The organism is Streptomyces sp. NPDC093510 (assembly GCF_040683555.1).
Taxonomy (GTDB): Bacteria; Actinomycetota; Actinomycetes; order Streptomycetales; family Streptomycetaceae; genus Streptomyces.
In genome coordinates, this window is the sequence record NZ_JBFBEE010000014.1 from 1 (window position 1) to 57,048 (window position 57,048).

At 72.1% G+C, this 57,048-nt stretch carries 47 protein-coding genes (1 of these 47 only partly in view); 20 read left to right on the forward strand and 27 right to left on the reverse strand.

The window, feature by feature from the left end; all coding sequences use genetic code 11:
* Positions 1-291 precede the first annotated feature (291 nt).
* From AB0N81_RS22820 to AB0N81_RS22830, 3 genes are all read right to left on the reverse strand, one after another.
* Positions 292-1,239, reverse strand: coding sequence for a phospholipid scramblase-related protein (locus AB0N81_RS22820; protein ID WP_365361113.1), 948 nt, complete (start codon positions 1,237-1,239; stop codon positions 292-294).
* A gap of 112 nt (positions 1,240-1,351) precedes the next feature.
* A complete protein-coding gene (valS, locus tag AB0N81_RS22825) occupies positions 1,352-3,901 on the reverse strand; it encodes a valine--tRNA ligase (protein WP_365361115.1) in 2,550 nt (849 codons plus the stop codon).
* Between the two features lie 101 nt (positions 3,902-4,002).
* Positions 4,003-6,060: a phosphocholine-specific phospholipase C gene (locus AB0N81_RS22830; RefSeq protein WP_365361117.1), complete on the reverse strand. Its 2,058-nt coding sequence runs from the start codon at positions 6,058-6,060 to the stop codon at positions 4,003-4,005.
* Between the two features lie 338 nt (positions 6,061-6,398).
* Here AB0N81_RS22830 and AB0N81_RS22835 point away from each other — a divergent pair, with 338 nt between their 5' ends.
* Together AB0N81_RS22835 and AB0N81_RS22840 are read left to right on the forward strand one after the other, a co-directional pair.
* Positions 6,399-7,661 carry a serine hydrolase domain-containing protein gene (locus tag AB0N81_RS22835; RefSeq protein WP_365361119.1) on the forward strand — a complete coding sequence of 421 codons (1,263 nt, stop codon included), beginning with the start codon at positions 6,399-6,401 and terminating at the stop codon, positions 7,659-7,661.
* Positions 7,658-8,206, forward strand: a complete 549-nt coding sequence (locus AB0N81_RS22840) for a DinB family protein (RefSeq protein WP_365361121.1) — start codon at positions 7,658-7,660, stop codon at positions 8,204-8,206. Before AB0N81_RS22835 ends, AB0N81_RS22840 begins: the two co-directional genes overlap by 4 nt.
* A gap of 34 nt (positions 8,207-8,240) precedes the next feature.
* Here AB0N81_RS22840 and ppk2 read toward each other — a convergent pair whose 3' ends face one another.
* Positions 8,241-9,203 (reverse strand): polyphosphate kinase 2, encoded by a 963-nt coding sequence (ppk2, locus tag AB0N81_RS22845; protein WP_365361123.1) that lies wholly within the window; start codon positions 9,201-9,203, stop codon positions 8,241-8,243.
* Positions 9,204-9,379: 176 nt separating this feature from the next.
* Here ppk2 and AB0N81_RS22850 point away from each other — a divergent pair, with 176 nt between their 5' ends.
* Complete coding sequence (locus AB0N81_RS22850) at positions 9,380-10,303, forward strand: NADP-dependent oxidoreductase (RefSeq protein ID WP_365361125.1); 924 nt, start codon at positions 9,380-9,382, stop codon at positions 10,301-10,303.
* A gap of 43 nt (positions 10,304-10,346) precedes the next feature.
* The gene (locus tag AB0N81_RS22855) at positions 10,347-10,847 is read left to right on the forward strand and encodes an FBP domain-containing protein (RefSeq protein WP_365361127.1); all 501 of its coding nucleotides are present in this window, start codon (positions 10,347-10,349) and stop codon (positions 10,845-10,847) included.
* Positions 10,848-10,860: 13 nt separating this feature from the next.
* On the opposite strand, the gene AB0N81_RS22860 is transcribed toward AB0N81_RS22855, so the two are convergent.
* Together AB0N81_RS22860 and AB0N81_RS22865 are read right to left on the reverse strand one after the other, a co-directional pair.
* Positions 10,861-11,250 (reverse strand): (2Fe-2S) ferredoxin domain-containing protein, encoded by a 390-nt coding sequence (locus tag AB0N81_RS22860; protein ID WP_150187225.1) that lies wholly within the window; start codon positions 11,248-11,250, stop codon positions 10,861-10,863.
* A 37-nt stretch (positions 11,251-11,287) separates the two neighbouring features.
* On the reverse strand, positions 11,288-12,628 hold the full coding sequence (locus tag AB0N81_RS22865; RefSeq protein WP_365361129.1) for a 6-phospho-beta-glucosidase: 1,341 nt from the start codon (positions 12,626-12,628) through the stop codon (positions 11,288-11,290).
* Between the two features lie 183 nt (positions 12,629-12,811).
* Between AB0N81_RS22865 and AB0N81_RS22870 the strand changes: the two genes are divergently transcribed.
* Both AB0N81_RS22870 and AB0N81_RS22875 read left to right on the forward strand, forming a co-directional pair.
* Positions 12,812-13,618 carry a hypothetical protein gene (locus tag AB0N81_RS22870; RefSeq protein WP_365361588.1) on the forward strand — a complete coding sequence of 269 codons (807 nt, stop codon included), beginning with the start codon at positions 12,812-12,814 and terminating at the stop codon, positions 13,616-13,618.
* Between the two features lie 82 nt (positions 13,619-13,700).
* Positions 13,701-14,999, forward strand: coding sequence for an MFS transporter (locus AB0N81_RS22875; protein WP_365361131.1), 1,299 nt, complete (start codon positions 13,701-13,703; stop codon positions 14,997-14,999).
* A gap of 7 nt (positions 15,000-15,006) precedes the next feature.
* On the opposite strand, the gene AB0N81_RS22880 is transcribed toward AB0N81_RS22875, so the two are convergent.
* The 5 genes from AB0N81_RS22880 to AB0N81_RS22900 all read right to left on the reverse strand — a co-directional run bounded on the left by AB0N81_RS22880 (position 15,007) and on the right by AB0N81_RS22900 (position 19,840).
* Entirely contained in the window at positions 15,007-15,498 is a 492-nt protein-coding gene (locus AB0N81_RS22880) for a thioesterase family protein (protein WP_365361133.1), read from the reverse strand.
* Complete coding sequence (locus tag AB0N81_RS22885) at positions 15,495-16,448, reverse strand: 3-hydroxyacyl-CoA dehydrogenase NAD-binding domain-containing protein (RefSeq protein ID WP_365361135.1); 954 nt, start codon at positions 16,446-16,448, stop codon at positions 15,495-15,497. Before AB0N81_RS22885 ends, AB0N81_RS22880 begins: the two co-directional genes overlap by 4 nt.
* Positions 16,449-16,511: 63 nt before the next feature.
* The gene (locus AB0N81_RS22890; protein ID WP_365361137.1) at positions 16,512-17,405 is read right to left on the reverse strand and encodes a 3-keto-5-aminohexanoate cleavage protein; all 894 of its coding nucleotides are present in this window, start codon (positions 17,403-17,405) and stop codon (positions 16,512-16,514) included.
* Between the two features lie 63 nt (positions 17,406-17,468).
* Positions 17,469-18,308 (reverse strand): TetR/AcrR family transcriptional regulator, encoded by an 840-nt coding sequence (locus AB0N81_RS22895; RefSeq protein WP_365361139.1) that lies wholly within the window; start codon positions 18,306-18,308, stop codon positions 17,469-17,471.
* A gap of 272 nt (positions 18,309-18,580) precedes the next feature.
* On the reverse strand, positions 18,581-19,840 hold the full coding sequence (locus AB0N81_RS22900; RefSeq protein ID WP_365361590.1) for an alpha-L-fucosidase: 1,260 nt from the start codon (positions 19,838-19,840) through the stop codon (positions 18,581-18,583).
* A gap of 282 nt (positions 19,841-20,122) precedes the next feature.
* On the opposite strand from AB0N81_RS22900, the gene AB0N81_RS22905 reads away from it, so the two are divergent.
* Positions 20,123-22,021: an NAD-binding protein gene (locus tag AB0N81_RS22905; protein WP_365361592.1), complete on the forward strand. Its 1,899-nt coding sequence runs from the start codon at positions 20,123-20,125 to the stop codon at positions 22,019-22,021.
* A gap of 18 nt (positions 22,022-22,039) precedes the next feature.
* Here the strand turns inward: AB0N81_RS22905 and AB0N81_RS22910 are convergent, their stop codons facing one another.
* The 4 genes from AB0N81_RS22910 to AB0N81_RS22925 all read right to left on the reverse strand — a co-directional run bounded on the left by AB0N81_RS22910 (position 22,040) and on the right by AB0N81_RS22925 (position 28,088).
* Entirely contained in the window at positions 22,040-22,894 is an 855-nt protein-coding gene (locus AB0N81_RS22910) for a metallophosphoesterase (protein ID WP_365361141.1), read from the reverse strand.
* A 55-nt stretch (positions 22,895-22,949) separates the two neighbouring features.
* Positions 22,950-24,596, reverse strand: a complete 1,647-nt coding sequence (locus tag AB0N81_RS22915; protein ID WP_365361143.1) for a cytochrome bc complex cytochrome b subunit — start codon at positions 24,594-24,596, stop codon at positions 22,950-22,952.
* 71 nt (positions 24,597-24,667) lie between these two features.
* A complete protein-coding gene (locus AB0N81_RS22920) occupies positions 24,668-26,572 on the reverse strand; it encodes a GAF domain-containing protein (protein WP_365361145.1) in 1,905 nt (634 codons plus the stop codon).
* A gap of 121 nt (positions 26,573-26,693) precedes the next feature.
* On the reverse strand, positions 26,694-28,088 hold the full coding sequence (locus AB0N81_RS22925; protein WP_365361147.1) for an MFS transporter: 1,395 nt from the start codon (positions 28,086-28,088) through the stop codon (positions 26,694-26,696).
* A gap of 231 nt (positions 28,089-28,319) precedes the next feature.
* On the opposite strand from AB0N81_RS22925, the gene AB0N81_RS22930 reads away from it, so the two are divergent.
* Entirely contained in the window at positions 28,320-29,936 is a 1,617-nt protein-coding gene (locus AB0N81_RS22930) for a GMC oxidoreductase (protein WP_365361149.1), read from the forward strand.
* Positions 29,937-29,955: 19 nt separating this feature from the next.
* On the opposite strand, the gene AB0N81_RS22935 is transcribed toward AB0N81_RS22930, so the two are convergent.
* Together AB0N81_RS22935 and AB0N81_RS22940 are read right to left on the reverse strand one after the other, a co-directional pair.
* Entirely contained in the window at positions 29,956-30,435 is a 480-nt protein-coding gene (locus tag AB0N81_RS22935; RefSeq protein ID WP_365361594.1) for a carboxymuconolactone decarboxylase family protein, read from the reverse strand.
* A 17-nt stretch (positions 30,436-30,452) separates the two neighbouring features.
* A complete protein-coding gene (locus AB0N81_RS22940; RefSeq protein ID WP_365361151.1) occupies positions 30,453-31,529 on the reverse strand; it encodes a dihydrodipicolinate reductase in 1,077 nt (358 codons plus the stop codon).
* Between the two features lie 112 nt (positions 31,530-31,641).
* Between AB0N81_RS22940 and AB0N81_RS22945 the strand changes: the two genes are divergently transcribed.
* On the forward strand, positions 31,642-34,425 hold the full coding sequence (locus AB0N81_RS22945) for an AAA family ATPase (RefSeq protein WP_365361153.1): 2,784 nt from the start codon (positions 31,642-31,644) through the stop codon (positions 34,423-34,425).
* Here the strand turns inward: AB0N81_RS22945 and AB0N81_RS22950 are convergent.
* From AB0N81_RS22950 to AB0N81_RS22970, 5 genes are all read right to left on the reverse strand, one after another.
* A complete protein-coding gene (locus tag AB0N81_RS22950; RefSeq protein ID WP_365361156.1) occupies positions 34,398-35,390 on the reverse strand; it encodes an ornithine carbamoyltransferase in 993 nt (330 codons plus the stop codon). The two genes, AB0N81_RS22945 and AB0N81_RS22950, sit on opposite strands and share 28 nt — an antisense overlap.
* The gene (locus AB0N81_RS22955) at positions 35,387-36,361 is read right to left on the reverse strand and encodes a diiron oxygenase (protein WP_365361158.1); all 975 of its coding nucleotides are present in this window, start codon (positions 36,359-36,361) and stop codon (positions 35,387-35,389) included. The genes AB0N81_RS22950 and AB0N81_RS22955 overlap by 4 nt, the downstream gene beginning before the upstream one ends.
* Positions 36,362-36,389: 28 nt before the next feature.
* Entirely contained in the window at positions 36,390-37,658 is a 1,269-nt protein-coding gene (locus tag AB0N81_RS22960) for an ATP-grasp domain-containing protein (protein WP_365361160.1), read from the reverse strand.
* Positions 37,655-37,879, reverse strand: a complete 225-nt coding sequence (locus AB0N81_RS22965; RefSeq protein WP_365361162.1) for a hypothetical protein — start codon at positions 37,877-37,879, stop codon at positions 37,655-37,657. The genes AB0N81_RS22960 and AB0N81_RS22965 overlap by 4 nt, the downstream gene beginning before the upstream one ends.
* A 351-nt stretch (positions 37,880-38,230) precedes the next feature.
* Positions 38,231-38,983, reverse strand: a complete 753-nt coding sequence (locus tag AB0N81_RS22970; protein WP_365361164.1) for a 3-hydroxybutyrate dehydrogenase — start codon at positions 38,981-38,983, stop codon at positions 38,231-38,233.
* Between the two features lie 265 nt (positions 38,984-39,248).
* Here AB0N81_RS22970 and AB0N81_RS22975 point away from each other — a divergent pair, with 265 nt between their 5' ends.
* Together AB0N81_RS22975 and AB0N81_RS22980 are read left to right on the forward strand one after the other, a co-directional pair.
* Positions 39,249-39,698: a peptidoglycan-binding protein gene (locus tag AB0N81_RS22975; RefSeq protein WP_365361166.1), complete on the forward strand. Its 450-nt coding sequence runs from the start codon at positions 39,249-39,251 to the stop codon at positions 39,696-39,698.
* 62 nt (positions 39,699-39,760) lie between these two features.
* Positions 39,761-40,486 (forward strand): Clp protease N-terminal domain-containing protein, encoded by a 726-nt coding sequence (locus tag AB0N81_RS22980; protein ID WP_365361168.1) that lies wholly within the window; start codon positions 39,761-39,763, stop codon positions 40,484-40,486.
* A 5-nt stretch (positions 40,487-40,491) separates the two neighbouring features.
* Here AB0N81_RS22980 and AB0N81_RS22985 read toward each other — a convergent pair whose 3' ends face one another.
* Entirely contained in the window at positions 40,492-40,704 is a 213-nt protein-coding gene (locus AB0N81_RS22985) for a hypothetical protein (protein WP_365361170.1), read from the reverse strand.
* 51 nt (positions 40,705-40,755) lie between these two features.
* On the opposite strand from AB0N81_RS22985, the gene AB0N81_RS22990 reads away from it, so the two are divergent.
* The 6 genes from AB0N81_RS22990 (at position 40,756) to AB0N81_RS23015 (ending at position 48,045) form a co-directional block, all read left to right on the forward strand.
* On the forward strand, positions 40,756-41,412 hold the full coding sequence (locus AB0N81_RS22990) for a TetR/AcrR family transcriptional regulator (protein ID WP_365361172.1): 657 nt from the start codon (positions 40,756-40,758) through the stop codon (positions 41,410-41,412).
* 87 nt (positions 41,413-41,499) lie between these two features.
* On the forward strand, positions 41,500-42,705 hold the full coding sequence (locus AB0N81_RS22995; protein WP_365361174.1) for a radical SAM protein: 1,206 nt from the start codon (positions 41,500-41,502) through the stop codon (positions 42,703-42,705).
* A gap of 7 nt (positions 42,706-42,712) precedes the next feature.
* Complete coding sequence (locus tag AB0N81_RS23000) at positions 42,713-44,842, forward strand: DegT/DnrJ/EryC1/StrS family aminotransferase (protein WP_365361177.1); 2,130 nt, start codon at positions 42,713-42,715, stop codon at positions 44,840-44,842.
* Positions 44,839-46,023: a hypothetical protein gene (locus tag AB0N81_RS23005; protein WP_365361179.1), complete on the forward strand. Its 1,185-nt coding sequence runs from the start codon at positions 44,839-44,841 to the stop codon at positions 46,021-46,023. The genes AB0N81_RS23000 and AB0N81_RS23005 overlap by 4 nt, the downstream gene beginning before the upstream one ends.
* The gene (locus AB0N81_RS23010) at positions 46,020-47,135 is read left to right on the forward strand and encodes a hypothetical protein (RefSeq protein ID WP_365361181.1); all 1,116 of its coding nucleotides are present in this window, start codon (positions 46,020-46,022) and stop codon (positions 47,133-47,135) included. The genes AB0N81_RS23005 and AB0N81_RS23010 overlap by 4 nt, the downstream gene beginning before the upstream one ends.
* 49 nt (positions 47,136-47,184) lie before the next feature.
* Positions 47,185-48,045 carry a phytanoyl-CoA dioxygenase family protein gene (locus AB0N81_RS23015; RefSeq protein WP_365361183.1) on the forward strand — a complete coding sequence of 287 codons (861 nt, stop codon included), beginning with the start codon at positions 47,185-47,187 and terminating at the stop codon, positions 48,043-48,045.
* Positions 48,046-48,051: 6 nt separating this feature from the next.
* Here the strand turns inward: AB0N81_RS23015 and AB0N81_RS23020 are convergent, their stop codons facing one another.
* Together AB0N81_RS23020 and AB0N81_RS23025 are read right to left on the reverse strand one after the other, a co-directional pair.
* Complete coding sequence (locus tag AB0N81_RS23020; RefSeq protein WP_365361185.1) at positions 48,052-49,002, reverse strand: Gfo/Idh/MocA family oxidoreductase; 951 nt, start codon at positions 49,000-49,002, stop codon at positions 48,052-48,054.
* Positions 49,003-49,038: 36 nt separating this feature from the next.
* Positions 49,039-50,040, reverse strand: a complete 1,002-nt coding sequence (locus AB0N81_RS23025; protein WP_365361187.1) for a zinc-binding dehydrogenase — start codon at positions 50,038-50,040, stop codon at positions 49,039-49,041.
* A gap of 247 nt (positions 50,041-50,287) precedes the next feature.
* On the opposite strand from AB0N81_RS23025, the gene AB0N81_RS23030 reads away from it, so the two are divergent.
* Positions 50,288-51,808, forward strand: coding sequence for a glycoside hydrolase family 3 N-terminal domain-containing protein (locus AB0N81_RS23030; protein WP_365361189.1), 1,521 nt, complete (start codon positions 50,288-50,290; stop codon positions 51,806-51,808).
* A gap of 30 nt (positions 51,809-51,838) precedes the next feature.
* On the opposite strand, the gene AB0N81_RS23035 is transcribed toward AB0N81_RS23030, so the two are convergent.
* Together AB0N81_RS23035 and AB0N81_RS23040 are read right to left on the reverse strand one after the other, a co-directional pair.
* Positions 51,839-54,196: a collagenase gene (locus AB0N81_RS23035; protein ID WP_365361191.1), complete on the reverse strand. Its 2,358-nt coding sequence runs from the start codon at positions 54,194-54,196 to the stop codon at positions 51,839-51,841.
* A 191-nt stretch (positions 54,197-54,387) separates the two neighbouring features.
* Complete coding sequence (locus AB0N81_RS23040; protein WP_365361596.1) at positions 54,388-55,608, reverse strand: MFS transporter; 1,221 nt, start codon at positions 55,606-55,608, stop codon at positions 54,388-54,390.
* Positions 55,609-55,764: 156 nt separating this feature from the next.
* Here AB0N81_RS23040 and AB0N81_RS23045 point away from each other — a divergent pair, with 156 nt between their 5' ends.
* Both AB0N81_RS23045 and AB0N81_RS23050 read left to right on the forward strand, forming a co-directional pair.
* Positions 55,765-56,511 (forward strand): helix-turn-helix transcriptional regulator, encoded by a 747-nt coding sequence (locus tag AB0N81_RS23045; protein ID WP_365361193.1) that lies wholly within the window; start codon positions 55,765-55,767, stop codon positions 56,509-56,511.
* 79 nt (positions 56,512-56,590) lie between these two features.
* On the forward strand, positions 56,591-57,048 hold the start of the coding sequence (locus tag AB0N81_RS23050; RefSeq protein WP_365361195.1) for an FAD-binding oxidoreductase. The gene runs 748 nt beyond the window's last position; 458 of the gene's 1,206 nt are visible here — the first part of the coding sequence; its start codon is at positions 56,591-56,593; its stop codon lies beyond the right edge, outside the window.

The following is a 57,048-nucleotide window of genomic DNA, read 5'->3' on the forward strand; positions in this document are numbered from 1 at the left end:
GCTGCGGGCCGGATGTGGCTGGGCGCGCAGTTCCCCGCGCCCCTGGGGACGCCGGAGCGCGGTCGGCCGTCTCGTGGCCCATCCCCCGGGGGGGGGCGGCCGATGCCGATCGAGGGCTGCGGGCCGGATGTGGCTGGGCGCGCAGTTCCCCGCGCCCCTGGGGACGCCGGAGCGCGGTCGGCCGTCTCGTGGCCCATCCCCCGGGGGGGGCGGCCGATGCCGATCGAGGGCTGCGGGCCGGATGTGGCTGGGCGCGCAGTTCCCCGCGCCCCTGGGGACGCCGGGGCTCTGTCAGCCGAAGCCTCGGGCGTCCTGCTTCAGGGCCGTGTCGACCGTGAGGGCCGTCGCCACGACGAGACTCAGGAGCGGCTCGGGCAGCTGGTAGTGGATCTGCAGGACGTAGTTGTCCGCGGTGGTGAACATCGTCTTGGCGAGGCCTTCCCAGGTCTTCGTGATCCGGGCGACCTCGTTGTCGGCGTGGTCGACGATCGAGAAGTTCCACGCGCGCCAGTTCTCCGCCTTGATCGCGCCGACCTGCTGGCCGTTCACCATCATCGCGAAGTTGATCTTGCCGATCATGTTCTGCTGGACGATCTCGCCGACCTGCTGGCCGTCCGCCCGCTCGACGATCACCCGCGACTTCATGAACTTGCGGGGGCGGGTCAGCATCATCTGCGGCTGCCCGTACGCGTCGCGGATCTCGAGCTTGTGCGTCATGAACTGGTCGATGCTGGAGACGAAGCGCGCGACCTTCTTCAGCGTGCTCTGGCCGACCTGGACGACCGAGCCGAGCGTGTTGCCCGCCTGGTCCATCACGCTGTACTCGTTCGTCAGCTCGATGAGCTTGGCCTTCTGGTTCACCACCAGGACCGGCTCGGTGAACAGCGTGCCGCCGCCCTGCGCGGAGGGCGCGACACCGGCCTGCTGCTGCACCTGGCGCTGCACCTTGGCCGGATCGGCCATCGGCGGCGCCTGCGGGTGCGCCTGCGGCTGGCCGAACTGGCCCTGCGGCGCCTGCGCCTGGGGCTGTCCGAACTGCCCGGCGGCGGGCTGCGCCTGCACCGGCTGTGCCTGCGCGGGCTGTGCCTGCTGCGGGACCTGCTGGGCCTGGGCGGCCTGGGCCTGCTCGGCCGGGCTGGTGTGCTCCGTCCATTGGGAGCCGTCCCACCAGCGCAGGAGTTGGGGCGCGCCGTGAGGGTCCGGGTACCAGCCTGCAGGAGTGTTCGAATGCGTTGTCACCCGGGTGACCCTACCTCCCGGGTACGGGCCGTCCGCCAGCCCCTTGCGGGGGTGTGACGTCCGACTCACCCCCCGCCTCGCATGCTCCCCTGAAGGGGCGCTCCCGGCCCGCTCAGAACGCCACCTCCACCCGCAGCGGCCCCGCTCCCTCCCGCAACTCCACCGAACCGAGCCGCCCCGCCGCCCGCACATCGCCCTGCGCCGCCGCGAAGTGGTCGAGGGTCGCGCGCGGTGCCGTGACCGTGGCCCGCGTGACGTCCGCCCGCATCGACAGCTTCGCCTGCGACTTGGCCCTACGGACCGCGGCGATGGCCTCCGACGCCGCGGTGAGGACCGCCGCGTCGCCCGCGTGCCGCCGCAGTTGCGCCGCGCCGGGCCAGGCCGACCGGTGGACCGAGCCGTCCCGCCACCACGACCAGACCTCCTCCGTGACGAAGGGCAGGACCGGCGCGAAGAGCCGCAGCAGGACGTCGAGTGCCGTGCGGAGCGCGGCCCGTGCGGATTCCGTGGCGGCCGCGTCGCCCCGGTCGCCGTACGCGCGGGCCTTGACCAGTTCGACGTAGTCGTCGCAGAAGCGCCAGAAGAGCTGTTCGGTGCGTTCGAGGGCGCGCGCGTAGTCGAAGGTGTCGAAGGCCGCGGTGGCCTCCTCGACGGTGGTCGCCAGTTCGGCGAGCAGCGCCCTGTCGAGCGGTTCGGTGACGTCGGCCTCCGCGCGGACGTCGCCCAGGCTCAGGACGAACTTGCCGAGGTTCAGCAGCTTCGTGGCGAGGCGGCGGCCGATCTTCATCTGGCCGACGTCGAACGCGGTGTCCGTGCCGGGGCGCCCGCTCGCCGCCCAGTAGCGGACGGCGTCCGAGCCGTGCTGGCCGAGGAGGTCGTCCGGGGTGACGGCGTTGCCCTTGGACTTCGCCATCTTCTTGCGGTCGGGGTCGAGGATCCAGCCGGAGATCGCCGCGTGCCGCCAGGGCAGCGCGTCGTGCTCGGCGTGGGAGCGCACGACGGTCGAGAACAGCCAGGTGCGGATGATCTCGTGGGCCTGCGGGCGCAGGTCCATCGGGAAGACCCGCGCGAACAGGTCCGGGTCCGTCAGCCACTTGCCCGCGATCTGCGGGGTGAGCGAGGAGGTCGCCCAGGTGTCCATGACGTCCGGGTCGCCGGTGAAGCCGTGCGGCGCGTCGCGCTGTGCCGCCTCGTAGCCGGGCGGGGTCTCCGCGCTCGGGTCGACGGGCAGGGCGGAGCGGTCGGGGACGATCGGATGGTCGTGGTCGGGCCGGCCCGAACCGTCCAGCGGGTACCAGACGGGGATCGGGACGCCGAAGAAGCGCTGGCGGCTGATCAGCCAGTCGCCGTTGAGGCCGCCGACCCAGTTCTCGTAGCGAATCCGCATATGCGGCGGATGCCACTCCAGTTCGGCGCCGCGGGCCAGGAGCCGGTCGCGCAGCGCCGCGTCCCGGCCGCCGTTGCGGACGTACCACTGCCGGGTCGTGACGATCTCCAGGGGCTTGTCGCCCTTCTCGAAGAACTTCACCGCGTGCGTGACGTGGCGCGGCTCACCCGTGAGGTCGCCGCTCTCGCGCAGCATGTCGACCATGCGCTCCCGGGCCGTGTGCGCGGTGGCGCCGGCCAGCTTCGCGTACGCCGCGACGGCGGCCGGTGTCCCGACGCCGCCCGGCGGCTCGGCGAGGAAGCGGCCGTCCCAGCCGATCACCGGCCTGGTGGCGAGGCGCAGTTCGCGCCACCAGGTGACATCCGTGGTGTCGCCGAACGTGCAGACCATCGCGATGCCCGTGCCCTTGTCCGGCGAGGCGAGGCGGTGTGCGACGACGGGGACCTCGACGTCGAAGAGCGGCGTGCGGACGGTCGTGCCGAACAGGTCGCGGTAGCGCTCGTCGTCGGGGTGCGCGACGAGCGCGACGCAGGCCGGGAGCAGTTCGGGGCGGGTCGTCTCGATCGGGACGGTGCCGCCGTCCGCCCGCCGGAAGGCGAGCCGGTGGTAGGCGGCGGGCCGCTCGCGGTCCTCCAGCTCGGCCTGGGCGACGGCCGTGCGGAACGTGACGTCCCAGAGCGTGGGCGCCTCGGCGACGTACGCGTCACCGCGCGCGAGGTCGTCGAGGAACGCGAGCTGCGAGGCGGCACGGGCGTCGGCGTCGATGGTCCGATAGGTGCGGGACCAGTCGACGGAGAGGCCGAGACGCCGCCACAGGTTCTCGAAGGCCTGCTCGTCCTCGGCGGTGAGACGCTCGCACAGCTCGATGAAGTTCCGCCGGGAGACCGGCAGTTGGCGCTTGCCGGGCTTGCCGGGCGGGACGAGGTCCGGGTCGTACGGCAGGGCGGGGTCGCAGCGGACGCCGTAGTGGTTCTGGACGCGCCGCTCGGTGGGCAGTCCGTTGTCGTCCCACCCCATGGGATAGAAGACTTCCTTGCCGCGCATGCGCTGGTACCGGGCGACGGCGTCGGTGTGCGTGTACGAGAAGACGTGGCCGACGTGGAGCGAGCCGCTGACCGTGGGCGGCGGGGTGTCGATCGAGAAGATCTGGTCGCGCGTCCTCGAACGGTCGAAGGCGAATACCCCCGCCTCGTCCCATCGCCGCGACCACTTGTCTTCGAGCCCGTCGAGGACGGGCTTGTCGGGGACGCCTGCGGGGCGACGGGTGGATGTCATGCCTCTGGATGCTATCCACGCGTGCCGTCCGCAGGCGTCCCCTTTTTCTGGCCCCCGGCCGCCCGGCCTTCTGGGCCTTCCGGCCTCCCGGCCTCCCGGTGTCAGGCGGTGATGATCGCCGGGTCGCTGACGCCGGCTGCGCCGGTCTCCACGTGGCCCGCGAGGCGCCGCAGGAATCCGGCGTCGGCGTCGGACTTCACGGTCAGGTCGTACCAGCGCTTGCTCGACCGCAGGTCGACGGTGTGCTCCACGGAGGCGCCCGCCCTGACCTTGAAGGTCTGACCGGCGCCACCGTAGGCGTTGGTCACCGTGAGGTTCACGTCGGCGCTGCCCGCGTTCTTCAGGGTCAGCCTGACGTTGCCCGTCGTACCGTCGTGGCGGGCGACGACCTCGGGGCCCGCCTTCTTGCCGGGGCCCTTGAAGGTGCGCAGGAAGCCGTTGGGGCCGAACACCGAGAGGTCGTAGGCATCCTTGGAGTACTTCGAGTTCCAGGTGTCGGAGACCGTCTTGCCCGCCTCCGTGGTGTATGTCCACGGGCCGTCGGTGCGGTTCCCGGAGCGGACGTGGAAGCAGACGCCGGCCTTGGCGCCGCCGCCGAAGGTGAGCGTGAACTTTCCGGCGGCGGGGTCGGCGGCGCCGTCCACCAGCGGGGCGTAGGGCAGCGCGCGGGCGGGCCGGGAGCCGGACTCCTGCTTGGGGAGCGCCGGGTTCGCGGGCGCCTTCGGCACGTAGTCGGGGTGGCGGTCGTTGTCCGGCGGCTCGTAGGCGGCGGTGTCGGGGAGCTTCGCCGGGTCGGTGTCCTTGCCGCTGAAGTCGAACGCGGACGTCAGGTCGCCGCAGATCGCGCGGCGCCACGGCGAGATGTTGGGCTCCTCGACGCCGAAGCGCTTCTCCATGAACCGGATGATCGACGTGTGGTCGAAGACCTCGGAGTTCACGAAGCCGCCGGTGCTCCAGGGCGAGACGACGATCATCGGGACGCGCTGGCCCAGGCCGTAGTGCCCGGCCGCGTAGCTCGCGTTGCCCGGGAAGTAGTCGAGCGTCGTGTCGACGGTGGACTTGCCCTGGTTGGCGTCCTTCGGCACGTACGGCGGGACGATGTGGTCGAAGTAGCCGTCGTTCTCGTCGTACGTGATGAAGAGCGCCGTCTTCGCCCACACCTCGGGGTTGGAGGTGAGCGCGTCGAGGACCTGCGCGATGTACCAGGCGCCGTAGTTCACCGGCCAGTTCGGGTGCTCGGTGAAAGCCTCCGGGCAGGCGATGTAGGAGACCTGCGGCAGCCTGTCCGCCTTCACGTCGGCCGTGAGGATGTCGAAGTAGCCGTCACCCTTCTTGGCGTTGGTGCCGGTGCGGGCCTTGTCGTACAGCGGGTCGCCGGGCTTGGCGTTGCGGTACTTGTTGAAGTAGAGGAGCGAGTTGTCGCCGTAGTTGCCGCGGTAGGCGTCGTCGATCCAGCCCCAGTGCCCGGCCGCGTCCAGGCCGTCGCCGATGTCCTGGTAGACCTTCCAGCTCACGCCCGCCCGCTCCAGGCGCTCCGCGTACGTCGTCCAGTCGTACCCCGCCTCCTGGTTGCCGAGGACCGGGCCGCCGCCCTTGCCGTCGTTGCCGACGTGGCCCGTGAGCATGTAGTAGCGGTTGGGGTCGGTGGCCCCGATGAACGAGCAGTGGTAGTCGTCGCAGACCGTGAACGCGTCGGCGAGCGCGTAGTGGAACGGAATGTCGTTCCGCTCCAGGTAGGCCATCGTCCGCTCGGACTTCGCGGGAATCCACTGGTCGTACGCGCCGTTGTTGAACGCCTTGTGGCCGCCAGCCCAGTCGTGGTCGAGGCCCGCGATGAACTGCATGCCGAGGTTCTCGGCGTCCGGGTGGAAGGGCAGCACCTCCTTGCCGCCGCCCCGCTGGTGCCAGACCGGCTTGCCGCTGGGCAGGGTCACCGGGCGCGGGTCGCCGAAGCCGCGTACGCCCTTCATCGTCCCGAAGTAGTGGTCGAAGGACCGGTTCTCCTGCATGAGAACGACGACGTGCTCGACGTCCTTGATGGTGCCGGAGGCGCGCCTGGCGGGCAGGGACGCGGCGCGGGCGATGCTCTGGTTGAGCATGGCGAACGTCGCGGTGCCGCCGGCCAGCTGCATGAAGCGGCGCCGATTGAGTTCAGGCATGAGTATTCCGACCTCGTGTTTTGTGGGGGACGCGAGCGGGGTGAAGTGTGCCAAGGGGAGCAAGCGATACGGAAGAGCCTGTGACGGGTGTGTGAAGGGAAGTCCAACCTCTCGTGGGCAGGACACAAGTCCCGGACAATCGGGGCACAGGGCCCGCATTTGGCAGTTCACGGTCGACGCACTCGGAGATTTCTTCACTCCGCATCCACACATCGGCGTCCTCGTGCACGGGCCCGCTTCGTCCGACCGGTGGTGAAGGCTGGTGCATCCGGCGGTACCGCGGCCGGATGTGGCGCGGTCACCTTGCGGAGGTAGATGCCGTGGGCAACCATGAGGCCATGACTATGCGCGTCCACGGCACCTGCGCCCCGGGATTCGAGGGCCTTCGCAAGGAGTTCGAGCGGAATTTCGCCGAGCGCGACGACCTCGGCGCGGCCGTCGCGGCCACGGTCGGCGGCGAGGTCGTCGTCGACCTGTGGGGCGGCGACGCGGACCGGACGGGCACCCGCCCCTGGGAGCGGGACACGCTGGTCAACGTCTACTCCACGACCAAGGGGATGACGGCGCTCTGCGCCCATCTGCTCGTGGAACGCGGCGAGTTGGACCTGGACGCACCGGTCGCTCGGTACTGGCCGGAGTTCGCGCGGGAGGGAAAGGACGACATCCCGGTGCGCTGGCTCCTGAGCCACCGCTCCGGTCTGATCGCACCGGGCGAGCCGATGACCCCGGGCGCGGTGTACGACTGGGAGAAGGTGACGCGGGCGCTGGCGGCGACACGGCCGTGGTGGCGGCCGGGCACCGCCCAGGGCTACCACGCAGTGACATTCGGCTTCCTGGTCGGCGAGGTGGTGCGGCGCGTCACCGGCGTCTCGCTCGGGACGTTCCTGCACTCCGAGGTGACCGGGCCGCTGGGCGCCGACGTCCACGTGGGCACGCCGGAGAGCGAGCACGGGCGGTGCGCGGACATGGCGCCCGCCGTCCGCGCCGCCGGAGCCTCGCCGTCGCCGCGGGCATCGGGGGCGGCGTCGTCATCGGCGACGTCGCGCACCGTGTTCGGGGACGCGCCGAAACCCCCGGTCGGCGGTCTTGCGGACCACCCGATGGCGCCCGTCACACTGGCCCTGCAGTATCTGCCGCTCGGCGACGTGAATTCCGCGGCCTACCGCAGCGCGGAGATCCCCGCGACCAACGGGCACGCCACCGCGCGCGGACTCGCCGCCGTGTACGCGGAGTTGGCGTGCGGCAGGCTCCTCTCCCCCGGCACCCTGGAGCGGCTGCGCACCCGGCAGAGCGACGGCGACGAACCGGACCTCGTCCTGCGGGCGGGCACCCCGCTCGCCGAGACCTGGCCGTGGGGCCTCGGCTACATGCTCAACCAGTTCGGCCAGGCGGGCCCCAACCCCCGTGCGTTCGGGCACGGCGGCGCGGGCGGCTCCTACGCCTTCGCCGACCCGGAGAACGGCGTCTCGTACGCGTACACCATGAACCGCATGGGCGCCGGGACCTCGGGCGAGGATCTGCGCAGCATCCACCTGGTGGGGGCGCTGTACGAGGGGCTGGCCGAACTCGGCCCGGTGCAGGGCCCGATGATGAGTCCATGACGTCAAGCAGAAGAGTCAGGTTCTTCACGGGCGAGCCGACCGACCCCCGCTACGGCGGGGGCTTCACCGGGGACGAACGGTCCATGCTCGCCAGCTTCCTGCGGGCCCAGCGCGAGACGCTGGAGCTCAAGTGCCGTGGCCTGGAGAAGGAGTTGGACCAGCGGTCCGTCGAGCCCTCCGTGCTGTCGCTGCTCGGTCTGGTCCGGCACCTCACCGATGTGGAACGCCGCTGGTTCCGCAAGGACATGGCCGGTCTCGACGTTGCGCTCCTCTATGCCACGCCCGACAACCCCGACGAGGACTTCGACGGGGCGGTGGCGGAGCCCGGGGCCGTCGCCGCGGCCTGGGAGGCCTGGCGCGCCGAGGTGGCGTTCGCCGAGAAGTTCGTCGAGGAGGCCGCCGGTCTCGACGTCGAGGGCCAGGACTCGTGGCTCGGCGCGGTGTCGCTGCGCTGGGTGCTCCTGCACATGATCGAGGAGTACGCGCGCCACAACGGCCACGCCGATCTGCTGCGGGAGCGCATCGACGGGGCGGTGGGGCTGTGACACCGGGACGGCGGCGGTGAGAGCGCCGCGGCCCTCACTTCTCGCCGGGGTGCCGGCCGGGCCCGCGGCGGTTGTCGGCGAGCTTGCTCGGTGAGAGGTCCGTGGCGTCCTCGCCCGGTTCCAGCAGGGTGTCGGCCGGCCCGATGATCAACGGGTCGGCCTTTCCCACGGCCTCCGTGTCCTTCGCCTCGTAGTCGAGCCGCAGCAGGAGGTGGCGCATGGCTTCGAGGCGGCCGCGCCGCTTGTCGTTGGTCTTCACGACGGTCCACGGGGCGTGGGGCGTGTCCGTGGCCCGGAACATCTCGACCTTCGCGTACGTGTACGCGTCCCACAGGTCCAGCGAGGCGACGTCGGTCGAGGACAGTTTCCACTGGCGCACCGGGTCGACCTGCCGGATCGCGAAACGCGTCCGCTGTTCGGCACGGGAGACGGAGAACCAGAACTTGATGAGGACGATGCCGTCGTCAGTGATCATCTTCTCGAACAGCGGAGCCTGTTCCAGGAAGTGCTGGTGCTCGCGGGGCGTGCAGAACCCCATCACCGGCTCGACGCCCGCGCGGTTGTACCAGGACCGGTCGAAGAAGACGATCTCCCCCGCCGAGGGCAGCTGGGCGACGTACCGCTGGAAGTACCACTGGCCCGCCTCGTGCTCGTTCGGCTTGTCCAGCGCCACCGTCCGGGCACCGCGCGGATTCAGGCGCTCGGTGAACCGTTTGATCGTGCCGCCCTTGCCCGCCGCGTCACGCCCCTCGCACAGCACCACGATGCGCGTGCCCCGCTCCCGCACCGTCTTCTGCAGCTTCAGCAGCTCGATCTGCAGAATCCGCTTGCGCCGCTCGTACGCCCTGCGGCCCAGCTTCTCCGTGTACGGGTAGTTCTCCCGCCACGTCTGCAGAGGTTGCCCCTGCTCGTCGAGGAGCACAGGGCGTTCCGGACGGGCGTCGTCCACTGAAAGACCCTTGAGCAGATCGTCGTCGTTCCCGCCGCTGGACACCACGCGTCGTCCTCTCTCTCCACAGCTTCTCGAAAGCTCACTCGACAGCCTGCCCCGACGGCCGCGACTCAGCACCCGCGCCCGGCCGGGAATAGCCGGGCGATCTTGACGGTCTTCCCCTGCGGACGCGCGTCGACGCTTGTCGGCGGAGGGTCGGTCGATCGAAGTGAGGGAGCCACATGCCCAGGGCGTACGCATTCACCGAACACGGCGGTCCGGAGGTGGAGGCCTTCCACGACCTCCCCACACCCGAGCCCGGCCCCGGTCAGCTGCTCGTCGCCGTGCGCGCGGCGGGCGTCAACCCGGTCGACTGGAAGCTGCGGGCGGGCAAGCGGCGTCCCGGCCAGGCGCCGCTGGTGGGAGTCGAGGTCCTGGGCAGCGAGGTCGCCGGGGTCGTGGCGGGGGTCGGGCCCGGCGTCGAGGGTTTCGCGGTCGGCGACCCGGTGTTCGGCAATCCGGTCACCGGCGGGTACGCGGAGTTCACGCTGGTCCCCGCCGACATCGCCGCGCGCAAGCCGGACGCGCTGTCCTTCACGGACGCGGCCGCGCTGCCGGTCGCGGCGGCGACCGCGTACGACGGGCTGCGCCAGCTCGACCTGCCCACGGGCGCGACGCTGCTGATCACCGGTGCCGGGGGCGGGGTCGGCGTGGCCGCGGCACAGATCGCCCTGCACTTCGGACTGCGCGTGGTGGGCACGGCGAGCGCGGGCAAGAAGGAGTTCGTCGAGTCGCTCGGCGCCGTCCACGTGCCGCCCGGCCCCCGGCTGCCCGAGCGCGTACGCGAGGCCGCGCCCGACGGCAGCGTCGACGCGGTCTTCGACCTCGTCGGCGGCGCGGACCTCGTGGAGGTCGCGGAACTCCTCACCGACCGCACGAAGCTGATCACGGCGGCGGCCAAGGAGACCGTGGGGAGGCTGGGCGGCGCCCCGGTGGCGCGGGCCCGCACGTCGGCGGTCCTGGACGAGATCGCTCTCCTCGCCGTGGCGGGCGTACTGCGTCCGCACGTGACGGCGACGTACCCCCTGGACCGCGCGGGCGAGGCGCTGCGCGCGGTCGAGCAAGGCCACGCGCGGGGCAAGGTCGTGATCGAGGTCCGCCCGTGAAAATGACACGACGGCCCGACCGGCCCGTTGATACGTTCCGATCATGCAACCCGTAAGTGAGAACGAGATCCGCGCGTCCTTTGTGAACTGTTCGAAGGGCGAGGCCCGCAGACTCACCCTCCCGGCGGGGTTCGCCGACACCCCCTGGTCCGACCTGGACTTTCTCGGGTGGCGGGACCCGAAGGCGCCCGAGCGCGGCTATGTGGTGACGTGGCGGGACGGCAAGCCTGTGGGCATCGCCCTGCGCGCCTCCACGGGGGTGCGCAAGAGCCTGTTCAAGTCCAGCATCTGCTCGGTCTGTGTGACGCCGCAGTCCGGCTCCGGGATCACGCTGCTCGTGGCCCCGAAGGCGGGCGCGGCCGGCCGCGGGGGCAACTCGGTCGGGCTGTACGTCTGCGCGGACCTGGCCTGCTCCCTCTACGTGCGGGGCAAGAAGGTCACGGCGCTGGCCCGCCGCTTCGAGGAGAGCCTCACGCCGGAGGAGCAGAACGCCAGGACCGAGCAGAACCTGAACAAATTCCTGGACCAGGTTCTCGCCGGCTGATCCGGCACAGGCCCTATACCGCGCGGGGGTCGACCATCTGGAGCGCGAGTGTCGCGGACGGCTCGGCCAGGCCGGGGCCGCCCGCCTCGGCCCAGGCCAGTATCCCGTCGAGCGACTCGTCGTCCGTGACGAAGCCGACCCACGCCGCCCGGCCGCCCCGCCTGCGCCCCTCGTAGGAGGGCTGGACCACGACCAGGTTGGCCTGCCCGCACGGCCCGAGGCAGTCGCTCGTGCGCACCGTGAACCGGCCGCGCGAGGCCGCCGCGGCGGAGCGCAGCCGCTCCAGCTGCCAGGCGTGGTCGATGCCGGGGTTCTTGCGCGCGTCGCCGCAGCAGCAGCCCCGGCACACGACGAGCGTGCAGGGGCGGCGGGCGGCGGCACCGATGGAGACGACGGGACTCATGTCGTGATCATCTCAGGTGTCATCACCTCAGGTCTCATCACCTCAGGTACGCGAGGCCGGGGTGCACACTCCGGTAGCCGTCCACCAGGCGCCGCGCGACCGTCACGGAGTCGACGAGCGGGTGCAGCGCGAACGCCTTGACGGCGGTGGCGGCCGAGCCGCTGTCCACCGCTTCGAGGACCTCCCGTTCGACGGCCTTGACCGCGCACACCAGGCCGGTGGCGTGGCCGGGCAGCGGGGCCACCGACATGGGGTGGGCGCCGTTCGCGTCGACGGAGCACGGCACCTCGATCACGGCGTCCGCGTCCAGCGCGGAAAGGGTCGTGCCGTTGCGGACGTTGAGGATCAGCGTCGACCGCTCGTCGCGTGCGACGGCCCGCATCAGGGCGAGGGCGACCTTCTCGTACCCGCCCGACTCCAGGTCCTCCTCGGCCCGCTCCCCCACGCCCGCCGCTTCCCTGTTCTCCGCCATGTACGCCGCCTCGCGCTCGGCGAGGGTGTCGTTCCAGGTCTTGAGGGCGGGGGCGTCCTGGCGGCGCATGTCGTCGTAGAAGCGGGCCTGTTGGTGGTGGAGGAAGGCGCCGCGGGTCCGCTCGGCCTGCTGGTAGGCGCGCACGGTGTCGCGGTTGAAGTAGTAGTAGTGCAGGTATTCGTTGGGGATCATGCCGAGCGACTGGAGCCAGTCGGGGCCGAACAGCCTGCCCTGCTCGAAGGAGACGAGGAGTTCCGGGTCGGCGAGCAGGCGCGGCAGTTCGTCGTGGCCCCCGATGTGCAGGCCGCGCAGCCAGCCCAGGTGGTTGAGGCCCACGTAGTCGATGAAGGCCTCGTCGGGGTTGCCGCCGAGCACCTGCGCGATCCTGCGGCCGAGGCCCACGGGTGAGTCGCAGATGCCGATGACGCGGTCGCCGAGGTGGCGGGACATGGCTTCGGTGACCAGGCCCGCGGGGTTGGTGAAGTTGATGACCCAGGCGTCGGGGGCGAGCCGGGCGACGCGGCGCGCGATGTCGACGGCGACGGGCACGGTGCGCAGGCCGTAGGCGATGCCGCCCGCGCCGACGGTCTCCTGGCCGAGAACTCCCTCGGCGAGGGCGACGCGCTCGTCGGCGGCGCGCCCCTCCAGGCCGCCGACGCGGATCGCGGAGAACACGAAGTCGGCGCCGCGCAGCGCCTCGTCGAGGTCGGTGGTGGCGGTCACGGAGGGCGCGTCCGGGACACCGGCGGCCTGGTCGGCGAGGACGCGGGCGATGGCGTCGAGCCGGGCCGCGTCCAGGTCGTGCAGGACGACGTCGGTGACGCGGCCCTCGGCGCGGTCGCCGAGGAGGGCACCGTAGACGAGCGGCACGCGGAATCCGCCCCCGCCGAGAATTGCCAGCTTCACGTCTGAACCGCCTTCATGTCTGAACCGCCTTCATGTCTGAACCGCCTTCTGCCGGGCCGTTATCACCGGTGCTCACGTTACGTACGATGACGCGGCAGCGTTTCGACCCCCCACGGAGGTAGCGCCCCGATGACCCTTTGGAAGGCATCAACCGCCCTGTTCGGCGCCGTCACGCTGGCGGTGATGACGGGCGGCGGCGCCTCGGCCGCGCCCGCCCCGCCCGGCGGCTGGCAGGAGTCGGGCACCTCGCACGTCAACTCCCTGACGGGTAGCCAGGGCCTGGCGAGCCGGGCGGACGGCGGCCTCCTCTATCGGGGCCTCGGCTCGATACCCCTCGATCTGCGCATCAAGGGCTGGGAGCACATAGGCGACCCGGACATCGCGAACGGCCACACCTTCGACGCCTACCAGGGCGGCGGCAACGCACGGTCGAAGATGTTCGCGGTCACGACCCCGGCGGGGAAGCGTCACCTGTACGAGCACACGCTCGACGCGGGTGAGAAGCTCAACAACTCCTTCGCTGCCGTCTCGCCCGACAACCAGTGGCTGGTGTCCGGCGAGTGGGGCGACCAGAACCGCCTCCAGGTCTTCCCCGCGCCGCTCCTCAACCCCTCGACCCCGCCCACCGGCGGCGCGCTCCCCCAGGCCGGGCAGATCACGCTCGACAAGCCGGTGCGCGACATCCAGGGCTGCGACTTCGCCGCCGCGACGCGTCTGGTGTGCGCCTCCAACGACGCGTCCAAGGAGCTGTTCCCCGAGGACCGCCCCGTCCTCCAGGTCGACCTGGAGCGCCCGCTCGACGGGAAGCCGGTGACCGGCCGCGTGTCCAGCCTCTTCGCCGCGCCGCAGCGCAGCATCTGCTCCGGCTCGTTCGAGACGGAGGGCGTCGACTACGACTCCGGTCGCCGCACCCTGCGCGTCGAGGTGGTGCCGCCCGCGCCGTGCCTGGTGACGACGGCGGTGTACGCGTACAAGCCGACGACCGGCTGAGCGCCCGCCCCTCCGGACGCGGGCCCGTCCGCCTGGCGGACAGCACGTGTGGGGCGCCGCGGGGCAGGGGAAGGTCGTGATCATGACACAGCACGACCAGCAGGTGGCCGCCACCGTCCCCGCCCCCGAGCGGCGCCCGATACGTCAGTTGCTCGCCGCGTCGGTCGGCAACGCCGTGGAGTGGTACGACTGGTACGCGTACACCTTCCTCGCCACGTACATCGCCGGCCAGGTCTTCCCCAAGGGGTCCGGCAACTCCCTCGTCCCGCTGCTCTCCACGTTCGCCGTCTTCGCGGTGGGCTTCTTCATGCGGCCCGTCGGCGGTCTGCTGATGGGGGCGGTCGCCGACCGGCAGGGCAGGCGGGCGGCACTGACCGTCACAATTCTGCTGATGGGCGGCAGCAGTCTGCTCGTCGGCCTGACTCCGACCTACGCGGCCGTGGGCGTGCTCTCGCCGGTCGTGCTCGTGCTGGCCCGGCTGCTCCAAGGTCTCTCCGTGGGCGGGGAGTTCGCCGCGTCGACGACGTTCCTCGTCGAGTCGGCGGGCCCGGGACGGCGCGGCCTCTTCTCCAGTTTCCAGTACGTCTCCACCAGCATCGGCCAGCTGGCGGCGTCCGGCGTCGCCGCCCTCCTCGTCGCCACGCTCTCCGACGGGCAGATGGACGGCTGGGGCTGGCGGCTGCCGTTCTTCTTCGGGGCGGCGCTGAGCCTGGTCGGCTTCTGGATCAGGCAGGGGGCGCACGAGACGCACCGGGCAACCGCCGCGGAGGGCGAACGGCCGGGGCTCCTCGACGCGTTGCGGCACCATCCCCGCCAGTCACTGCTGATCTGCGGCATCACGGCGGGCGGCACCCTCGCCTACTACACCTGGACGTCGTACCTGCCCACGTACGCCGAGCTGAACACCGACATCAGCAAGAGTCAGGCGCTCCTCGCCGGGACCGTCTCGCTCGCGTTCTTCGCGCTGCTCCAGCCCGTCGGCGGGCTGCTCTCGGACCGGCTCGGGCGCAGGCCGCCGCTGCTCTTCTTCGGCGTCGGCTTCGCCGTCCTGAGCGTGCCGCTGCTCAAGTCGCTCTCGGGGTCGTTCGCTTCGCTGCTGCTCGTGCAGTGCGCGGGCATGGTGCTGCTCACCGGCTTCACGTCGATCTCGGCGGCCGTGAACGCCGAGGTGTTCCCCGCTCGGGTGCGGGCCGCCGGGATCGGCTTCCCGTACTCGCTGACCGTCGCGGTGTTCGGCGGCACGGCCCCGTACATGGGGACCCTGTTCAAGGAGATCGGCTCCCCCGGGCTCTTCCCCGTGTACGTGGCCGTGCTGTGTGTCGTGTCCTCGGTGGTCTACTTGCGGCTGCCGGAGACTGCGCACAAGCCACTGGAACGGTGAGTTCTCCCTAGGTCACCCGGGGCACTGCGGCGATTGAACGCCCCGCCCACTCCGGGGCCGGTTCCGTCAGAGCCGTGAGGTGCTCGCGGATCTCGTCCGGGAACGGGGTCGCCCGGCCCGCGTTCTGGTCGACGTGGAGTGCGAGCAGTTCGGTGGTCGCCACGGGGGTGGCGTCCGGGGCCGGCTCGGCACCCTCGGCCCCGACCACGTACATCTCGTGCGCGAACCGCGCCTTCTTGGCGTCCGCGCCCAACAGGCGGGTGCGGACGGCGAGGTGGGCGCCCTCGGAGACGTCGTTCAGGTATCTCACATGCGCCTCGACCGTGTAGAGGGAGCAGCCGGTGGACTCGCGGTAGCCGGCGTGCAGGCCCGTCTCGATCATCATGGCGTCGGTGGCGTAGCCGAAGACGAGGACGTAGAAGGCCTCGCTCAGGTGGCCGTTGTAGTCGATCCACTCGGGTCGCACCGTCCGGTGGAACAGGGGCAGGGGCTCGGTCACTTGGTGCCTCCCGGGAGCCGGCCCGTGGCGCGCAGGACGTCGATGACGCCCTGGTCCCGTTCGGCGACGAGGTCCGCGATGGTGCGGCCGTTCGCCTCCTCGTCGCATCCGGCGACCACGGCGTCGTACAGCTTCTTGTCGAGCTCGGGCGCTTCGAGGCGCGTCCACGGCGACTTCAGGGACGGGCCGAAGTGGTCGAGCATATGGGCCATGCCGCCCTCGCCGCCCGCGAGCGCGAAGGTGAGCATCGGGCCCATGAACGCCCAGCGCAGGCCGGGGCCCTCGGTGATGGAGTCGTCGATCTCCTGGACCGTGGCCTCGCCGTTGGCGACCATGTGCAGCGCCTCGCGCCACAGGGCTTCCTGGAGGCGGTTGGCGATGAAGCCGGGCACCTCGCTCTTCATGGTGATCACGGACTTGCCCGCGACCTCGTAGAACCTGGACGCCCAGGTCACGGCGTCGGCGTCGGTCAGCTCGCCGCCGACGACCTCGACGAGGGGTATCAGATACGGCGGGTTGAAGGGGTGTCCGACGACGAGGCGGCCCGGCGTGGCCGCCTCGGTCTGCATGTCGGTCATCGGGTAGCCGGAGGTGGAGGAGGCGATGACGACGCCGGCGGGCGCGGCGGCGTCGAGCTTCGCGAGCAGGTCGCGCTTGAGCTCCAGCTTCTCGGGGGCGCTCTCCTGCACGAACTGGGCGTCGGCGACGGCCTCTTCGAGGGTGGCGGTGACGGTGAGGCGGTCCTGCGACGCGCCCTCGGCGAGGCCGAGCTGGGTGAGGGCGGGCCAGGCGGCCTCGACCAGGCGGCGCAGCCGCTGTTCGGCGTCGGGGGCGGGGTCCCAGGCGGTGACGTCGTAGCCGCGGGCCAGGAAGTGGGCGACCCAGCCGCCGCCGATGACACCTGCGCCTACGCAGGCGACGCGGCGGACTTCTTCCGGGGTGGTGGTCATGGGGGGTCCTATCCGTGCTGCCGGTGGGGGGGGACGGGGGCGCCCCTTCAGGGACGCGGGGAACTAGGCGCGGGGCTTGAGGCCCAGCTTCTGCCGGGCCTCGTCCGGGGAGGCGACCCGGGAGCCCAGGCTCTCGGTGATCCGCACCGCACGCTCGACGAGCTGCGCGTTCGTCGCCTTGTTGCCCTTGCCGAGGTAGAGGTTGTCCTCCAGGCCGACGCGGACCTGGCCACCGAGCAGGATGGACTGGGCGACCCACGGCATCTGCATGCGGCCGAGCGCGAAGCTGGCCCACTGGGCACCCTCGGGCAGCATGTTGACCATGGACTGGAGGACGCCCGGGTCGGCGGGGGCGCCCCACGGAACGCCCATGCAGAGCTGGAAGACGGTCGGGTCGTCGAGGAGCCCCTCGGCGAGGAGCTGCTTGGCGAACCAGAGCTGCCCCGTGTCGAAGATCTCCAGCTCGGGGCGGACGCCGAGTTCCTGGATGCGCTTGGCGCCCTGTCGGAGCATGTCGGGGGTGGAGATGTAGAGGTTGCTGCCGTCACCGAAGTTGAGGGAGCCGCAGTCCAGCGTGCAGATGTCGGGGAGCAGGTCCTCGACGTGCGGGAGCCGGTCGAGGCCGCTGACCAGGTCGGTGCCGGGGAGGTGCTTGAGGGGCTCGTCAGGGTCGATGACGAGGTCGCCGCCCATGCCCGCGGTGAGGTTGATGACGACGTCGGTGCCGGTCTCCTTGATGCGCTCGACGACCTCGCGGTACAGACGCGGGTCGCGGGAGGGCGCACCGGTCTCCGGGTCGCGGACATGGATGTGCACGACGGCGGCGCCCGCCTCGGCGGCCTCGACGGCGGAGGTGGCTATCTGTTCGGGCGTGACGGGCACGTGCGGGCTCTTGCGCACGGTGTCGCCGGCGCCGGTCAGGGCGCAGGTGATGACGACGTTCTCGTTCACGGGCATGCGGAACTCTCCCTCGGGGGCGGGGTGTTGTGCTGCGTGTGGGGGTGGCGGTCGTACGGGAGGTCAGTGCGCGGTCAGTGTCGCGTCGACGTAGGCGGTGAGGGCCTCGTGCATGTCGTAGGGGCCGGTGCCGGTGCCGTCGGGGGCCGAGGCGAGCACCTGGGTGGCGAGGCCGTCGATCAGCGCGGTCAGGCGCAGTGCCGCCGCTTCGGGGTCGGCGGGGCGGAAGACGCCTTCGGCGGTGCCGCGGCGAATGACGTCGGCGACGGTGGTGCGCCACTGCCGGTAGTAGTCGGCGTGCAGCCGGCCCACGGCGGTGGAGCGGGCGGCCTCCGCCCACAGGTCGAGCCAGACGCTCCACTGCCAGCGCTGCTGCGGGGTGCGGGGGATCTGCAGCTCGATGAGCTGGCGCAGTTCGTCGGCGGTGTCGGCGGCGTCCGCGATCCGGGCCGCCCGGCGTGCGGTGTCCTCGTCCATGCACCAGCGCACGGCGGCTTCGAGGAGGTCGTCGCGGCCGGGGAAGTGGTAGTGGATGGCGGCGGTACTGGTGTCGCAGGCGGCGGCGATGTCCTGGACGCGGACGGCGTGGAAGCCGCGCTCGGCGATGAGGCGGACGGTCTCGCGGACGATCTGCAGGGGGCGGCCACCTTCGGGGGCCACGGCGCGTTCGCGCCGCGCGGCGGGCTCCGGGGGGCGTGCCGCGCCGAGCAGCCAGCCCGCGTCGACCCCGCCCGTGTCCGCGATGCGGGCGAGTTCCGCCGCCGTGAAGCGCCGGGTGCCGCCCAGCGAGCGGGAGAGCTTGGAGGGGTCCATGACGATACGGCGGGCGAATTCGCGCTGGGTCACTCCCGCGTCGGAGATCACTTTGCGGACGCGGTCCGCCACCTCGGGGTCGTGCTGCATGGTCGGCGACCCTACCCGCGCGTTGCGGCGAACGCAACGCACGGGCGCCGGGCCGCACCGCCATTCACCTGGGTTGTCGAGGTTTTGCGCAGGAATTGTGATTCTGACTGACGGATCAGTTAGAGGTGTCGTGCCGCTTCCGCAAGGAGATCTCCGCGCCGGCCACGGACGTACGCGGGCCGGGGAGACGACGGGGAGGCGTCCGGGTGCGTGGCGGGCGGGGCTCGCGGTGGCGGCGGGGGCGAGGGCGGTGAGGGGTCGGGTGGCCGGGTTCAGTCGCGGGTGTGTTGCCGGTACAGGTCGAGTTCGCCGTCGAGCTCCAGGGCCAGCACGGTGCAGAGCGGGTCGAGGTGCTCGTCGGTGAGGTGGACGTACTCCCAGCCGGGTACGTCGCCGAGGCCGCCGACCCGTTCGCGGCGCACCTCGGTGCCCTTGCCGAGCACGCGGGCCGAGCGCACCGCGTTGCGGACGCCGCGCAGGACCACGTACTCGTTGGGCCGGTCGAAGAGGAAGAGGTAGAGGGTGCGGCGGTCGGCGGAGAGCGTGGAGGGGCCGTAGAAATGGCCGTGGGGCAGGCCGCGACCCGTCCCGTACACGGCGTCGGCGTGACGGGCGGTCCACTCCCCCAGCGCCTCCAGCCGCTCGGTCTGCTCGGGCAGCAGCGTGCCGTCGCCCTTCGGGCCGACGCCGAGCAGCAGATTGCCGCCGCCCCCGACGGTCTCGGCGAAGACGCGGATCAGTTGGCGCGGGGACTTGTGGCGGGTGTCCTGCGGCTGGTGGCCCCACGAGTCGTTGACGGTGAGGCACAACTCCCACAGCTGATCCGGCGGTTCGACGGGCACGCCCTGCTCCGGGGTGGCGTAGTCGCCGTGTCCCGTGAGGCGGCCGTTGACGACGGTGTGCGGGCTGAGCTCCGCGATCTCCTCGGCGAGCTCCGCCATCCGCCACTGCTCGGGGCTGCGCTCCCATTCGCCGTCGAACCACAGCAGGTCGGGCTCGAACCGTTCGAGCAGTTCCCTGACCTGTACGCGGTGGAAGGCGAGGAAGTCCGCCCAGCGTTCCGGTGATTCGTCGCCCGCGGGCGGCATGGAGTACGGGTTGCCGCGCTCGGCGGGGTCCTGTCCCACGGGGCGGACGGTGGCGTAGTCCGGGTGCGACCAGTCCAGGTGCGAGTAGTAGAGGCCGACCTTGAGCCCGCGGGCGCGCAGGGCGGCGACATAGGGGGCGATGAGGTCACGTCCCGCAGGCGTGCGCTTGACGACCGACAGGTCGTTGGCGGCGGTGTCCCACAGGGCGACACCGTCGTGGTGTTTGGCGGTGAGGACGGCGTAGCGGGCACCGGCCCGCACGAACAGGTCGGCCCACTCCTCGGGGTCGTACCGCGCCGCGGTGAATCCTTCGAGCTGCGCCATGTAGCGGTCGTAGGGCACCCGTCCGTCGAAGAAGGACCAGGACTCGGCCACTCCGTCCACGCTGTAGATGCCCCAGTGCAGGAAGATGCCGAGCTTGGCCTCGCCGAACCAGGGCTGGATCACGGGCGGTTCTCCCTCGGTGGTGGTCCCGGGCACGGGGCAGGAGCGCGAGCAGGCTAAATCGCCCGAGGTTCCTGGGACAAGAGGGCGGAGCGCAAGAGATCGGAGGTCTCCTCGGGAGTGGGCGGCACGGAACCGCGAATACGCCGCTTCCGGCCGTGTCCCGCCGCGCCCGAGCGGCGGGACACGGGGAACCGGGCCGGGGCTTGCGGCAGTCTTCTCCCTGTGTCGCACGCATCTTCGCTTCCTCCACAGCGCCCACCGCTGCCCGCCCCCGGCCACATGGTCGTGTGCGGCGGCGACAACGTCCTGGCCCACCGGCTCGCGTCCGAACTGCGCGGCGTCTACGGCGAACAGGTCGTCCTCGTCCTGCCGCCCGGGAGCGGCGAGCCGAGCCGGCTGACGGGGCGCGCCCGGACGACCGCACTGATCGGACGTATCACCGCGGCGGTCTCACGCACCACCGGCAACGGCAACGGGTCCGCGCAGGGGAACGGAAACGGCCACGGGAGCGGTGACGGCGGAGGCGCGGCCGACCTGCCGCGCACGCTGGAGGCCCCGGAGCTCACCGACGACGTCCTCGTCGACGCGGGCATCCCGCAGGCCGCCGCGCTCGCGCTCATGCATGACGACGACGAGACCAACATCCGCACGGCGCTGGCGGCGCGCAGGCTCAACCCCCGCCTGCGCCTGGTCATCCGGCTGTACAACCGCAAGCTCGGGCAGCACGTGGAGGAGCTCCTCGACCAGGCGGCCGCCGTGGCGGGCCTCGCGACCACCGACGCCAGCGTCACCGTCCTGTCCGACGCGGACACCGCCGCCCCGGCTCTCGCGGCCACCGCCGTCGCCGGGACCAGCAAGGTCGTGCACGCCGACGGGCTGCTGCTGCGCGCCGTGGAGCGTACGCCTCCCGCGCCGGGCGAGGTGGCGCCGCGCGGACTCGCCACCCTCGCGCTGCTCTCGGCCACCGCCAACGACCCTGCGGGCGCGGAGGGTTCGGACGACGCGGACGTCGGCGCGGGGCCCCGGCTGCTGCCGGACGACGCCGCCGTCGCCGCCGCTCCCGGGCGGGGCGCGCTGGTCCTGGAGACGGTCTCGTACTCGGGGTCCACGCCGCCGCCCGGATTCCTCGCGGGGCGCGGCGTGCCGCTGCGTGAGCTGTTCTCGCGGCGGCTGCGCTGGTCGGTGGCCGGATTCGCGGCGGCCGTCGTCGGCATGGCCATCGCGTCGATCGTCACCACCGAGAACACCACCCCGCTGCACGCCACGTATCTGACGCTCCTCGACCTGTTCTCGATCAACGACCCGGCGACGGACGGGCCGATGAGCCGCCAGATCCTCCAGCTCCTCGCCGGTCTGGTCGGGCTGCTGCTCCTGCCGATCCTGTTCGCCGCCGTCCTGGAGGCCCTCGGCACCTTCCGCACCGCGTCCTCGCTGCGCCGCCCGCCGCGCGGCCTCTCGGGCCACGTCGTCCTGCTCGGCCTCGGCAAGATCGGCACCCGGGTCCTCGCCCGGCTGCGCGAGCTGGACATCCCGGTGGTGTGCGTGGAGGCCGACCCGGAGGCGCGCGGCATCTCCCTGGCGCGGCGCCTGCGCGTGCCGACCGTGATCGGCGACGTGACGGAGGAGGGGGTCCTGGAGGCGGCCAAGGTGCACCGCGCGCACGCCCTGCTCGCGCTGACCAGCGCGGACACCATAAACCTCGAAGCGGCCCTGTACGCACGGTCGGTGAAGCCCGACCTGCGGGTGGCACTGCGGCTCTACGACGACGAGTTCGCGACCGCCGTCTACCGCACCCTGCGCGCCGCGCACCCCGGCGCCCTCACCCGCAGCCGCAGCGTGTCCGCGCTGGCCGCGCCCGCCTTCGCAGGGGCGATGATGGGCCGGCAGATCCTGGGCGCGCTGCCCGTCGAGCGCTCGGTCCTGCTCTTCGCGGCGCTCGACGTCTCGCTCCAGCCGCAGCTGACGGGCCGCAGGATCGCCGAGGTGTTCCGCCCGGGGGCGTGGCGCGTCGTCGCACTCGACCGCGCGTCGGGCGAGGAGCCGGGGCTCTCCTCGGGCCTGGAGTGGGAGCTCGACCCGGAGTACGAGCTGCGGCCCGAGGACCGCGTCGTCCTCGCCGCGACCCGCCAGGGCCTGGCCGAACTCCTCGCCCGCAGACCGCTGCCCGCACAGCCCTGACGGGGCCGGGCCAGGCTCTCAGCCCTCGGCGGGCACCACCGGCAGGATCTGCCGCAGGTGCGGGTCGGGGTGGAAGTCCCTGCGCCACTCGCGCGGGTAGCCGACGGACGCCTCGATGTGCGGTACCCCGTCGTGCACGGTGGTGCGCGGGATGTGCAGGTGGCCGTAGACGACGGCCGCCGCTTCGTACTTCACGTGCCAGTCGGCGGTGCGCTCGGTGCCGCACCACAAGGCGAACTCCGGATAGCGCAGGATTCGCAGCGGCTCGCGCAGCAGCGGCCAGTGGTTGATCAAGATGGTGGGCATGCCTTCGGGCCGCTCGGCGAGCCGCTCCTCGGTGTGCTTGACCCGGGCGCGGGACCAGTCGTCGCGCGTCGCGTACGGGTCGGGGTGCAGGAAGTACTCGTCGGTGCAGACGACGCCCGCCTCGTGGGCGACCGCCAGCGCCTCTTCCTTCGTGTGCGTGCCCTCGGGGCGGAAGGTGTAGTCGTAGAGCAGGAAGAGCGGGGCGACCACGACCGGGCCGCCCGCGCCGCGCCACACGGGGTAGGGGTCCTCGGGCGTCGCGATGCCCAACTCCCGGCAGAAGGCGACGATGTGCTGGTACCGCTCTTCGCCGCGCAGCTGGACCGGGTCGTCCTTCGGGGTCCACAGTTCATGGTTGCCCGGCGACCACACCACCTTGGCGAAACGGCCGGCGAGCGTGCGCAGCGCCCACTCGATGTCGGCCATGCGTTCGGCGACGTCACCGGCGACGATCAGCCAGTCCTCGTCGGCGTGGGGCCGGATGGTGTCGACGTACTTCCTGTTCTCGTCGTACGCCACGTGCAGGTCGCTGATCGCGAGCAGCTTCGGAGTCTTCTCGGATGCCATCACTGTGCGAGGCTAACCGAGCCGGCGAGGCTCCTCGCCGGCCCCCACCGCTCCTTCAGTGGTGATCGCCCTCACCCCGCCGGATCGCGAGGTACTCCTCCGGTGTCGCCTTGGGGATCTGTGCCTTGGGGCCGTACATGGCGCGGCCCAGGCGGGCGCGGAGGCGTTGGGAAGCGCGGACCTTGCGGGGGACTCCGTTGGCGTCGACCAGCGGGCCTATCTCGTAGGGCTGTGGCTGTTCGTGGGCGGTCAGACGGAACAGTTCGGCCTGGCTGAGCGGCTCGTGGATCTCGACGTACTCGCCGTGCGGGAGACGTTTGATGGTGCCGGTCTCCCGGCCGTGCAGCACCTTCTCCTGGTCCCTGCGCTGAAGCCCCAGACAGATGCGGTGCGTGACGACGAAGGCGAGGACGGGCACGACGAAGGAGCCGATCCGCACGAACCAGGTGAGCGCGTTGATGGAGAGGTGGAAGTGGGTGGCCCACAGGTCGTTGCCGCCACCGACCATCAGCACGCCGAACAGCGCGAGCCAGGCGACGCCGAGGCCGGTGCGCACGGGCGCGTTGCGCGGCCGGTCCGCGATGTGGTGCTCCCTCTTGTCGCCCTTGATCCACGACTCGATGAACGGATAGGCGCCGATCGCCATGAGGATGAGCGGGAAGAGCGAGAACGGGATGAAGACGCCCAGGTTGAGCGTGTGCCCCCAGGCGTTGATCTCCCAGGCGGGCATCACCCGGATCAGCCCCTCGGAGAAGCCCAGGTACCAGTCGGGTTGAGCGCCCGTGGAGACCATGTCCGGCCGATAGGGGCCGATCGCGAAGACCGGGTTGATGGAGGCGACCGCGCCCATGATCGACAGGACACCGAAGACGAGGAAGAAGAAGCCGCCCGCCTTGGCGATGTACACGGGCAGGAGCGGGGCGCCGACGACGTTCTTCTCGGTCCTGCCGGGCCCGGCGAACTGGGTGTGCTTGTGGTAGAAGACCAGGATCAGGTGGGCGACGACGAGCCCCAGCATGATGCCCGGGAGCAGCAGCACGTGGATGGGGTAGAACCGCGGGATGATGTCCTCCCCCGGGAACTCCCCGCCGAACAGGAAGAAGGAGAGGTACGTCCCCACGAGGGGGACGGAGAGGATCGCGCCCTGCGCGAAGCGGACGCCGGTGCCGGACAGCATGTCGTCGGGCAGGGAGTAGCCGGTCAGGCCGGTGAGGATGCCGAGGAACAACAGGGTCCAGCCGAACACCCAGTTGAGCTCGCGCGGCTTGCGGAACGCGCCGGTGAAGAACACCCGCATCATGTGCACGAGCATCCCGGCGACGAAGACGAGCGCGGCCCAGTGGTGGATCTGCCGGATGAGCAGGCCGCCGCGCACCTCCATGCTGATGTCCACCGTGGACTCGTATGCCCGGGAGACCATGATCCCCTTGAGCGGCACGTACGGCCCGTCGTAGGCGACCTCGGACATGCTCGGGTCGAAGAAGAGGGTCAGAAAGGTCCCGGTGAGGATCAGGACGATGAAGCTGTAGAGGCATATCTCCCCGAACATGAACGACCAGTGGTCGGGGAAGATCTTGCGCATCTGGGTTCTGGCCAGGGTGTTGATGCCCAGACGGCCGTCCGCCCAGTCGGCGACCCGTTCCCCTTTGCCGAGCTGTACGGGTTGGGCGTTCGGCCCGGTGCGCTCGATGCGTCCGCTCATGCGACTCCCTCTCAGGCGGTTCCAGGGTAGGTCGCATGAGTGTCAGAGCCAACAGTCGCGTTCGTGCCATCTCACCCCGTTGGTGTCAACCGGTGCAGTCTCAGCGCGAGTTGGATCTCCAGGGTGCGGGCCGGGGTGTTCCAGTCGTCGCCGAGGAGCCGCGCCACGCGTTCCAGGCGCTGCACGACGGTGTTCACGTGGACGTGGAGGGCCGTCTTGGCCCTGGTGAGGCTGCGGTCCTTGCCGAAGTACGCCTCCAGGGTGCGCACCAGCTCCGTGCCGCGTTCGGCGTCGTAGTCCAGGAGGGGGCCGAGTGTGGCCCGCACATAGCCGCCCAGGTCGGCCTGTTCGCCGATGAGCAGCCCGACGAAGCCGAGGTCCGCGAGGGCCGCGCCGTGCCCGGTGTGGCCGAGGGCCCGCAGCGCGGAGAGGCAGCGCAGGGCCTCGGCGTGCGCGGCGGGCAGTCCCGCGGGGCCGACGGCCGGGCCCGCGGCGCCCACGGTGACCGGGGCGCCCACGGCCTGGCCGAGGGTGACGGCGAGTGCGGCGGCGTCCGTGCCGGGGGCCGCGGCGGGCGTCACGATGACCACGTTGTCGTGGTGGAGTCCGGCCAGGCCGCTGTGGGTGCGGGCGGCGCGGTGCGCGGCGGCGAGCAGCCGCGTCCGGGGAGCGCTCTCGCCGTGGGCGACGAAGACCGCGTGCGGCCGGTCGAGCCGGACTCCGAGGCGGCGGGCGCGGCTCGCCAAGCCGACCGGGTCGCCGGAGGTGGCGAGCAGGTCGCCGAGGAGTTCGCCGCGCACCCGGTCCTCGGTCTCGGCGACGGACCTGCGCAGCAGCAGGAGCAGTGCGGTGACGACGCCCGCCCGCTCGAACAACCGCCGGTCGGTGTCGGCGAGTTCGGCGCGGCCGGTGAGGGCGATGCTGCCGAGGAGTTCGGGTCCTGCGAGGACCGCGCACACCCAGGTGCCGTCCTGGGGGACGGCGCGGCCGCTGGCGCGCGAGGCGGCGACGGCGGGGGCGGGCGGCGGCAGGGGTCCGGTGTCGGTGCGGGCGAGTTCGACGCCGTCCGCGTCGTGGATGAGGACGCCGCCGTCGAGGAGGGCGGCGATGCCGTCGGCCACGTCGCCGGCGCCGCCGCCGCGCAGCACGAGGTCGGTGAGCTGGTCGTGGGCCTGCTCGGCGCGGCGCATGGCCCTGCTGTGCGCGCGGATGGTCTCGGTGGCGGCGTTGAGGTCGACGAGCGCGGCCCGGGTCTCCTCCAGGAGGCGTGCGCCGTCGATGGCGATGGCGGCGTGGTCGGCGAGGGAGGAGAGCAGCACGATCTCCTCCGTCGCGAACTCGCGGGCCGCGCGGTCGGCGGCGTACAGCACGCCGATGACGCGCGCGCCGAGGCGCAGCGGCACACCGAGGATCGCCCTGAGCCCCTCCTGGAGGACGGCGCTGTCGATGGCGTCGGTGTGGTGGAAGCGGGGGTCCTGCTGGTAGTCGCCGGTGACGTAGGGGCGGGCGGTCTGCGCGACGAGGCCGCCGAGCCCCTCGCCCATGCCGAGCCGCAGCTGCTGGAAGGCGGCGGCGACGCTGCCGTCGGTCACCCGCATGTAGGTGTCGCCCGCCGCTTCGTCGTTGAGCGAGAGGTACGTGACGTCCGTGCCGAGGAGCAGTTTGGCGCGGCGCACAATGGCGCGCAGCACGGCGTCCGGGTCGCGCAGCGCGGCCAGGTCGCTCGCGGTGTCGAAGAGCGCGGTGAGTTCGGCCTCGCGGCGGCGGTGCGCGCCCAGGGTGCGGTGAATGCGGAGCGCGACGTCGGTGGCCTCGTCGAGTGCGGCGAGGCGGCCGGGGGCGGCGCCGGCCTCGCGGGCCCGGGCGGCGGGCCGCGCGAACTCCTCGGCGGGCGCGCCCCGGTCGAGCAGGTCGAGCAGGGCGCGCAGGCCCGCCTGGGGTTCGGCGTGGTCCGCGCCCTCGGTGGTGGGGAGCATGGGGCGATGGTCTCCCGGCGGGGTGGTTGCGGTCGATGGCCTGCTCCGGATCGGCGGCCCGCACGGACTCGGCCGAGGGCGGCCGGGTGGAGCGGGGCGGGGCCGCCCGGAGTGGAGTGGGTCAGGTGCTGAGTGGTACGGGGCCCTCGTGCTCGGGTGTCGGGCGCGGCGTGGGCCCCTCCGTCTCGTCCGCGGCCAGGTCCCGTCCCCTCGTCTCCCTGGCGAAGTGCACGGTCACGGCGGTGACGAGGGCGGCGGCGGACGTGTAGAGGGCGATGGGCAGCGCCGAGTCGTAGTCCTTGAGCAGTTCCACGGCGATGATCGGGGCGAGCGCCCCGCCGATGATGGAGGCGAGCTGGGAGCCCATCGAGGCGCCCGAGTAGCGGACCTTGGTGTCGAACATCTCCGAGATGAACGCGGCCTGCGGCCCGTACATCGCGCCGTGGAAGAGCAGCCCGACGGTGACGGCGAGCGCGATGACCGGGAAGGAACGGGAGTCGACGAGCGCGAAGAAGGCGAAGGCCCAGCCGGCCATGCCGAGCGCGCCGATGAGGGTGACCGGGCGGCGCCCGACGCGGTCGGAGAGCGCGCCCCACAGCGGGATGGTGACGAAGTGGAACGCGGACCCGATGAGCACCGCGTTGAGCGCGTCGCTCTTGGGCAGGTCGAGGTGGACGGTGACGTAGACGAGGACGAAGGCCGTGAGGATGTAGTACGAGACGTTCTCGCCGAAGCGGGTGCCGATCGCGGTGAGCACTTCGCGCCGGCTCTTGCGGAACACCTCGACCACGGGCGGCTTCTCCTCGGCCCCCTCGGCGGCGGCCGCTTCCGCCTTCTTGCGCGCCTCCAGGAAGACCGGCGACTCGGTGACGGAGATGCGGATCCACAGGCCGATCATGACGAGCACCCCGGAGAGCAGGAACGGCACCCGCCAGCCCCAGGCGAGGAAGGTCTCTTCGGACTGGACGGCGGCGAGCAGCGCGAGCACTCCGGTGGCCAGCAGGTTGCCGCCGGGCGCGCCGGCCTGCGGCCACGAGGCCCAGAAGCCGCGGTTCTTGTCCCCGCCGTGCTCGGAGACGAGGAGGACGGCGCCGCCCCACTCGCCGCCGAGGGCGAAGCCCTGGACGAGGCGCAACACGGTGAGCAGGACGGGCGCGCCGACGCCGATGGTCGCGTGGGTGGGGAGTAGGCCCATCGCGAAGGTGGCGCCGCCCATCATCAGCAGGCTGATGACGAGCAGTTTCTTGCGGCCCATCCGGTCGCCGTAGTGCCCGAAGACGACGCCGCCGATGGGGCGTGCCGCGAAGCCCACCGCGTAGGTGAGGAAGGAGAGCAGCGTGCCGACGAGTGGGTCGCTCGACGGGAAGAAGAGGCTGTTGAAGACCAGCGCGGCCGCCGAGCCGTAGAGGAAGAAGTCGTACCACTCGATGGTGGTGCCGACGAGGCTCGCCGCCACGATCCGGACAATGCCGGTGCGGTCGGGAGAGGCGGGCGGGGCGGTTCCTTGCGAGGCCATGTGCACCACTTCCAGTCATTCCGCGGGGACGCTTCCGTACCGGCACAAGGTAGGAAACCGCAGATCAGTGGCGTATATGGCGGAGCACCATGGTTGTGCGGCCGGTGGTGTGACCGGCCACCACGAGGGGGGCAAGAAGATCGGACAGAAGTTACTTTTTGGTATGGCGTGACTTCCCGCGCGGCCAGCAGTAGAACTCGTTTCGATTCAGCCATGAGTGAGGAAGGTCACATGAGCCCTACACCCAAGCACAGACCAGCAACTGACGGTGTGTCACGACGAAGATTCCTCGCAGGAACAAGTTCTATTCTTGGAGCCACCGCGCTCGCGGGGTACGACACACCGGCCCGTGCGCTCGATGCCGACCGCGTCCCCGCCCTGGTGATCGGCTCCGGGTACGGCGGCTCCGTGGCCGCCCTGCGGCTCGCCGAGGCCGGCGTCGACGTGCACGTGGTCGAGATGGGCATGGCCTGGGACACCCCGGGCTCCGACGGCAAGATATTCGCCAACACCACGAGCCCCGACATCCGTTCCTTCTGGCTGCGCACCAGGACCAAGCAGCCCCTCAGCAACTTCCTCGGCTTCCCGCTCGACAAGAACGTCCCGCGCCACACCGGCATCCTGGACGCCGAGGAGTTCGGCGGCATCATCGTCTACCAGGGCCGCGGTGTCGGCGGCGGCTCGCTGGTCAACGGCGGCATGGCGGTGACGCCGCGGCGCGAGAACTTCGCCGCCGTCCTGCCCACGGTCGACGCGGGCGAGATGTACGGCACGTACTACCCGCGCGCCAACGCCGCCCTCGGTGTGAACACCATCGACCCCGCCTGGTTCGAGACGGCCGAGTGCTACCAGTACGCCCGGGTCGGCCGCAAGCACGCGCAGCGCTCCGGCTTCGGGTTCGTCTTCGTGCCCGACGTATACGACTGGGAGTACATGAAGAAGGAGGCCGCGGGCACCGTCCCCAAGTCCGCGCTCGCGGGCGAGATCCTCTACGGCAACAACCACGGCAAGAAGTCCCTGCAACAGACCTACCTCGCCCGCGCCAGGGCGACCGGACGGGTCACCGTCTCCCCCCTGCACAAGGTCACCTCGGTCACCCCGACGGCCGGCGGCGGCTACACGGTCACCATCGACCAGATCAACACCAGCGGTGACACCACCGCCACCAAGTCCGTCACCGCCGACCGCGTCTTCTTCGCCGCCGGCAGTGTCGGCACCAGCAAGCTCCTGGTCAAGCTGAGGGCCACCGGCGCGCTGCCCCGCCTCAACGGCGAGATCGGCAAGGGCTGGGGCGACAACGGCAACGTCATGTGCGGCCGCGCCAACCACATGTGGGACGCGACCGGCAAGCTCCAGTCGTCCATCCCCACGGCCGGCATCGACAACTGGGCCGCGGGCGGCGCCTTCGCCGAGGTCGCGCCACTGCCCACCGGGATAGAGACCTACGCCTCTTTCTACCTGTCCATCACCAAGAACCCGCACCGCGCCGAGTTCACCTGGAACGCCGCCGCGAACCGGGCCGAACTGAACTGGCAGACCGCCTGGAAGCAGCCGTCGATCGACGCCGCCAAGACCATCTTCGACAAGATCAACGCCAAGGAGGGGACGATCTACCGCACCGACCTCTTCGGCACGTACAAGATCTGGGGCGACCACCTCACGTACCATCCGCTCGGCGGCGCGGTGCTCGGCAGAGCCACCGACAACTACGGGCGCCTGCACGGGCATCCGGGGCTCTACGTCATCGACGGCGCCCTGATCCCCGGCAACACCAGCGTCAACCCGTTCGTCACCATCACAGCGCTCGCCGAGCGGAACATCGAGAAGATCATCGGGACCGACCTGTGAGCGGACTCCCCTCGCGGCGTCAGGGTTTGGGCAGCACGCACACCGTGTCGAGGCCGAGCACGTGATTGAGCCGGCCGAAGGCGAGCCACGACCCGATGCTCATGCTCAGCTCCACGATCTCGGCCTGGCTGTAGTGCGCGGTCATCCGCGTCCAGAACGCGTCGTCGAGGTTGTGGTGGTCCAGGGCGTACCGTTCGGCGTACTCCGCGGCCAGCCTCGTGCGGTCGTCGAAGGCGTCGGTGGTGCGCCACTGGGTCACCGCGTCGGCGAAGCCGTCCTCGACCTTCTCCCCCTCGCGTTCGGTCCGCCAGTCCAGGCAGAACACGCAGCCGTTGATCTGGGCGACGCGCAGGCGCGCGGCCTCGAACTCCCGTAGACCCAGGGTGGTGTGGGCGTACACGGCGAGCGAGAAGTTCGACGCGGCCGTCCCGATCCCGGGCACCATGTCGCCCCACACGTAGGGGATCGCGTCCTGGCCCTCGGGGATGTCGATGCGCAGGGGTCCACTCACGGGGATCACTTCCTTCCCAGTCGGCCGGCTGCCGGGCGCAGCGGGACGTCGAGCGCGTCGTAGAGGCCCGGTTCGGCGGTCACGAGCCAGTCCACGGCGTTCACCAGACGGCCCACCGCCGTGGCGTTGCCGCCCGCCGAGCGGTTCTCGTCCTCGTCGGTGGCCTCGACCGTGACCTCGATGCGCGGACGGCCCTCGACGATCACCCGGTGGGCGCCGTCGCCCCCGCCGGGCGGGCTCGGCCAGTCGGGGGCGCAGGACGGGTGGATGCGGGTGATGTGCTCGACGACGATGCGGGGTTCGCCGCCGATGATGCCCTGCACCTCGAAGCGCACGGCTCCCTGGGTGCCCGCCGCGAACTCCCCCATCGTCCGCGTGCGCACCGCCTCGTCGAGCGCGCGGCGCTCCAACGCCTCACGTATCTCGTCGAGTTGTACGTCGAGTGCCCTGGCCATCAGCCGGAGCTGGCCGCCCCACACCATGGTCGGGACCGAGGGCGCCAGCATCGGCGGCTCGTACTCCATCGGATGTCCCATGCCGATCAGATGGCGGACCGAGTCCTCCTGGTCGTACGTCGAATAGTCGAAGATCTCCTGGCAGCGGATCGCGTCGACAGTGGAGCCGAGCCCGCTGACCAGCAGCGGCAGGACGTCGTTGGCCCAGCCGGGGTCGACGCCGGAGACGAACAGCGAGCCGCCGCCCTCCGCGACGGCGGCCAGCACCGGGTCCCTGAACTCCGGTGGCGCGCCCAGCTGGTCGTAGAGCGCGTACAGCGCGGGCGTGACGACCACGGCGCCGGCCCGCACCGCCCTGACGACGTCGGCGAGCGCCTCGTCGGGGCGCAGGTCGCCGGAGGCCGCGTACACCACGGCACGCGGCCGGGCGGCGAGGACCGCGTCGACGTCGTCGGTCGCGGCCACGCCCAACTGCTGCCCGAGACCGGCCAGTTCGCCCGCGTCGCGGCCGACCTTGGCGGGGTCGTGCACGAGGACGGCCGCGAGTGTCAGTTCAGGATGGGCGTCGACGGCGCGGACGGCCGCACGGCCGACGTTGCCGGTGCCCCAGACCACCGTGGGAATCATGCGCGGAGGGTAGCGAGGGGCGTCGACGGTTGACAGAGGCGCGGCCCGAGAAGAAAAGATACGTCCCCTTCCACGCCTCTCCGAAGTCATGTACCGCCGGTACGCTTTACGCATGCTCCTGGGGCGTTCCGCGGAATGCGCTCGTCTTCTCGCTCTCATCGACAAGGCACGCGGGGGCGAGAGCAGCGCCCTGCTCATCCGCGGCGAAGCCGGGATCGGCAAGACCAGCCTCGTCGGCTACGTGGCCGACCGCGCCGAGGGCCTGCTGCGGCTCGGCACACGCGGCGTCGAGGTCGAGTCCGACCTGCCCTATGTGGGCCTCGCCGATCTGCTGCGCCCCGTGCTGCACTTCCTGGACCGCATCCCGGAGCGGCAGGGCGCCGCGCTGACCGGCGCGCTGGCGCTCGGGCCCGCCGTCGCGCAGGACCGGTTCGCGGTCGCCGCGGGCACGCTCAGCCTGCTCGGCGCGCTGGCCGAGGAGAGCCCGGTCCTCGTCACCGTCGACGACGCCCACTGGCTCGACCCGTACTCCCTGGACGCGCTCGCCTTCGCCACCCGCAGGCTGGGCCGCGAGGGCGTCGTCGTGCTGTTCACCGCACGTGACGAATCGGAGGAGGCCGTAGCCCGGCTCGCCTCCGTCGAAACGTTCACCCTCACCGGCCTCGACCCCGAGTCCGCGCACCGGCTCATCGCCGAGGAGGGCACCGCCACCCTCACCGAGCAGGAGGCGGACCGGCTGCTCGCCGAGGCGCGCGGCAACCCCCTGGCCCTCATCGAACTGCCCGCCCTGCTGGCCGGCAGCGGCGCCGGTGACGAGGGCGACGGCTCCGGAGCGCCCCTGCCCATCGGCGAGATGCTGGCCCACACCTTCGGCAGCGCCGTGGCCCGGCTGCCCTCCGAGGCGCAGGACGCGATGCTGCTGCTCGCCGTCCTCGGCACCCGGCCGCTCGCGGGCACCGAGGCGGCACTGCGGGCGCACGGGCTCAGCTACGAATCCCTGGAAGCGGCCGAGGAGGCCGGTCTGGTCGTCGAGGAACGCGACGGATACGCCTTCCGGCACCCGCTGGTGCGCTCGGCGGTCTACCACGGCGCGACTCCCGTACGCAGGCGCCGCGCCCACCACGCCATCGCCCGCTCCCTGCAAGGAGCGACCGCCCCCGCCCTGGAGCAGTACGCCTGGCATCTGGCCGCCTCGGGCGCCGAACCGGACGAGCACGTGGCGTCCCTCCTGGAGAACGCCGCCTCCGGGGCCCCCGAGACCCTCGCGTACCCGCTGGCCTCCCGGCTGTACGAGCGGGCCGCCCGCTTCACCCCCGCGGGGCAGCACAAGGCGGAGCGGCTGCTGTGCGCGGCCCGCGCCTCGCAGGCCGCGGGCTCACTGAACGAGGCGGCCGCGATCCTGGACCGCGCCCTGGAACACGCCGAACAGCTCGGCACGCAGCTCGACATCCGCCAGCTCCGCTGCTACCTCGACGTGCAGCGCGGCCGTCCCAACCGCTCCCGCGAGCTGCTCAGGTCGGCCGTCGACGAGGCGGAGAAGGTCGACCCTGCGCTCGCCGCGGTCATGCTCGGCGGCATCGCGCTCACCGAGCTGGCCGTCGGTGACCTCACCGCGGCCCGCGGCACCTCGGCCGCGGCGATGGACCTCGCCGACTCCGCGCACGAGACGCTGCTGCCGGTGCGTCTCCTGCGCACCCTGGTGCTGCTGCTCGGCGGCGACGCCGAGGCGGGCCGCGCGCTCCTGCGGGAGCTGGCGGAGCCCCTCGCCTCGCCCGACCCCGCCTTCCCCTACCCGCTCGCCGGGGTGGGCGGCCTGTGCCATCTGGCCGCCGAGGAACTCGACGAGGCGCACGGTCTGCTGGACAGGGCCGCGTACACGGCGCGCGGCTCCAGCGCGGTGGGACTGCTCTCGCACCTGCTGTGCACGCTGTCGGTCGTCGAGTTCTGGCGGGGCCGCTGGACGACGTCGCTCGCCCACGCCGACGAGGCGGTGCGGCTCGCCGAGGCCAGCGGCCAGCTGATCGAGGTGTCGCGCGGGCTCGCCGCGCTGGTGAAGACCGAGGCCGTCCTCAACCGTGAGGAGGACTGCCGGCGGCACGCCGCGCAGACCATGGAGTGGGCCGCCTCCACCGAGTTGCAGATGGACGCGGCACGGGCGCTCGGCGGGCTCGGCCTCCTGGAGCTGGGCCTCGGCCGGTTCGAGGAGGCGGTGCACCACCTGGAGGAGGTGCGGGCCTTCTCGCAGCGGCACGGGCGGGGCGACGGCCTGTATCTGACCTGGGCGGCCGACCTCGCCGACGCGTACGTCCATCTGCACAGGACCGCCGAGGCGCGCGAGGTCCTCGACGTCCTGGAGTACGAGGCGGGGCGCGGGCACCGCCCCGTCACCGCGGGGGCGGCGGCCCGCTGCCGCGGACTCCTCGAACCCGGCGACCCGGAGACCGCGTCACGGCACATGAGGCGCTCCCTCGCGCTGCTGGCCGAGCGTCCGGTGCCCTTCGAGCGGGGGCGGACCGAGTTCGCGTGGGGCGAGCAGCTGCGCAGGCAGGGCAGGCGCAGTGAGGCGCGGCGCCTGCTGGAGCGGGCGCTGGCCACGTTCGAGCGGCTCGGCGCGGCGGGGTGGGCGGCGCGGGTGGCGGCCGAGCTGCACGCCGCGGGCGGCACCGAAGTGCGGCCCGAACGGGCGCCGTTGGAGCGGCTGACGCCGCAGGAGCTGCAGGTCGCGCTGGTGGTCGGCCGGGGCCTGACCAACCACGAGGTGGCGGAGCGGCTCTTCCTCAGCGTCAAGACCGTGGAGTTCCATCTGAGCAACATCTACCGCAAGCTCGACGGGGTGCACCGCAGGGCGCAGTTGGTCCGGCTGCTCGCTCAGGCCTCGGAGGTCTCGGGGGTCTGATCGCCGAGGGCGTGTTCGAGGACGGCCATGGCGCTGCCGGTCTTCATCGACGCCTGCGTCCAGGCCGCCGACCGCGGGCCGTCGAGAACGGCGCCGGTCACCTCGTCGCCGCGGTGGGCGGGCAGGTCGTGCAGGAACAGGGCGCCGGGGCGGCGCGTCATGAACTCCTCGTCGACGTGGAACGGCCGGAACCGTTCTCGCCACGCCGGGTCGGACCGGCTGGTTCCGGTGGGCCGCCGGCGGGTGGTGTAGACGACGTCGACGCCGGTCGGCAGGTTCTGGGCCGAGTCGCGGTGGGCGAGGGTCGCCCCGGCCATCGCGGCACGCTTCCTGGCCGTCGTCAGGAAGGCGTCGGGGAGGCCGTGACCGGGCGGGCAGGCGAAGGTGGCCTCGCAGCCGGGGACTCCGGACAGGGCGAGCGCGAGCGCCGTGGCGGTGCTGTTGCCCTCCCCCACGTACAGCAGCCGCAGCCCGTCGAGGTCTCCCAGGGTCAGCTTCAGCGTGGCGAGGTCGCACAGTCCTTGGGTGGGGTGCTCCTCGACGGACATGGCGTTGACGACGGGGAGGTGCCCGTGCCGGGAGAGGCGCCGCAGTTCGTCCAGGGGGCCCGCGGTGCGGGCGACGAGGCCGTCCAGCATGCTTCCCAGGGCCCGCCCGGTGTCCTCGACGGCCTCGCCGGTCGACAGCTGGAGATCGCCGGGCCCGTACGGGACGGGGGTCGCGCCGAGGCGGACGGCGGCCACGGTGAACGCGGTCCGGGTGCGGGTGGACGGCTCCGTGAAGAGCATGCCGACCGTGGCGCCCACCAGTGGGCGGGCGTGCGCGGCGTGGTCGTGGTGCAGTTCCACGGCCCGCTCGGCGAGCCGGGTGACAGTCTCCGCGGGCAGGTCGGCCAGGGAGAACAGGCCGGTCTCGGGGACCTGGGGCGGAGCGCCGCGCGGACCGGCGGAGGCCGGTGACGTCATCGTTCCTCCCCCACGGGTGGCGCGGGCGGGTCCGGTACCGCGGTGAGCAGTCCGGCCGCCGCGAACGCCTCGGTGGCGCCGGGCAGTTCGAGGACTCCGGTCTCCTGGAAGAGCCGGACGGTGTGGGCGGCCGTGGACCGGAGCGCGGCCTCGCTGCGGCGGGTGCGGTAGCTGTCCGCGATGACCTGCCGCACGGCGTCGGGGCGCAGGCCCGCCACGGTCAGCGCGGCACCGACCGGCCGCAGGTCGGGGGCGAGGCTGGAGACGATCAGCTCGGGCAGGCAGCGGGCGGCGCGCCGCTGGAGCGGTGTCGGCAGGTCGTTCCACAGCCGTTCGAAGAAGCGGGAGAAGTACACGTGGTGGTGGCCCTCGTCCCGTGCGTGGTCACGGACGATGTCACGCACGACGGGCAGCACGGCACGGTCCCCGGGCACTTCCTCCAGGACCGGCGTGATGAGTGTCTCGAAGACGACGACCTGCAGCATCTGCGCCAGCAGCGGTTCCCCGGTGAGGAGTTCCGAGCCGATGCCGTCGAGCTGGCGCAGGAACGGGTCGAAGGCGTAGGGCAGTGGCGGGATGCCGGTCGCCTCGGCGATCTGCTCGACGACGTCGAGGCTGAAGAGGGCGTGGTAGCCCTCGTCGCAGTAGATCCGGTACGCGTCCAGACGCACCGAGGCCGGCAGCGCGAGCCCGGTGCGGCCGTCCGCGATGCGCTCGGTGGCCCGGTTGACCACGCGGGTCTCGAAGTGGGCGGTGTACGTCAGGTAGTGGTAGAGGTGCCGGGCGAGGAGTTCGTGGCGGCGGCGGTCGGGGAGCGCGCGGACCAGCGGGTGGCCCCAGTACGGCACCAGGTGGGGCGGAAAGAACCGGCTCGCGGGGTCCAGGGGCCCGGTCACGGTGCGGTGGGGGCCGCTGCGTACTCCCGACCGCTCGTACCAGTCGGTCCGGGCGTGGCGATCGCTCTTCGTCATCTCGTCTCTGATCTCGCATCCATGACGCTCACGACGCGGCTCGCTCTTCGGGCGCCAGGCTCAACGGCCGTGCCGCCAGACGAACTTGGCCCGCTGCCGCGTCCAGTCGCGCGGCGCACTCGGTGGGCGTGCCAGCCTCGCACAGGACGTATGCGTACCGCTGGGGAAAGTCCGACGGAGGCAGCCGCAGTTCGTCCCCGGGCGCGGCGAGGGCCGCCGACCGCAGCAGTCCTTCGGCCGCCTCCGCCCCGGGTACGGCCACGTGCTCCACCCGGCAGTCCTCGGTCGGGTGGAGGAACCGGATGCCCGCCGTGCGGGTCCGGTCGGGCGTGAGGTCGGGCGGGGTGCGCAGGGCGACGTCGACGGCCACCAGGCCGGGGTCGATGCCCGTGGCGAGCGAGCCGAGGTGAGGGATGAGGTCGCCGCCGGGCCGTCCGTTCACCTCGATGACCACGAATCCGCGCGCGGTCATGCGCACCTGGGTGTGGGTGACGGTGCCGGTGACGCCGAGCACGCGGTGGGTCCTGTCGAGCACCCAGCGCAGCGCGGGGTCGTGCAGGAGCGGGTCGTCCGCGCTCACCATGTGACCGCTCTCCTCAAAGTACGGGGACGGGCCTGCCTTCTCGTGGGCGAGCTTGCGGGCGACGAAGAGCGGCGTGTGGCGTCCGTCGTGGACGACACCGTCGACGCTGACCTCCGGCCCTTCCAGATACTCCTCGACGAGGATGCCCACCCGGTACGTCGGGACGCCCGGCCAGTGCGCCGCCCGCGCGTCGGCGAACAGTCCCCGCAGGTCGCCGGGCGTGCGGACGAGGGCGACGCCTCTGCCGGCGCCCAGGCCGCGCGGCTTGACCACCACCGGGTATCCGATCCACTCGGCCGCGGCGGCCGCCTCCGCGAGGTCGGCGACCAGGGCGTGCCGGGGCTGCGGGAGCCCCGCGTCGCGCAGCAGGGCGCGGGTGCGGTGCTTGTCGCGGCAGTTGCGTACGGCGGTCACGGAGGGGCCCGGCACGCCGAGGGCCTCGGCGAGCTGGGCCGCGGGCAGGATCAGCGCCTCCTCGTAGCAGAGGACGCCGCGGACCTTCCTGACCTCGGCGACCGAACGGGCCGCACGGATCAGGGAGTTGATGTCACCGGGGTCGACCCGCGTCGAGCCGGTGAGGTGCGGCGCCTGCCAGGTGGGGGCCGCCGCGTCGAGCAGCCAGAGGCCGGCGCGGAGCGCGGCCGACCGCAGCAGGTCCTCGCGGTACTCCTGGACGCCGCTGCCGACCACCAGGACCGTTCCCGTGGTCTTCATCGCCCCTCCCCCGCCGGGAGTCCGTGTCCCCCGGTACCTGCCTCCATGCCCCCGACAAGGGCGTAGGCGGTCCGGTCCTCGACCGAACCGCCGGGGTTGAACTGTTCGAGTTTCAGGCCCGCCGTACGCCGCCGTCCGGCGACCCAGAGCCGCACCTGCGGCAGTACAGCGCGCCCGATCCTGGAGACGTCCCGCACCCGAGCGGGGGTGCCGTCGGGCACCCCCGTCCCCCGCCCTCGCGACGGCCGCTCCCCCGATCCTGAGCGGACCACCCGTGCGTACACCCCCGTAGTACGTCCGGTCACCGGTCTCTTCCCCCCGTATCGGTGTTTTCAGGTCCGCCGCGGCTCCGCGACCGTGGCTACACCATGGACCCGTGGGCGGGCGGGGGCGACCGTGAAAACCCTGGAGTCCGGGGTCGGGGACCGGGGTGAGCGACCGGGTCCGGCGGGGCGGTCGGGGCGGGTGGGACGCGCGACCTCGTACGCAGGGCGGGTGAGCCGGTGGTTCCGTCGTTCAACCACTTCGTCCGGCGGTCGAACCCAGGGTTTTCCTCGGGCCGTTCGGGGTACTCAACTCGCCCCCCAGCCGCCGTCCACGGGGAGCGAGGCGCCGGTGACGTAGCCCGTGTGGGGGCCGCAGAGCCAGAGCGCGACGGCGGCGACCTCCGCGGGTTCGATCAGCCGCTTGATCGCGGAACGGTCGAGCAGGACGTCCCTGACGACGTCCTGCTCGGCGATGCCGTGCACGGCGGCCTGGTCGGCGATCTGGCCCTCGACCAGCGGCGTACGGACGTAGCCGGGATTGACGCAGTTGCTGGTCACTCCGTGCGCGGCGCCTTCGAGGGCGGCGACCTTGCTGAGCCCCTCCAGGCCGTGCTTGGCGGCGACGTACGCGGACTTGAAGGGGCTGGCCCGCAGCCCGTGCACACTGGAGATGTTCACCACCCGGCCCCAGCGCCCGCGGTACATGTGCGGCAGGCAGTGCTTCAGGAGCAGGAAGGGCGCGGTGACCATCAGACGCTGGATGTGCTCGAAGCGTTCGGGGTCGAACTGCTCTATGGGGGCGACGTGTTGGGTGCCCGCGCTGTTGACCAGGATGTCGACCGCGGCGGGGAGGCCGGTGACCGCTCCCGCGTCGGTGAGGTCCACGGCGTGCGGGACCCCGCCGATGGAACCGGCCACTTCCTTGGCCGACTCCGCGTCGACGTCGACGACGTGGACCAGGGCGCCGGCGGCGGCGAACGCCTCGGCGCAGGCCCGCCCGATGCCGCTCCCGCCGCCGGTCACCAGGGCGGTACGACCGGTGAAGTGTTCGCTCGTCATGCCCGGAACGCTAAAGAAACGGGGGCCGCTCCTCCCATGGTCGCGGGCACCACAGTGCGGGCCGCACGGGTGTGGGCGGCCGCCGTGCCGGCCCCGGAGGCCCTGAACCGGCCGCGTACCGCGGGAGTTTGCCCTTCCGCCGCCGCTACCGCGCGCGATGGAGGGAGACCTCAACTCACGGGTTGACGAGGGCGAGCCCTCCCGAGAAGTAGCTTCTGTCCATGCGCCCCGGACCGAGGGGGCGCCGTCGACAGGGGGACAACGGATGCGACCGCACCTCGCCACAAGGACACTGCTCAGCCTCACCGTCGTCGCGGGGATCGCCGCCGGGAGCCTCGCGGGCGCGAGCGCCTTCGCGGCGTCCGGCCCCGCCGCGAAGCCCGCGGCGAGCACCGGGTCCTTCGCCCCGCTCACACAGGACAACCTCGGACTCAATACGGCGGAGGCGAAGAAGGTGCAGAGCTGGCTCGCGGCCCACTGGGAGTACACGGGGCCCGTCGACGGCCGTCTCGGCACCACCAGTTGGGCGGCCTTCCAGCGCCACCTGCGGGCGCACTGGAACTACACCGGACCCATCGACGGACAGCTCGACATGGCCACGATGAAGGCCCTGCACAGGATGCTGAAGAGCGACTGGGGTCTGACGGGCACGTACGACGGAGTCATCGGCCCCGCGTTCAAAGCCGCGTTCAAGCGCTTCGCCAACGGCATCTGACCCGGCGACCGGGTGACAACCCAGGGTTGACACCCACTGAAGTGTCAACCTACGGTTGTCACATGACGCACTCCGACAGCGCCACACCCCCTCCCCCCGTCCGCCTGGACGACCTCATCGAGGCCATCAAGAAGGTCCACACGGACGCCCTCGACCAGCTCTCCGACGCGGTGATCGCCGCCGATCACCTCGGTGACATCGCCGACCACCTCATCGGACACTTCGTGGACCAGGCGCGGCGATCCGGCGCCTCCTGGACGGACATCGGCCGGAGCATGGGCGTCACCCGCCAGGCCGCCCAGAAGCGGTTCGTCCCGAAGAAGCAGGGCGAGCCCTCGGACCTCGACCCCAGCCAGGGCTTCAGCCGTTTCACCGAGCGCGCCAAGAAGGCACTGATGGCCGCGCACGAGGAGGCGAAGACCGCGGGGCACGCCGAGATCCGCACGGAGCACCTGCTCCTCGGCCTGCTCGGCGAGCCGGCCGCGGTGGCCGCACGGGCGATCGTCGCGCAGGGCGTCTCCCTGGACGACGTACGCGCCGCGGCCGTCGAGGCACTGCCCGCGGCGGCCGCGGAAGTGCCCGCCCTCGTCCCGTACGACGCCCCGTCGCGCAAGGTGCTGGAGCTGTCGTTCCGCGAGGCCCTTCGCCTCGGGCACAACTATGTGGGCACGGAACACGTGTTGCTGGCGCTCCTGGAGCACGAGGACGGCGCGGGCCCGCTCGCGAGCCTCGGCATCGAGAAGACCGCGGCGACGGCCGCGATCACCGAGGCGATCGCGTCCCGCTGATTCCGCTAGCCGCGGCGTCCGAGCCCCTTCGCCCTCGCGCGGGACCAGCCCGCGAGCAGGACGCCGACGGCGGTCAGCGCGACGTACGCGACGACCAGCACCGCGAAGCCGCCGGGCAGCCACCCGAGAAGGCCGGAGTGGCCGTGGTCGATCAGCAGCCGGATCGCGACTGCGGCGTCGCGCTGCCCGCCGGGCGGCGCAGCCGGCCCGCCGTCCACTGCTCGCGGAGCTGCCAGGCCCGGGCGTACCGCCGCCGCAAGAACCCTCCCGTGCCCGTCCCCGGTGAGGCGCGGGCCCGGCCGTCGGACACGCGGGCGCGCAGGCGCCGCCTGATCGCCGTGGCCGTATGGCGGATCGCCGCCGAGCGGGGTCCGGACGCGGCGAGCATGCGGGAGATCGCGGCCGAGGCGGGGGTTTCCCTGCGCGTCGTGCAGTACCACTTCGACAGCAAACACCAGCTGCTGGTCTGCGCCCTGCGTCTGCTGCACGAGGAGAACGAACGCAGCGCACGCTCCCGCATCCCCGAATACCTCACGGACCCCCGCGCTCTACTCTGCGCCGTACTTGACGAATTCCTGCCCCTTGACACCCAACGGACGGCAGCGCTGCGGGTGTTCGCCGCCTATTACGCCCGCAGTCTCACCGACCCGGAGCTCTCGGCGGTCTTCCTCCACGACGAACAGCCGCTGGAGCGGCTCGTCACGGACCTCATCGCCGCAGGCGCCGCGGCGGGCACCGCCGTCACCGGCCTCGACCCGCGGCACGAGGCGGACCTTCTGGTGTCGGGGGCCACGGGCCTCGGCATGGACGTCGTCCACGGCCGACGCACCCTGGCCGACGTGCGGGAGGTCCTCGACTACCACGTCGGACGCCTCTTCCAACAGACCGGCGTCCCTGATTCCGCCAACAATCGCCGGGTTGTCTAGACCCATTGACAGCCTTTGTGGCGCTCCCTAATGTCCCGAGAACCGCCAGAAGAACGACACCGCACATCGATCATGCGTGGGGGGTTCGTGAACAGCACACCCGGTTCCGGCGACATCAAAATGGCAGCCCCCCAGAATCGTGAAGGCCTGCCCATCGTCAGTCTCGATCAGGCCCACTCACCACAGAAGGTCCTCGCACACGGCGAATTGCTGCGGCGTTTCGTGGCGGGCGAGGAGATCAAGCCGGTCCATATGCGGATCGGCATCATGGGCGCCTGCAACATGCGGTGCAATTTCTGCAACTTCCACTCCCCCAACGAAGAACAGTTCTACGACCTGTTCTCGTTCAAGGACTCGATCGCCACCGACAAGGCGGTCACGCTGCTGCGCGAGTTCGCAGCGAACGACGGACGCGCCGTGACCTTCTGCGGCAGCGGCGAGTGCACCATCCACCCCGGGTACACGGAGATCTGCCGGGCCGGGCACGAGGCCGGACTGCGGATCGGGCTGATCACCAACGGATCGCGCCTGGGCCGCCCGAAGGTCGCAGACTGTGTCGCAGCGACGCACACCTGGGTCCGCATCGGACTGAACGCGGGCACGGAAGCCACCTTCGACGACATCACGCGGGACCGCGAGCAGACGTTCTCGAAGTTCATCGGCTCGGTCGGCAGGCTCAGGGAGAACGCCGTCGACCCGGACTTCCGCATCGGCTTCAACTACGTCATCACCCTCCAGAACTACCGGGAAATCATGGAGGCGGCCCGTATCGCCCGTGAGTCCGGCGCACACTACGTACGCTTCGAACCCGAGTTCTACAGCGCACTCGGCCACGAGACGATCGAATCCGTGATGCCGGAGATCTCCGAATCCCTCCGCCACGCCGCCGCGCTCTCCACGGACGCCTTCGAAGTGTCCGTGCCGAAACTGGACCGCGGCCCGATGGACCAGGTGGAAGAGGTCGAGGGCGACTTCGAGCGCTGCCACTACAGCCGTTTCGTCACGGCCGTCGGCGCGGACGGAAATCTCTACCCGTGCCCGCAGGTGCATCTCAACAGCCGCTATCTGATCGGCAATGTCGTCGAACAGGGTTACGCGGAAGTGCTGGAAGGCGGACCGCGCGCCGAATGGGAGGCGTCCAACCCGCGCAGGACCGACCTGTGCAAGTCGTGCTTCTACCGCCCGCAGAACGAACTCCTGGAACTCCTCAAACGCGGCCAGATCAAACTCGACGAGGCCCTGGACGCCTACGCGCTGGAAGTGCCGAGCACCCTGCACGGCGACTTCGTCTGAGCCGCGCATGCAGCTACGTCACGTGCGCGGGCTCCTCGCCGTCGAGCCGGCCCTGCGGCACACCAAGAGCACCGAGGACCACGCGGCGCGCACCCGCCGGGTGCGCGCCGTCGTCGAACGGCTGGCCCGCGTCGAACGCGCCCCGCTCACCGTCACGGAGACCAGCGCCTCGGTGCACGACGGCCTGCGCCGCGAGCGGCTCCTGCTCGAATCGCCTGTACGCGGCGCCTTCCACGGCACCCTCCTCGCCCCGGCGGACACCGCACCGGCTGCCGCACCCCGTCCCGCCGTCCTCGTCCTCGGCGGCAAGAACGCCCGCCTGGACCAGCTCACCGGAGACGTGCCGCCGGACCACCCCGACCGCAACGTCGCCGAACAGCTGGCCCGCGCCGGTTTCGTCACCCTCTCCTTCGACCACGGCGTCGGCGGCGGCATGGACGCCGGGCGCAGGGCGGGGCGGGACGAAGGGACGCTGCTGGCCCACGCGTTCGCGCTCACCGGCCGCTCCCTGCTCGGCGCCCTCACCGGTGACGCCCTGGGCGCCCTCGACGTCCTCGCCGCCCATCCGTTCGTCGACCCGGACCGCGTCGGCCTGTTCGGCCACAGCCTCGGCGCCGCGGTCGCCCTGCACACCGCGCTGCTCGGCGGGCGCGAGGGCATCCCGCTCTGCGCGGCCAGTCACGTCGGCAGCTACCAGGCGCTGTACGAACGGCTGTTGACCGGTCACGAAGGGGCGGTGCTCCCCGGCATCCTGGAGTACGCCGACCTCCCCGACCTGTACGGCACGCTCGCCCCGGCCCCCCTCCAGCTCCAGTACGGCACGGCCGACTCCTACCTGGAACCGGCCGACGCACGCGCGGCAGCGGACATGGTCCGGGAGGTGTACGCCGCCGCCGGAGCCGACGTGGAGGTCCACGAACTCCCCATGGGGCACGGGACGCACGTCGGCCACGCGGCGGACTTCTTCACCCGCACGCTCTCCGGGTCCCGGCCCGCCGGCCCCGGCGTACCGGCGCAGCGCATCCGCTTCGAGGTGTCCGAGCGGCGCACCGTGCTCGACCGCGTCGACGCGGCGCTCGCCTCGGGCGTCCTCACGCAGGGACCGCAGGTGGCCCGCTTCGAGGAGCTCGCCCGCCCCTGGACCGGCAGGGACACGGCGGCGGTCGCGTCCGGATCGGCGGCCCTGGAGATCGCGCTGCGCATCGTCGGTGTGGCGGGCCGCACGGTGCTCGTACCGGTCAACACGTTCTTCGCGACGGCGGCCGCCGCCGTGCGGGCCGGGGCAGACGTGCGCTTCGTCGACATCGAGCTCGACGGTCTCGGCATGGACCCGGACGCCCTGCGCGCCGCCCTCGGCCGGCACCCCGATACCGCCGCCGTCCTGCCGGTGCACATCGGCGGCATCGTCCCGCCCTCGCTGGTCGCGACGCTGGCGCACTGCGCCGAGCGCGGCATCCCCGTCCTGGAGGACGCCGCGCACGCCTTCGGGGCCACGCTCGACGGGCGTCCGGCCGGCGCGTTCGGCCGGTTCGGCGCCTTCTCCTTCTTCCCCACGAAGGTCGCGGTCAGCGGTGAGGGCGGACTGCTGTCCGCCGCGTCGGCGGACGACCTGGAACAGGTGCGGCGCTGGCGCGACCACGGCAAGAGCGCCCAGGGCTCCACGCTGCACGACCGGCCCGGCGGCAACTGGCGGCTGAGCGAACTGCACGCCGCCGTCGGCACGGTGGACCTGGAACGTTTCCCGCACACCCTGGCCGCGCGCCGCGCGCTCGCCGCCCGGTACGACGAACTGCTCGCCGACGTCCCGGGAATCCGGCCGCACGCCTTGCCCGCGACGGCGGACAGCAACTACTACAAGTACCTCGCCTACCTGGCCCCCGACGGGCCGTTGGACCGCCCGCTCCTGAAGAAGCGGCTCCGGGAGCGGCACGGCGTGGCCCTGGCCGGCGAGGTCTACGACCACCTGCTCTGCGACCACCCCCAGTTCGCGTCCCAACGGCAACAGGACGCCGCGGGCGGTCCGTTCGAGCGGGCCCGCTGGTTCGCACGTCACCACATCGCGCTGCCGCTGTACCCGTCCCTCACGGAGGCCGAGCAGATCCGGGTGGTCGCCGCGCTCCGCAGCGAGCTGCCGTGACCGCCGTGCTCTCCGCGTTCCGCAGGGGCGAGTGGCGGACGTCTCTGGACCGCGCGCCGCTGCCCGGCCCCGCGTGCGGGGAGCTCGCGCTGGTGCCGGAGATCGTCGCCGACGCGGACCGGCGCTGGTGGGACAGCACCCTGCCGGGCCTGCCCCTCCTCACCGGCCGCCGCGAACTCCTGCTCACCGCGCTGGAGTTGTTCGACCGGGAGACCCTCACCGTGGGAGGCGTCGGCGAGCAGAGCGCCGAGGACTTCCGCGCGGCGCTGTGGGAGAGCGCGGGGCTGCCGGGCCCGCTGGTGGACCGCTGGTGCGCGATGCTGCGGGACAACCTCCTGAAGCGGAGTGAGGCACCCGAACCCGACGGGCGGCTGGCGCTCGTCGCGCTGCCGGGCAACACGTTCACCTGCCTCGACTCGGTCTGCGAGCAGGCCGAACGCTCGGCGGGCGTGTGGCTGCGGCCGAGCCGACGCGAACCGCTCTCCGCGGCCCGGCTCGTCGCCGCGCTGCTCGCGGCGGGCTGGCCCCACGCCCGCATCGGCCTGTACCCCGGCCAACAGCGAACCCTGCACGGCCTGTTGCGCCTCACGGACCGGCACGTCGTCTACGGCGGTGCCGGGCTCGCCGCGTCGGTCCGCGCCTCCCCCGCGCTCACCCTGCACGGTCCCGGCCGGGGCTGCGCGCTGGTGCCGTCGGGGATGCCGGCCGACGAGGCGGTTGCGTGGCTGCTGCCGCTGGTGGCGGCGGACTCGGGGCGGTTCTGCAGCAACGTACGGACCGTCGTGTGCGAGGAACCCGACGCGGCGGAACGGCTGGCCCACGCGCTGGCCGCCGCCCTCGACGCGCTCACTCCGGACGGCGCTTGGCCACTGACCGCCTTCCGTGAACCGGGGTCGGCCGAGAACGCGACGCGCGCCGTCCGCGACCGCCTCCGCCCCGGCGACCGAGTCCTCACCCGTCGCCCGCCCGTCCTGATCAGCGAGACGAACGACGTCCACGCCCTGCCCCATCTCACCCTGCTCGCAGGGCACTTCACGGACAGCGCCCGCACTCATCCGCTGATCGGCCACGAGGTCCCCTTCCCCTCCGCCGCCGTCCTGAGCGCCTCCCCCGAGGCCGCGCGGGCCATCACCGACGAGTCCCTGTTCGTGTACCGCCCAGCGAAGCGAGGCCCCGGATGACCACCGCCTTCGGCACACTGACCGACACGCTGCGCGAACGCGTCCCGGAGCTCGGCGTCGACCTCGACACCTGGACGCGCCGCATGATGCGCTGGCACTTCGACCCGGAGACCGGCAGCCCCTTCTGGGCCGCGCGGCGCGAGAAGCTCGGCTTCGACCCGGTCCAGGACATCGGCGGCTTCGCCGACCTGACCCGCTTCGGCCTCTTCGACAAGGCCGAGCTGCGCGCCGCGAACGCCCGCGACCTGCGGCCGCGCGGCTACCGCGACCGGCCCTTCCGGATCTTCGAGACCGGCGGCAGCACGGGCGCTCCCTGCCGGATCGTCAACGTCACGCGCCTCGCGTCCGACGTGGAGATCTACCGCACCGTCCTCGAGGCGCGCGGCGTGGCCGGCGGTGACGTGCTCGCGATGACGCCGAGCGGGCCGCACGCGTACGGGCACTTCGTGGAGGGCCTCGCGGACAGCTGGCGCGGCGCCGTGCACGCCATCGACTTCGACCCGCGCTGGGTGAAGGCCGCGCTGCGCTCGGGCGGCGAGGTCGACGCCTACACCGCGCACCTGATCGACCAGACCCTCGCCCTGCTGGCCGTCGAGCGCCCCTCGCTGCTGTTCACGACGTCGCGGCTGCTCGTGGAGCTCGCGATGCGGCTGCCCCGGCCGCTGCACACGTACGGCATCCGCGCGGTGTGCACCGGGGGCACCTCGTGCAGCGCCGCCGAGGCCGAGTTCCTGCGCGAGGAGCACCTGGCGGGGGTGCAGTGGATCGACACGTACGGCAACACCCTGGTCGGCCACGCCCTACAGGCCGACGCGGTGCCGGGCGCGCCCGTCGTGCCGGACGGCACCGGGCACTCGTACCACCTGCCGCCGCCCTTCGCGGTGCTGAAGGTCGTCGATCCGGCGGACCCCTGGCGCGAGGTCGAGGTCGGGCAGCGGGGCCGCGTACGCGCCACGACGCTCCTGGAAGACCTCTTCCTGCCCAACCTCCTGGAGCGGGACAGCGCGGTGCGGACCGGGCCGCATCCGTGGTTCCCCTGGGACGGGGTCGCCGCGGTGGGGCCCTTCCTGGGCTCCGCGGGGGCCGAGGAGGCGGTGGAAGGCGTCTACTGACCGGCACCTGCGGCCGGTCCCGTGACCGATGGATCGAGGGACACGCATCGTGAACCTGTCGTCGAACGGCCTGCCCATACCCTTCACGCCGGAGCTCTTCGGGCCGCTCCGCCCCAGCGCGGACCTCCTGGAGTCGAGGGACCCCGGCGCGCTGCGGGAGCGGCTGCACGCGGACGGCTGTCTGTACCTGCCGGGGCTGCTCGACCGCGCGGAGGTGCTGCGGCTGCGCGGCGCGTACTTCTCGCTCTTCCCGCCGGGCCTGCTGGCGCCGGGCAGCGGCCCCGAGGACGGCGTCTTCTCCGGGCGGGTGCCCGAGGAGGTTCCGGAGTACGGGGTGGCCGGTCACCCGGCGTACGCGTTCGTACGTTCGCCGCCCTTCGACCGCTTCGTGGCCGACCCGGTCCTCTCCGCCCTCGCCCGCCAACTCCTCGGCGGCGACGCCGAGATGCTGCCCCGGCGCATCCTGCGCCACTTCCACCGGGGCACACGGCGTGCCTCCCGCGCCCATGTCGACTTCGACTACATGGACGAGGGCTCACCGCGCGTCGTCACCTTCTGGATACCGGTCGGCGACTGCCCACCGAAGACCGGCGCCCTCGTCTACCTGGAGGGTTCCCACCGGCTGCCGCCCGAGGAGTACGCCCCGCTGCGCGACATCACCGACCGGCCCGGCGACCGCCGCCAGATCTGCCACGACCTGGAGCTGACCGCCCGCACGCTCGGCCGCCGCTGGCTGTACGCCGATTTCGCGGCGGGCGACGTCATGGTGCACCTGCCCCGCATCATCCACGCGTCCCTGGACACGACGACGGACGCCATGCGCCTCTCCGTCGACACCCGTTTCGTACGCTCCGGCGACACGCCTGACCCACGCTGGCTCCGCCCCTGGGCCGCGGACGACGGAGCGTGAACCCCGTCAGCCGCCGAGCCCGACGGTACGTCCCCCGTCCGCGTCCGAGCGTTCCGCGGCGACGATGACGTCGTCGACGAGGACCGCCTCGGCCACCGGACACACCGGAGCACCGCCGGTCGCCACGGCGGCCGCGAAGTCGGCGAGCAGGGGCTGGTGCGGATTGGGCGGCGGAGGCAGCAGGAGCGGTGCCCCGTCGACCCCGTCGATGCGGCCCGAGTCGAGGGGGTCGAGGGTCACGGCCCGTCCGCCGCCGGTGAGCCTGACGCGGTCCACGGGCGGTCCGTCGCCCCACTCCACGAGGCAGTGCGCCCGGAGCCCGGACCGCCAGCGCAGAACGAGTTCGGCCTGCCGCTCGGCTCCGCCGGGAAAGCGCCGGCCGAGCCGGGCCGACATCTCGTACGGCCGTCCGAACAGGTGGAGCAGCAGGTCGATCCGGTGGCTTCCGGCGTCCGCGAGGACTCCGCCGCCCGACACGGCTGGGTCGGTGCGCCAGCGCATCGGATCGCCGGGCCCCGGAGCGAAGGCGCAGCGGAACCGCACCTCCACCCGCTCCGGCGCCCACCCGCCGAGCTCCTCGCGCAGCCGTCGCACGGCGGGCGCGAGCCTGCGGTAGTAGGCGACGCCCGCGCACCGCCCCGCCGTGTCGAGCGCGTCTCCGGTGCCGAGGCCGCCCGCGAGCGGCTTCTCGATCAGCACCGGCAGCCCTGCCCCCAACACGGCCTGGGCGAGCGGCACATGGCCTACGACGGGGGTGGCGACGTAGACGGCGTCGACGCCGGACAGCAGTACGGCGGGGGCGGCGCCGGACCTCGCCGCCCCGTACCGCTCGGCGGTGCGCGCGGCGCGGCGCGGGTCGCGGCCCCAGAGGGCCACCGGCTCCTCCCCGAGCGCGTGCAGGGCGGGCAGCACGCGGCGCGTCACGATGTCGCCGTATCCGGCGATCCCCCACCTCATGTGCTTGTCCTCCGGTTGGAGTGATGACACGGGCTCTCAGGGCACGATCGCCACTTTCAGCGTCTCGGGGGGCGGGCCGTCGTGGGGGGCCTGTTCGGCGTCCGGGTAGAGGGAGCAGCTGGCGGAGAGCTGCTCCATGGCCTTGGGGAGTTCGTCGAGGGGGTAGGTGTGCGTGTGGAGGTCGGGCAGGCGCAGGGAGCCGGGACGGCGGTGGGCGAGCCGTTCGGCGACGGCGAGCGCCTCGGCGCGCGCCGTGTCCAGGGGTTCCGCGGAGCTGTGCACCCGCAGCCCCTTGCGCTCCCAGGTGACCAGGTCGACGGTGACGTGCGTGTCGACGTGGTGCGTGCCGAGGAGGACGACGAGGCCGTTCTGTCGTACGAGGCGCACGCAGGCGTTGAGTGTCGTCGGGGTGCCGACGGCGTCGACGGCGACATCGAAGTCCGCGCCGACGGAGGCCAGTTGGACCGGACTGCCGTCGACGCGGCGTACGGCGTCGGCGCCCGCGGCGGACGACCGCTCCAGCCGCCAGTCGTCGAGGTCGACGGCGACGACCTCGGCGGCGCCGCGTGCCCGTGCGACCCGAAGCGCCATCTGGCCGACGGGCCCCTGTCCGACGATCACGACGCGGTCGCCGAGCCGGATGCCGCGGGTGGCGTGCACGGCCAGCGGAAGGAGCTGCAGGATCGCGCCCTGTTCGAAGGGCACGTCGTCGGGCAGCGCGCCCACGGAGATCTCGCGGGCCAGCGCGAAGTCCGCGTAGCCGGTGGTGAGCGGGGTGCGCACGAAGACCCGCTGGCCCGGCACGACGCGGCGCACGCCCGCACCGGTCGCCTCGACGACTCCGGCGATCTCGTGGCCGAAACACCCCTGGGAGCAGTGCTCGCGCAGTCCGTGATAGTGGAAGTAGGCGAGGTCGCTGCGGTTGCAGACCGTACAGGCCCTGACCCGGACGAGGACCTCCGCCGGTCCCGGTTCCGGCACCGCGACATCGGTGACCAGCCTGATGTCACGCCTGCCGATGAGCTCGTACCTGCGCATGGCCCTCTCCCCTCAGCGGATGAGATCTGCGGAAGTCCCAAGGATTCCCCAACTCTCGCCGCGTGAGGGTGGATTCGCCCGCCTCGACCTGTTCCGACTCCTTGACAGCCCTGTTTGGTACGAGCCAATATCCACTATCCGATTGGCCTGGACCAATCAGCAGGAGCCCCGCCGCACACCCTGAGCACCCGCACACCTCGTGCACCGCACGTCCCACGTACGTATCCGCAACTTCGGAGGTCGCGCCATGGCATCGAGCAGTGACCCGACCCTGGAGCACCTCGCCCACTCCGTGCTGCAGCCCGGCTTCGAGGGCACCATGGCGCCCGACTGGGTACGCCGCGGGATCTCCGAGGGCCTGGGCTCCGTCGTACTGTTCTCGCGGAACATCGAGACGCCCGAGCAGGTCGCGCGGCTCACCTCGGACCTGCGCGCGGAGAACCCCGACCTGATCGTCGCCATCGACGAGGAGGCGGGCGACGTGACGCGTCTGGAGGCGTGGACCGGCTCGTCCCGCCCCGGAAACCTCGCCCTCGGCGCCGTCGACGACATCGACCTGACCGAGCGCGTGGCCCACGACATCGGCCGCGACCTGCACGCCGCGGGCGTCTCCCTCAACTTCGCGCCCAGCGCCGACGTGAACTCCAACCCGCTCAACCCGGTGATCGGCGTACGCTCCTTCGGCTCCCGCACCGACGTCGTCTCCCGCCACACGGCCGCCTGGATCCGTGGTCTGCAGGACGCAGGCGTCGCCGCCTGCGCCAAGCACTTCCCCGGCCACGGCGACACGGTCGTCGACTCGCACTACGGCCTGCCCCAGGTGAAGGGCTCCGCCGAGGAGATCGCGCTCACCGCGCTGCCGCCGTTCATCGCGGCGATGGAGGCGGGCGTCCGCGCCGTGATGACCGCGCACCTGCTCGCCCCCGCCTACGACCCGGACCTGCCCGCGACTCTCAGCCACCGCATCCTGGTGGAACTGCTGCGCGGGGAACTGCACTTCGACGGCCTCGTGGTCACCGACGGGATCGAGATGGGGGCCGTCACCGACCGCTACGGCATCGACGGCGCGACCGTGAAGGCGGTGGCCGGCGGCGTGGACGCCGTGTGCGTGGGCGGCGAGAGCGCCGACGAGTCCACGTTCGACCTGCTCTCCACAGCTCTGGTCAAGGCAGTGCTCGACGGCACGCTGCCCGAGGCCCGCCTCGTCGAAGCGAGCACGCGGGTGAGGGAGTTCGCCGCCTGGTCCGGCGAGCGGTCCCGGGCCGTGGGGCGCGCGCCGGAACCCTCCGACATCGGCCTGGTCGCGGCGCGCCGCGCGGTGCGGGTGCACCACCGCGTCGGCACGGCGAACGCCGCGCTCCCCGTCGCCGGGGTGCCGCACGTCGTCGAGCTGTCCCCCACGATGAACCTCGCCGTCGACGGCCGCACCCCGTGGGGTGTCGCCAGCCCGCTGCGCGACCTGCGCCCCGGCACGACGTCCGTACGCCTGACGGAACGCGAACTGGACGGTACGGACGACCTGTTGGACCGCGAGGCACTGGCCCCGGCGCGGGGCCGCGCCCTGGTGGTCGTGGTCCGTGACGCGGCCCGCCACCGCTGGATGACCGACACCCTCAACCGCATCCTGCGGTGCCGCCCCGACGCCCTCGTCGTCGAGATGGGTGTCCCCGCGGGCGACGCGCTCGGCGCCACCCACCTGATCACCCACGGCGCGACCCGCGTCTCGGGCATCGCTGCGGCGGAACTGCTGGCGGGGGCGGCGGGCTGACCCACCGCCCCTTCGGGCACTCCCAGCCCCCTAGCTCCTCAACGGGCCCTCGCAGCTGTAGTCCGCGCTGCCCGCGCGTCCGTCGGACCAGACGTCCACCTCGCCGAACGAGCAGTTCATGTCGGTGAGGTTGTTGTCACCGGCCTTGGCGCGGTCGAGCAGGAAGTAGTCCACTGTCTCCGACATGTCCTTGAAGACGGTGTCGGGGTTGTCGGCCGCGGAGAGGTTCGCGGTGATCCTGCCCGTGCAGGTGTACCGGGGGCGCTCCGGTGCGCCGTTGGAGCGGCAGTCGGGCGTGATGCCCGTCGTCGCCGCGATGGAGGTGCGGACCTGGGCGGCGGTGGTGTCGCGGAGCTCGCCGACCGGCACGTACTTCGTGTCGGGCACGAACAGGTCGTCGACGTGCGCGATCTGCTTGTCCAGGAAGGCGTCGTACTGGCTCTGCAGTCCGCGGTCCTCGCCGAGCCGGTCGCGCCAGGCGTCGAAGCCCGCCGGGCTGTCGGCCCGCAGGTGCCGGTACATCTCCTTGATGAGGGCGGGGCGTTCGGTCCACAGGAACTCGAAGAACGTGCCGGCGTAGTCGTAGAAGCGGAAGCCGTCCCCTTCGTACGTGGCGTGCAGGAGCTGGTCCACGGTCATCCGCGGGCCGCCGTTCGCCGTGTCGTCGATGACGCCCTGGACGAGCGACTTGCGGACCTTGATGCCGTCGTCACGGGTGGCACCGTCGAAGAACTCCGCGGTGCCCTCGTCCATCGCGGTGGTCCGGTCGCCCTCGTACCACGGGCCCTCGCCGAAGAAGCCGGGCACCGCCCAGCGGCCGTTGAGGTAGTGCGTGTACTCGTGGCGGAAGAGCTCCTCCAGCGTCAGCGTGGAGTCCTGCGGGACGCGCCGCTGATAGGTGTAGAAGGTCGCGCCGCGCTCGATGTAGACGCCGCCGTTGTTCGTGTCCATCCCGGTGAGCAGCGGGTGGTAGTTCTCGTAGTCGGCGCGCGAGGCGTAGAGGACCGTCGTCAGTGTGGTGTTGGGGTCACCTGCGAGCGGCTTCTCGGTCCCGACGACGCGGTGAAACTGCGCCTTCACCTGCTTGCTCGCGTAGTACAGCTGGTCGACGGTGTTCCGGTCGAGCGCGGTGCGGACCTTCATGCCGCCCTTGTCGTACGTGTAGGTCTGCGGGAAGAGGCGGCGCTCGATGTCCTCCTTGCACACCTTGTACGGCGCACACGCGTCGAACTCGTTCAGCCAGAGGGCCACCTTCGCCCAAGGGGCGCTGCCCTCACCGAAGTTGCGGGCGGTGACGGCCACCAGGCCGCCGAGTCCGGGCACGATCTCACCGGTGAGCCCGTCGATCTGGCCGAACCTGCCGTACTCGCTCAGCGCGTCCCGCACCACCCAGGCGTTGCCGGTGCCCTTGAGGTGGGTGTATCCGCCGAAGGCCTTGAAGACGGCACGGTAGGACGGGTCGGCCTTCACCGCCGCGTGGAAGGCGGTGTCCTTGTTGCCGGGGTAGACGCCCAGATAGTTCAGGGAGAGCGCGGCGAGCGCGGACCCGGCCCAGGCGGTGTCCTTCGCCGTGTCGGGGTGGGCGGCGTCCATGGTGGCCAGCACCCTTTTGACCAGGGGCAGTTGGTGCTGGCGCAGTCCGGGTGCGCTTGCCGCGTAGAGCGCCTCGCGCAGCGACTCGGCGTTGGTGCGGGTCACGTCGAAGGTGCGGGCAGCCGAGCCGAAGGCGCCGACGGCGCGGCGCATGGCGTCGACGGTCGGCCCGTCGGTGACGTCGATCTCGTCGTGCGAGAAGTCCTGGTAGGCGACGGCGTGCAGATAGGTGAGCATCTCCAGGAGATTGCTGCCGTTCTTGCCGTCGTGGGCGGCCGCGAGGCGGGTGACGCGGCCGGAGACGGCCTGGACGTGCGCGTCCGACATGACGGGGGCGAGTCGCCGGTCCCAGGTCCAGACGAGACCGCGCAGGCAGTCGTCGGCGGTGACGGCCGGGTCGGCGAGGAAGTCGGCGAACCGCTCGGGCGACAGCCCGGTGACGCCGTCGAGGGTGCAGGGCGCCACGTCGGCCGCCGCCGTGACCTGCTTTTCCGGCTTCGGCGTACGGGCGCCCGGGACACGGCCGTCCTTGATGCCGCCGGGCGCGGGGATCACGTAGGCGCTCGGCCTGGGGGCCTTCGCCCTGCGGTCGACCACGTCCAGGGGGTTCGGTGCGGCGGGCGCGGACGCGGACGCGGGTGCTGACGACGTGGTCGGGGCGGCGGTGCGGGGCTTCGCGGTGACGGGTGACGGTTCGGCCGCGTACCCGTACTGGGCGGCCGAGACGCAGAGGGTCGCCGCTATCGCGCCGGCGAGCACGGATCCGCGCAGGGTTCTTGGGCGTGGCTGGGACACCGAGGGCTCCTGTGTGGGAGGTGGGGGAGAGAGGTGACGTAACGAGCAACTGGCCTGCGAGACCCCCTACTTGAGGGTCGTCGCTGCGCCATGTGATGCGTAACGTAGTAATGTGAAATTGCACTGACAACCCCTCAGGACCCACCAACCGCTGCGAGTTCACGGGACTCGGGCGCGGCGCCTCCCCGGCCTCAGGAGCGCGGCGCGGCCTCCGCCCCCGGCTCGCGCAGGGGGCGCAGGAGGAGCCAGCCGAGGGCGGGCAGCGCGATCAGCGGCGCGAGGGCCACCCGCAGTGACGCGGCGTCCGCGACGGCTCCGATCAGCGGGCTCGCGAGACCTCCGATGCTCACGGTCAACCCCAGGGTGACGCCGCCGGCCGTCCCCATGCGCCGGGGCAGATAGTCCTGCCCGAGGGTGATGTGCAGGGAGAACGGCACGTACAGGCCGGCCGAGGCGAGCGCGACGAAGACGTACAGGAGCGGCCCGGGGACGAGGACGACTCCCGCCACCGCGAGGACCGTCAGGGCGTACGACCACCGGACGACCGGCATGCGGCCGTGCCGTGCGGCGAGCCGCCCGCCCGCGACGGTGCCTACCGCGCCGCCGAGGTAAAGCACGAACAGCGCGACAGTACCGGCGACTTCGCCTCCTCCGGCGCGTTCGCGCACGTACAACGCGACGAACGTGCTCAACCCCGTGAAGACGACCGAGCGGCAGACGATGGCACCGGACAGCTTGATGAAGGACGGCCAGTCGTCCTCGGCGACGGCTTCGGTGCCGGTCCCGGTTGCTGTTGCTGTTGCTGTTGCTGTTGCTGTTGCTGTTGCAGCTTCGGTTTCGGCTTCGGCTTCGGCTTTCGTGACGTCGGCCGCCTCCCGTGCCGCTTCCCTCACGCTTCGCAGCGCGGCCGCGCACAGCACGGCTCCCGCGAGGGCGGGGATGATCAGGAGAGGGGAAGCGCGCAGGCCGCCCGTGGCGACGACGGCGGAGACCAGCAGAGGCGCGACGGCGAAGCCGAGATTGCCGCCGAGCGAGAACCAGCTCATGGCGGTGTGGCTGCCCCGGCTCGCCTGCCGCGCCACCCGCGCGGCCTCCGGGTGGTACGCGGCGACGCCGATGCCGGACACGGCGACGGCCAAGAGGGTCAGCCGGTAGCTCCCGCCGACCCCCGCGAGGGCCACCCCGGCACCGCCCACCAGCGTGCTCACCGGCAGCAGCCACGGCATGGCCCATCTGTCGGTGAGCGCGCCGAACAGCGGCTGCACCACGGAGGACAGCAGCGAGGCGGCGAGCACGATGCCGGACGCGGCGGCGTAGGTATAGGCGCGCTCGGCGACGAAGAACGGCACGAGGGCGGCGACGGCTCCCTGATAGACGTCCACGCAGGCGTGGCCCAGGGAGAGGAGGGGGATGGGACGGGGACGGGGGCCGGTGCGCGGACCGGTGCGGGGACCGGTGCGGGGACCGGTGCGGGGCTGCTGGATCGCTGGGGGCGCGGGCTGGTTCGTCGACACCGCCTCATCGTCGCCACGCCCCGTCCTGGCCCGCTTCCGATAAAGTGCCAACTTGTGCCGAACATCCGCCACACCCCCGAAGCGCCCACCGTCACCCGGGAGCTGGCACCCGGCGAGCGCATCGACGCGCACCGGCACGACGACCACCAGATCGTCTACGCGGGCTCCGGCGTCGTCGCCGTCACCACCGACGCGGGCACCTGGTTCGCGCCGGGCACCCGGGCCATCTGGGTCCCGGCGGGGTGCGTCCACGCACACCGGGCGCACGGCCACCTCGCCCTGCACCTCGTCGGCCTGCCCGCCGGCACGAACCCGCTCGGCCTCGACGCCCCGACCGTCCTCGCCGTCGGCCCGCTCCTGCGCGAGCTGATCCTCGCCTGCACCCGGACACCGCACGACGAGTCACCGGAGCGGCGCCGCCTGCGCGCCGTCCTCGTCGACCAGCTGCGCGCGTCACCGCAGGAGCCCGTACAGCTGCCCACCCCGCGCGACTCCCGCCTCACGGCCGTCTGCGATCTCCTCCTCAACGACCCCGCCGACCCGCGCGGCCTGGCCGAGCTGGCCACGGCGGTGGGCGCGGGCGAACGCACCCTGAGCCGGCTCTTCCGCCGCGAGCTGGGCATGACGTTCCCGCAGTGGCGCACCCAGCTGCGCCTCTTCCACGCGCTGCGCATGCTGGCCGACGACATGCCGGTCACCGTGGTCGCGCACCGCTGCGGCTGGTCGTCCACCAGCGCGTTCATCGATGTGTTCCGCCGGGCCTACGGATACACGCCCGGCACGCACCACCGCCGCGCCTGAACACGCCCCCTACAGGTGATCAACTGCCTTGTACGCACGCACCCTTGGCAGCACCAGTGCCATGTGAAATATTACTGCCGTGCTCACGAGACACCCGTCCGGACGGCCGGACCTCATCATCGTGGGGGCGGGCGTCGTCGGCGCCGCGTGCGCCTACTACGCCGCCCGTTCCGGACTCGACGTCACCGTCATCGACCGCGGGCCCGTCGCGGGCGGCACCACCGGAGCAGGCGAGGGAAACCTCCTCGTCTCGGACAAGGAGCCGGGGCCCGAGCTCGAACTGGCCCTTCTGTCCGCCCAGTTGTGGCGAGAGCTCGCTGCCGAACTCCCCTCACGCATCGAGTACGAGACGAAGGGCGGCCTGGTGGTCGCCTCGACCGAACCAGCGCTCGCCGCCCTGCGGGACTTCGCCGCAGCGCAGACACGCGCGGGCGTCAGGGCGACCGAGATCCCGGCCGACCGCCTCGCCGACTTCGAACCACACCTCGCACCCGGTCTCGCTGGCGGTTTCCACTATCCGCAGGACGCCCAGGTACA

What these genes read in the sequence shown, in the direction of transcription:
- valS (WP_365361115.1), bottom strand. Translation starts at nt 3,901, where the DNA reads ATGACATCCACCCGTCGCCCCGCAGGCGTCCCCGACAAGCCCGTCCTC.
- AB0N81_RS22830 (WP_365361117.1), bottom strand. Translation starts at nt 6,060, where the DNA reads ATGCCTGAACTCAATCGGCGCCGCTTCATGCAGCTGGCCGGCGGCACC.
- AB0N81_RS22835 (WP_365361119.1), top strand. Translation starts at nt 6,399, where the DNA reads ATGACTATGCGCGTCCACGGCACCTGCGCCCCGGGATTCGAGGGCCTT.
- AB0N81_RS22840 (WP_365361121.1), top strand. Translation starts at nt 7,658, where the DNA reads ATGACGTCAAGCAGAAGAGTCAGGTTCTTCACGGGCGAGCCGACCGAC.
- AB0N81_RS22850 (WP_365361125.1), top strand. Translation starts at nt 9,380, where the DNA reads ATGCCCAGGGCGTACGCATTCACCGAACACGGCGGTCCGGAGGTGGAG.
- AB0N81_RS22855 (WP_365361127.1), top strand. Translation starts at nt 10,347, where the DNA reads ATGCAACCCGTAAGTGAGAACGAGATCCGCGCGTCCTTTGTGAACTGT.
- AB0N81_RS22860 (WP_150187225.1), bottom strand. Translation starts at nt 11,250, where the DNA reads ATGAGTCCCGTCGTCTCCATCGGTGCCGCCGCCCGCCGCCCCTGCACG.
- AB0N81_RS22870 (WP_365361588.1), top strand. Translation starts at nt 12,812, where the DNA reads ATGACGGGCGGCGGCGCCTCGGCCGCGCCCGCCCCGCCCGGCGGCTGG.
- AB0N81_RS22875 (WP_365361131.1), top strand. Translation starts at nt 13,701, where the DNA reads ATGACACAGCACGACCAGCAGGTGGCCGCCACCGTCCCCGCCCCCGAG.
- AB0N81_RS22885 (WP_365361135.1), bottom strand. Translation starts at nt 16,448, where the DNA reads ATGACCACCACCCCGGAAGAAGTCCGCCGCGTCGCCTGCGTAGGCGCA.
- AB0N81_RS22890 (WP_365361137.1), bottom strand. Translation starts at nt 17,405, where the DNA reads ATGCCCGTGAACGAGAACGTCGTCATCACCTGCGCCCTGACCGGCGCC.
- AB0N81_RS22895 (WP_365361139.1), bottom strand. Translation starts at nt 18,308, where the DNA reads ATGCAGCACGACCCCGAGGTGGCGGACCGCGTCCGCAAAGTGATCTCC.
- AB0N81_RS22905 (WP_365361592.1), top strand. Translation starts at nt 20,123, where the DNA reads ATGGTCGTGTGCGGCGGCGACAACGTCCTGGCCCACCGGCTCGCGTCC.
- AB0N81_RS22910 (WP_365361141.1), bottom strand. Translation starts at nt 22,894, where the DNA reads ATGGCATCCGAGAAGACTCCGAAGCTGCTCGCGATCAGCGACCTGCAC.
- AB0N81_RS22915 (WP_365361143.1), bottom strand. Translation starts at nt 24,596, where the DNA reads ATGAGCGGACGCATCGAGCGCACCGGGCCGAACGCCCAACCCGTACAG.
- AB0N81_RS22920 (WP_365361145.1), bottom strand. Translation starts at nt 26,572, where the DNA reads ATGCTCCCCACCACCGAGGGCGCGGACCACGCCGAACCCCAGGCGGGC.
- AB0N81_RS22925 (WP_365361147.1), bottom strand. Translation starts at nt 28,088, where the DNA reads ATGGCCTCGCAAGGAACCGCCCCGCCCGCCTCTCCCGACCGCACCGGC.
- AB0N81_RS22930 (WP_365361149.1), top strand. Translation starts at nt 28,320, where the DNA reads ATGAGCCCTACACCCAAGCACAGACCAGCAACTGACGGTGTGTCACGA.
- AB0N81_RS22940 (WP_365361151.1), bottom strand. Translation starts at nt 31,529, where the DNA reads ATGATTCCCACGGTGGTCTGGGGCACCGGCAACGTCGGCCGTGCGGCC.
- AB0N81_RS22945 (WP_365361153.1), top strand. Translation starts at nt 31,642, where the DNA reads ATGCTCCTGGGGCGTTCCGCGGAATGCGCTCGTCTTCTCGCTCTCATC.
- AB0N81_RS22950 (WP_365361156.1), bottom strand. Translation starts at nt 35,390, where the DNA reads ATGACGTCACCGGCCTCCGCCGGTCCGCGCGGCGCTCCGCCCCAGGTC.
- AB0N81_RS22955 (WP_365361158.1), bottom strand. Translation starts at nt 36,361, where the DNA reads ATGACGAAGAGCGATCGCCACGCCCGGACCGACTGGTACGAGCGGTCG.
- AB0N81_RS22960 (WP_365361160.1), bottom strand. Translation starts at nt 37,658, where the DNA reads ATGAAGACCACGGGAACGGTCCTGGTGGTCGGCAGCGGCGTCCAGGAG.
- AB0N81_RS22970 (WP_365361164.1), bottom strand. Translation starts at nt 38,983, where the DNA reads ATGACGAGCGAACACTTCACCGGTCGTACCGCCCTGGTGACCGGCGGC.
- AB0N81_RS22975 (WP_365361166.1), top strand. Translation starts at nt 39,249, where the DNA reads ATGCGACCGCACCTCGCCACAAGGACACTGCTCAGCCTCACCGTCGTC.
- AB0N81_RS22980 (WP_365361168.1), top strand. Translation starts at nt 39,761, where the DNA reads ATGACGCACTCCGACAGCGCCACACCCCCTCCCCCCGTCCGCCTGGAC.
- AB0N81_RS23000 (WP_365361177.1), top strand. Translation starts at nt 42,713, where the DNA reads ATGCAGCTACGTCACGTGCGCGGGCTCCTCGCCGTCGAGCCGGCCCTG.
- AB0N81_RS23010 (WP_365361181.1), top strand. Translation starts at nt 46,020, where the DNA reads ATGACCACCGCCTTCGGCACACTGACCGACACGCTGCGCGAACGCGTC.
- AB0N81_RS23020 (WP_365361185.1), bottom strand. Translation starts at nt 49,002, where the DNA reads ATGAGGTGGGGGATCGCCGGATACGGCGACATCGTGACGCGCCGCGTG.
- AB0N81_RS23025 (WP_365361187.1), bottom strand. Translation starts at nt 50,040, where the DNA reads ATGCGCAGGTACGAGCTCATCGGCAGGCGTGACATCAGGCTGGTCACC.
- AB0N81_RS23030 (WP_365361189.1), top strand. Translation starts at nt 50,288, where the DNA reads ATGGCATCGAGCAGTGACCCGACCCTGGAGCACCTCGCCCACTCCGTG.